Annotated in this window: 48 protein-coding genes, 1 tRNA gene, 4 pseudogenes and 1 riboswitch (1 of these 54 running past the window's edge); of the genes and pseudogenes, 29 read left to right on the forward strand and 24 right to left on the reverse strand. The window is 52.6% G+C overall.

Going from position 1 to position 57,671, the window contains the following annotated elements:
• A partial coding sequence (locus JCM12308_RS22930; protein WP_244272000.1) for a M10 family metallopeptidase occupies positions 1-1,167 on the reverse strand: 1,167 nt, incomplete at its 3' end.
• A gap of 591 nt (positions 1,168-1,758) precedes the next feature.
• Here JCM12308_RS22930 and JCM12308_RS22935 point away from each other — a divergent pair.
• Positions 1,759-2,016, forward strand: coding sequence for a hypothetical protein (locus tag JCM12308_RS22935; RefSeq protein WP_014286677.1), 258 nt, complete (start codon positions 1,759-1,761; stop codon positions 2,014-2,016).
• 110 nt (positions 2,017-2,126) lie between these two features.
• Here the strand turns inward: JCM12308_RS22935 and JCM12308_RS30870 are convergent, their stop codons facing one another.
• The 4 genes and pseudogenes from JCM12308_RS30870 to JCM12308_RS31850 all read right to left on the reverse strand — a co-directional run bounded on the left by JCM12308_RS30870 (position 2,127) and on the right by JCM12308_RS31850 (position 6,013).
• Entirely contained in the window at positions 2,127-2,408 is a 282-nt protein-coding gene (locus tag JCM12308_RS30870) for a hypothetical protein (protein ID WP_208978877.1), read from the reverse strand.
• Positions 2,405-3,565 (reverse strand): MFS transporter, encoded by a 1,161-nt coding sequence (locus JCM12308_RS22940; RefSeq protein ID WP_208978878.1) that lies wholly within the window; start codon positions 3,563-3,565, stop codon positions 2,405-2,407. The genes JCM12308_RS30870 and JCM12308_RS22940 overlap by 4 nt, the downstream gene beginning before the upstream one ends.
• Positions 3,566-4,047: 482 nt before the next feature.
• Entirely contained in the window at positions 4,048-4,803 is a 756-nt protein-coding gene (locus JCM12308_RS22945; protein WP_054785195.1) for an SIMPL domain-containing protein, read from the reverse strand.
• A gap of 125 nt (positions 4,804-4,928) precedes the next feature.
• Positions 4,929-6,013: pseudogene (locus JCM12308_RS31850) on the reverse strand (AI-2E family transporter).
• Positions 6,014-6,218: 205 nt separating this feature from the next.
• Between JCM12308_RS31850 and JCM12308_RS22955 the strand changes: the two are divergent.
• From JCM12308_RS22955 to JCM12308_RS22980, 6 genes are all read left to right on the forward strand, one after another.
• A tRNA-Ile gene (locus tag JCM12308_RS22955) sits at positions 6,219-6,295 on the forward strand.
• Between the two features lie 345 nt (positions 6,296-6,640).
• On the forward strand, positions 6,641-7,108 hold the full coding sequence (locus JCM12308_RS22960; RefSeq protein WP_208608798.1) for a curli assembly protein CsgF: 468 nt from the start codon (positions 6,641-6,643) through the stop codon (positions 7,106-7,108).
• A 15-nt stretch (positions 7,109-7,123) separates the two neighbouring features.
• Entirely contained in the window at positions 7,124-8,074 is a 951-nt protein-coding gene (locus JCM12308_RS22965) for a CsgG/HfaB family protein (protein WP_014286672.1), read from the forward strand.
• A 251-nt stretch (positions 8,075-8,325) separates the two neighbouring features.
• Positions 8,326-9,858 carry a curlin repeat-containing protein gene (locus JCM12308_RS22970; protein WP_054785196.1) on the forward strand — a complete coding sequence of 511 codons (1,533 nt, stop codon included), beginning with the start codon at positions 8,326-8,328 and terminating at the stop codon, positions 9,856-9,858.
• Between the two features lie 117 nt (positions 9,859-9,975).
• Positions 9,976-10,500 (forward strand): curlin repeat-containing protein, encoded by a 525-nt coding sequence (locus tag JCM12308_RS22975; RefSeq protein WP_054785197.1) that lies wholly within the window; start codon positions 9,976-9,978, stop codon positions 10,498-10,500.
• Positions 10,501-10,540: 40 nt separating this feature from the next.
• Positions 10,541-11,143 (forward strand): hypothetical protein, encoded by a 603-nt coding sequence (locus tag JCM12308_RS22980; RefSeq protein WP_054785198.1) that lies wholly within the window; start codon positions 10,541-10,543, stop codon positions 11,141-11,143.
• A gap of 35 nt (positions 11,144-11,178) precedes the next feature.
• Here JCM12308_RS22980 and JCM12308_RS22985 read toward each other — a convergent pair whose 3' ends face one another.
• Positions 11,179-12,072 carry a glucosamine kinase nucleotide-binding domain-containing protein gene (locus tag JCM12308_RS22985; protein WP_208978879.1) on the reverse strand — a complete coding sequence of 298 codons (894 nt, stop codon included), beginning with the start codon at positions 12,070-12,072 and terminating at the stop codon, positions 11,179-11,181.
• Positions 12,073-12,221: 149 nt separating this feature from the next.
• On the opposite strand from JCM12308_RS22985, the gene JCM12308_RS22990 reads away from it, so the two are divergent.
• The gene (locus JCM12308_RS22990) at positions 12,222-12,764 is read left to right on the forward strand and encodes a GNAT family N-acetyltransferase (protein ID WP_054785200.1); all 543 of its coding nucleotides are present in this window, start codon (positions 12,222-12,224) and stop codon (positions 12,762-12,764) included.
• A 140-nt stretch (positions 12,765-12,904) separates the two neighbouring features.
• Here JCM12308_RS22990 and arsH read toward each other — a convergent pair whose 3' ends face one another.
• The 4 genes from arsH to JCM12308_RS23010 form a co-directional block, all read right to left on the reverse strand.
• Positions 12,905-13,630, reverse strand: coding sequence for an arsenical resistance protein ArsH (arsH, locus tag JCM12308_RS22995; RefSeq protein WP_054785201.1), 726 nt, complete (start codon positions 13,628-13,630; stop codon positions 12,905-12,907).
• Between the two features lie 3 nt (positions 13,631-13,633).
• Positions 13,634-14,044 carry an arsenate reductase (glutaredoxin) gene (arsC, locus tag JCM12308_RS23000; RefSeq protein ID WP_054785202.1) on the reverse strand — a complete coding sequence of 137 codons (411 nt, stop codon included), beginning with the start codon at positions 14,042-14,044 and terminating at the stop codon, positions 13,634-13,636.
• 22 nt (positions 14,045-14,066) lie between these two features.
• Positions 14,067-14,429, reverse strand: coding sequence for an ArsR/SmtB family transcription factor (locus tag JCM12308_RS23005; protein ID WP_197432686.1), 363 nt, complete (start codon positions 14,427-14,429; stop codon positions 14,067-14,069).
• Positions 14,430-14,595: 166 nt separating this feature from the next.
• Positions 14,596-15,327 carry a pirin family protein gene (locus JCM12308_RS23010; protein WP_054785203.1) on the reverse strand — a complete coding sequence of 244 codons (732 nt, stop codon included), beginning with the start codon at positions 15,325-15,327 and terminating at the stop codon, positions 14,596-14,598.
• Positions 15,328-15,706: 379 nt separating this feature from the next.
• Here JCM12308_RS23010 and JCM12308_RS23015 point away from each other — a divergent pair, with 379 nt between their 5' ends.
• Together JCM12308_RS23015 and JCM12308_RS23020 are read left to right on the forward strand one after the other, a co-directional pair.
• Positions 15,707-16,954 carry an exonuclease SbcCD subunit D gene (locus tag JCM12308_RS23015; protein ID WP_054785204.1) on the forward strand — a complete coding sequence of 416 codons (1,248 nt, stop codon included), beginning with the start codon at positions 15,707-15,709 and terminating at the stop codon, positions 16,952-16,954.
• Positions 16,954-20,702 (forward strand): annotated as a pseudogene (locus JCM12308_RS23020) (AAA family ATPase). The gene JCM12308_RS23015 and the pseudogene JCM12308_RS23020 overlap by 1 nt, the downstream one beginning before the upstream one ends.
• A gap of 44 nt (positions 20,703-20,746) precedes the next feature.
• Here JCM12308_RS23020 and JCM12308_RS23025 read toward each other — a convergent pair.
• Positions 20,747-23,146: a putative bifunctional diguanylate cyclase/phosphodiesterase gene (locus tag JCM12308_RS23025; RefSeq protein WP_208978881.1), complete on the reverse strand. Its 2,400-nt coding sequence runs from the start codon at positions 23,144-23,146 to the stop codon at positions 20,747-20,749.
• Positions 23,107-23,841: a hypothetical protein gene (locus JCM12308_RS30880; protein ID WP_208978882.1), complete on the reverse strand. Its 735-nt coding sequence runs from the start codon at positions 23,839-23,841 to the stop codon at positions 23,107-23,109. Before JCM12308_RS30880 ends, JCM12308_RS23025 begins: the two co-directional genes overlap by 40 nt.
• Before the next feature lie 539 nt (positions 23,842-24,380).
• Here JCM12308_RS30880 and JCM12308_RS23030 point away from each other — a divergent pair.
• From JCM12308_RS23030 to ettA, 4 genes and pseudogenes are all read left to right on the forward strand, one after another.
• Complete coding sequence (locus tag JCM12308_RS23030) at positions 24,381-25,196, forward strand: hypothetical protein (protein ID WP_208608799.1); 816 nt, start codon at positions 24,381-24,383, stop codon at positions 25,194-25,196.
• A gap of 356 nt (positions 25,197-25,552) precedes the next feature.
• Positions 25,553-25,763: riboswitch (cobalamin riboswitch) on the forward strand.
• Positions 25,764-25,798: 35 nt separating this feature from the next.
• Positions 25,799-26,233, forward strand: coding sequence for an energy-coupling factor ABC transporter permease (locus JCM12308_RS23035; RefSeq protein ID WP_208978883.1), 435 nt, complete (start codon positions 25,799-25,801; stop codon positions 26,231-26,233).
• An 11-nt stretch (positions 26,234-26,244) separates the two neighbouring features.
• Positions 26,245-26,463 (forward strand): hypothetical protein, encoded by a 219-nt coding sequence (locus JCM12308_RS30885; protein ID WP_208978884.1) that lies wholly within the window; start codon positions 26,245-26,247, stop codon positions 26,461-26,463.
• Positions 26,464-26,686: 223 nt separating this feature from the next.
• Positions 26,687-28,335 (forward strand): annotated as a pseudogene (ettA, locus tag JCM12308_RS23040) (energy-dependent translational throttle protein EttA).
• Between the two features lie 58 nt (positions 28,336-28,393).
• Here ettA and ospF read toward each other — a convergent pair.
• Entirely contained in the window at positions 28,394-29,131 is a 738-nt protein-coding gene (gene ospF, locus JCM12308_RS23045; RefSeq protein WP_008547743.1) for a type III secretion system effector phosphothreonine lyase, read from the reverse strand.
• 261 nt (positions 29,132-29,392) lie between these two features.
• Entirely contained in the window at positions 29,393-30,298 is a 906-nt protein-coding gene (locus JCM12308_RS23050) for a glycosyl hydrolase family 18 protein (RefSeq protein WP_054785205.1), read from the reverse strand.
• A 241-nt stretch (positions 30,299-30,539) separates the two neighbouring features.
• Here JCM12308_RS23050 and JCM12308_RS23055 point away from each other — a divergent pair, with 241 nt between their 5' ends.
• On the forward strand, positions 30,540-30,803 hold the full coding sequence (locus JCM12308_RS23055) for a hypothetical protein (protein WP_008548148.1): 264 nt from the start codon (positions 30,540-30,542) through the stop codon (positions 30,801-30,803).
• A 7-nt stretch (positions 30,804-30,810) separates the two neighbouring features.
• Here the strand turns inward: JCM12308_RS23055 and JCM12308_RS23060 are convergent, their stop codons facing one another.
• Both JCM12308_RS23060 and JCM12308_RS23065 read right to left on the reverse strand, forming a co-directional pair.
• Entirely contained in the window at positions 30,811-31,146 is a 336-nt protein-coding gene (locus JCM12308_RS23060; protein WP_054785206.1) for a DUF2293 domain-containing protein, read from the reverse strand.
• Positions 31,147-31,175: 29 nt separating this feature from the next.
• On the reverse strand, positions 31,176-33,188 hold the full coding sequence (locus tag JCM12308_RS23065) for a GGDEF domain-containing protein (RefSeq protein WP_208978885.1): 2,013 nt from the start codon (positions 33,186-33,188) through the stop codon (positions 31,176-31,178).
• 393 nt (positions 33,189-33,581) lie between these two features.
• Between JCM12308_RS23065 and JCM12308_RS23070 the strand changes: the two genes are divergently transcribed.
• Entirely contained in the window at positions 33,582-34,208 is a 627-nt protein-coding gene (locus JCM12308_RS23070; protein ID WP_054785208.1) for a helix-turn-helix transcriptional regulator, read from the forward strand.
• 14 nt (positions 34,209-34,222) lie between these two features.
• On the opposite strand, the gene JCM12308_RS23075 is transcribed toward JCM12308_RS23070, so the two are convergent.
• From JCM12308_RS23075 to JCM12308_RS32830, 3 genes are all read right to left on the reverse strand, one after another.
• The gene (locus JCM12308_RS23075) at positions 34,223-34,855 is read right to left on the reverse strand and encodes a helix-turn-helix transcriptional regulator (protein WP_208978886.1); all 633 of its coding nucleotides are present in this window, start codon (positions 34,853-34,855) and stop codon (positions 34,223-34,225) included.
• 174 nt (positions 34,856-35,029) lie between these two features.
• The gene (locus JCM12308_RS32825; protein ID WP_306303377.1) at positions 35,030-35,602 is read right to left on the reverse strand and encodes a hydrogen peroxide-inducible genes activator; all 573 of its coding nucleotides are present in this window, start codon (positions 35,600-35,602) and stop codon (positions 35,030-35,032) included.
• Positions 35,530-35,916 (reverse strand): LysR family transcriptional regulator, encoded by a 387-nt coding sequence (locus JCM12308_RS32830; protein ID WP_306303374.1) that lies wholly within the window; start codon positions 35,914-35,916, stop codon positions 35,530-35,532. Before JCM12308_RS32830 ends, JCM12308_RS32825 begins: the two co-directional genes overlap by 73 nt.
• 521 nt (positions 35,917-36,437) lie before the next feature.
• On the opposite strand from JCM12308_RS32830, the gene JCM12308_RS23090 reads away from it, so the two are divergent.
• The 7 genes from JCM12308_RS23090 (at position 36,438) to JCM12308_RS23120 (ending at position 48,264) form a co-directional block, all read left to right on the forward strand.
• Positions 36,438-37,523 carry a DUF2336 domain-containing protein gene (locus JCM12308_RS23090; RefSeq protein ID WP_037036136.1) on the forward strand — a complete coding sequence of 362 codons (1,086 nt, stop codon included), beginning with the start codon at positions 36,438-36,440 and terminating at the stop codon, positions 37,521-37,523.
• 155 nt (positions 37,524-37,678) lie between these two features.
• Positions 37,679-40,021: a mechanosensitive ion channel family protein gene (locus tag JCM12308_RS23095; RefSeq protein ID WP_054785211.1), complete on the forward strand. Its 2,343-nt coding sequence runs from the start codon at positions 37,679-37,681 to the stop codon at positions 40,019-40,021.
• Between the two features lie 259 nt (positions 40,022-40,280).
• Positions 40,281-41,255 (forward strand): ArsR/SmtB family transcription factor, encoded by a 975-nt coding sequence (locus tag JCM12308_RS23100; RefSeq protein ID WP_054785212.1) that lies wholly within the window; start codon positions 40,281-40,283, stop codon positions 41,253-41,255.
• A 2-nt stretch (positions 41,256-41,257) separates the two neighbouring features.
• Positions 41,258-42,178 carry a methylenetetrahydrofolate reductase [NAD(P)H] gene (metF, locus tag JCM12308_RS23105; protein WP_075698749.1) on the forward strand — a complete coding sequence of 307 codons (921 nt, stop codon included), beginning with the start codon at positions 41,258-41,260 and terminating at the stop codon, positions 42,176-42,178.
• Positions 42,179-42,265: 87 nt separating this feature from the next.
• A complete protein-coding gene (gene metH, locus JCM12308_RS23110) occupies positions 42,266-46,012 on the forward strand; it encodes a methionine synthase (RefSeq protein ID WP_054785213.1) in 3,747 nt (1,248 codons plus the stop codon).
• Between the two features lie 240 nt (positions 46,013-46,252).
• Positions 46,253-46,849 carry an FMN-dependent NADH-azoreductase gene (locus tag JCM12308_RS23115; RefSeq protein WP_054785214.1) on the forward strand — a complete coding sequence of 199 codons (597 nt, stop codon included), beginning with the start codon at positions 46,253-46,255 and terminating at the stop codon, positions 46,847-46,849.
• A 605-nt stretch (positions 46,850-47,454) separates the two neighbouring features.
• Complete coding sequence (locus JCM12308_RS23120) at positions 47,455-48,264, forward strand: extensin-like domain-containing protein (protein WP_054785215.1); 810 nt, start codon at positions 47,455-47,457, stop codon at positions 48,262-48,264.
• Positions 48,265-48,331: 67 nt separating this feature from the next.
• On the opposite strand, the gene JCM12308_RS23125 is transcribed toward JCM12308_RS23120, so the two are convergent.
• Complete coding sequence (locus tag JCM12308_RS23125) at positions 48,332-48,829, reverse strand: BA14K family protein (protein ID WP_008547411.1); 498 nt, start codon at positions 48,827-48,829, stop codon at positions 48,332-48,334.
• A 270-nt stretch (positions 48,830-49,099) separates the two neighbouring features.
• Here JCM12308_RS23125 and JCM12308_RS23130 point away from each other — a divergent pair, with 270 nt between their 5' ends.
• Both JCM12308_RS23130 and JCM12308_RS23135 read left to right on the forward strand, forming a co-directional pair.
• Positions 49,100-49,846, forward strand: coding sequence for a HugZ family pyridoxamine 5'-phosphate oxidase (locus tag JCM12308_RS23130; protein ID WP_054785233.1), 747 nt, complete (start codon positions 49,100-49,102; stop codon positions 49,844-49,846).
• A gap of 83 nt (positions 49,847-49,929) precedes the next feature.
• The gene (locus tag JCM12308_RS23135) at positions 49,930-50,586 is read left to right on the forward strand and encodes a class I SAM-dependent methyltransferase (protein WP_054785216.1); all 657 of its coding nucleotides are present in this window, start codon (positions 49,930-49,932) and stop codon (positions 50,584-50,586) included.
• Here JCM12308_RS23135 and JCM12308_RS23140 read toward each other — a convergent pair.
• Positions 50,570-51,253: a glutathione S-transferase gene (locus JCM12308_RS23140; protein WP_083416657.1), complete on the reverse strand. Its 684-nt coding sequence runs from the start codon at positions 51,251-51,253 to the stop codon at positions 50,570-50,572. The two genes, JCM12308_RS23135 and JCM12308_RS23140, sit on opposite strands and share 17 nt — an antisense overlap.
• The gene (locus JCM12308_RS23145; protein WP_208608800.1) at positions 51,246-51,818 is read right to left on the reverse strand and encodes a thioesterase family protein; all 573 of its coding nucleotides are present in this window, start codon (positions 51,816-51,818) and stop codon (positions 51,246-51,248) included. The genes JCM12308_RS23140 and JCM12308_RS23145 overlap by 8 nt, the downstream gene beginning before the upstream one ends.
• Positions 51,819-51,981: 163 nt before the next feature.
• Here JCM12308_RS23145 and JCM12308_RS23150 point away from each other — a divergent pair, with 163 nt between their 5' ends.
• The 4 genes from JCM12308_RS23150 (at position 51,982) to JCM12308_RS28395 (ending at position 54,991) form a co-directional block, all read left to right on the forward strand.
• The gene (locus JCM12308_RS23150; protein WP_054785218.1) at positions 51,982-52,764 is read left to right on the forward strand and encodes a sulfite exporter TauE/SafE family protein; all 783 of its coding nucleotides are present in this window, start codon (positions 51,982-51,984) and stop codon (positions 52,762-52,764) included.
• Between the two features lie 116 nt (positions 52,765-52,880).
• Positions 52,881-53,681 (forward strand): sulfite exporter TauE/SafE family protein, encoded by an 801-nt coding sequence (locus JCM12308_RS23155; protein WP_014286639.1) that lies wholly within the window; start codon positions 52,881-52,883, stop codon positions 53,679-53,681.
• A 94-nt stretch (positions 53,682-53,775) separates the two neighbouring features.
• The gene (locus JCM12308_RS23160; RefSeq protein WP_054785219.1) at positions 53,776-54,753 is read left to right on the forward strand and encodes a calcium/sodium antiporter; all 978 of its coding nucleotides are present in this window, start codon (positions 53,776-53,778) and stop codon (positions 54,751-54,753) included.
• Positions 54,754-54,805: 52 nt separating this feature from the next.
• Complete coding sequence (locus JCM12308_RS28395; RefSeq protein WP_164845349.1) at positions 54,806-54,991, forward strand: hypothetical protein; 186 nt, start codon at positions 54,806-54,808, stop codon at positions 54,989-54,991.
• Between the two features lie 231 nt (positions 54,992-55,222).
• Here JCM12308_RS28395 and JCM12308_RS23165 read toward each other — a convergent pair whose 3' ends face one another.
• On the reverse strand, positions 55,223-55,732 hold the full coding sequence (locus JCM12308_RS23165) for a GNAT family N-acetyltransferase (RefSeq protein ID WP_054785220.1): 510 nt from the start codon (positions 55,730-55,732) through the stop codon (positions 55,223-55,225).
• 142 nt (positions 55,733-55,874) lie between these two features.
• Positions 55,875-57,671, reverse strand: a pseudogene (locus tag JCM12308_RS33125) (hydantoinase B/oxoprolinase family protein); it runs 1,804 nt beyond the window's last position.

The raw sequence follows: 57,671 nt of genomic DNA on the forward strand, positions 1-57,671 counted from the left end.
CCCAACGCCACCATTCAGTCTATTGTTAGCGATATTTCCGATGATAGTGTCGTTTCCATCGCCACCGACTGCGTTTTCAATTAGTGATCTAGAGTCTCCTTCGTAAAGAAGTGCATTAAACACGTTCGCACGGGCATAGTTGCCATCTCCAAGGTAAGCTTGCTGATTTTCAGAAAATAATGACCAGCTACCGGGGGATAGGTCTACATTTATCCCTGTGTTATAGTTGGAGAAATCATAAGTATCTTCGCCATTACCATCCCAGATTGTTCTGAAAATTCGGTTGTCTCCAGGTGTGCCCTGACCGACGCCATTAACAAACATTTCTCCCGTGATGCTAGAGAAGGTGTAGGTTGTATCGCCGCTATTAGTCTCATAATTGGCACCATACATTTCTTGAATGGCAGCTATGTCATACATCATCAAACTTTGAGCATAACCATAATCTTCGTTAGAATAGCCGCCATCTAATGGATCATTTATGTATGAGCGATATGTCATGATCGAGAATTCCATGGAATCTCGGTTTGGATCCATAGCTTTGCCAGGAATTGGTTCGTCTGGAGGGGAGTCACGGTCTACTTCATGACCATGTGCGAGACCAAGGCTATGGCCAGTTTCATGTATGAGAGTATGCCAAGTATAGCTACCTATTTGGGGGGCGTGGTCATATATATTAGCATTGTACCATTGATTGACATCGTTGCCAGCGGGCAACTCACTTGAAGCCGTTGGAGTTACAGCACTATTTGTTGTTCCCGCGATAACGATATTTGCTTGTTCATTTGAGTTAACCTTGGTGAAGGTAATCTGAGCAATGGCCTCAAAGCCGTCAAATACTTCTCGCATTGCGGTTTGCTGTAGGTTGCCAAAGGAAACTAAGTTGTTTCTCGCAGCAATGTCATCAAGTGACATATGGCTTTGAAAATCAAATGAATTTTGAGGGAAGCTATATGAGATTTCGGTGTGCCAAGGTGTTAATGAATCGGGATCATACCATACTCCACCGGAGATCAGACCATCTATGTTGTTGTCGCCTGTTACACCAGTAAAGTAATACCCCCTCGAATTTGAGGCTTTGGGGCTCCCAAGTGTACCCTCAGGAATTTCGCTAGAAAAATTGTCTGGTAAAAAATTAGATTGATAGTCTAACGTTGCGGAGCTCATGGATAGACCCTAATTGCTATTAGAAGGCGGAATTTAGATAAACGAGTTGGGGGAACAAGCTTGATTAGCGAATACGCTGAGAGGATTTGTACTCAAAGCGAACCAGCTTTACATCTTTCAAGTGATATCTGTTGATTTGTAGTTGTTTTAAACATGCATTGTATACACTCGTAAGAATAGAGAAACTTAGATTCTATTAGATTTTATATATTAGATTATTGCTATGTTCGAGCATTTTCAGACTAAAAGTAATTAGTTTCAGTGCTTTATCCATTCGAAGGGTAAATCAGTAGATATTAAGTAAGTTAATTGATTAATTTGCCTAATCTATCGATGCCTCCAAAATGTGCGGTGCCGATTTTTCGACATAAATGATTAAGTATTTTCAACTTTTAATTGCGTTAAACTTTTTTATGAACTTGCTAGTTTTTTAACTAATAGTTTTAAAAGCGAAACTTTCGCATCCTCTCAATCTTCCATTTTAGCTTTGGTGTAAAAATAAGGCTCGTCTGCACAACATCTGAGAGATAAGTGCGATCAATAAAAGATGCCAAGTTTACTCAGTTGATGATTTTACGGTGGAGCAGGGATATGGAGCCGGAAGATTTTCGTCGTGAGCTGGATGGGTTGCGGGCTGCTGTGGAGCGGAAGCCGGGGCGGGGATGGGTGATTGTGGCTTCGATTGTCACGACGCTGCTGGTTCTTGTGGTGATTGTCGCGATTATGATGTTTGTGATGATGAGCCGCATGCATAATGTTGGGTGGGGCGGTCACGGGCCTGACAGATATTTTGATCAGCCATTGCGGCAGCCGCCTGCGCCGCCACCGGGGCAGCCGTTGCCTCGGTAAACCCTGATGGACGTCCTTTGATTTGAGCACCGGCCGGTGCCTATGACGCTGGCGGATCGTGGCCGGGGTTGTCTCCGCATTTGCGGCACATGCTGTCTCTCCTCTCGAGCTTAGGTCATCTTTGGCATTTTGAACGCTGCGATGGCGGCAAGGCTGGAGATGAGTGCCATGATGAGGAAGACGAGTGGGCCGGACGAAGCTGCATTTTCCAATGTGATCAGATCTTCCGCACCGGGGATGGAGAAGCCGGTGAGGCCTGCAAGAAGGCCAGCCAAGGCCGCGCCGATCGCCATGCCTGCGGATTGCAGCGGACCGATGAAGCCAGAGGCTCTGTCGCGCTCATCATCCTGCTCCGCGTAGATAATTGCCTTCTTGAGGAACTGGCTGCTCATGCCAAATCCTGCTCCGGCAAAGATGGAGGAGACGAGGAAAATCCAGAGAGACATGGCGGAAAGAGCCACATGGTGAGCAGTGAACCTGCGATGATGCTCAGGGTTCCCACACGGATCAGATAGGTCTGTACGTGGGGTGTTTGCACGCGCGCGACGATCCATGCTGCGGCTGTCCAACTGAAAGCCGTGATGGCCATGGCGTAAGAGGCCTGCGTGACGGTGAGGCCCCAGAGAACCTGCCCCATGGCTGTGCCGTAGACAACGCGGGCGGCGCTGGAGATGGAGAGCAGAAGTGTGACCCACATGCCAAGGCCGATGATGCCGTTGAACCGGAATGCACTGCGCGGAATGAACGGTGCGCTGCTTTTCTTATCCCAACTGACGGCCATGAACAGCAGGGCTACGCCGACGACCAGTGCCAGTGAGATGTGTCTGAGGTCGCGCAGCTCGCCCACATAGGCGATCAACAGCACGGCCACTGCGAGCAAGGAGAGGCGCGGGATGATGTTCTTTTTGCCTGTGCCAGCGGATGTCTCTGTCTTCTCCCTCGTGGTCGCGGGAATGACGGTGATTGCGAGTATCAGCAGGAGCAAAGCGAGCGGCAAGTTTGCATAGAACACAGCACGCCAGGACCAGCTGTCGGTCAGCATTCCGGCGGTGAGGGGGCCAATGCCTGCGGAAACAGCCCAGACACCTGAGAGGAGTGCAAAGACGGAGGAAACGGCGGTTTTGGGATAAAGGTCAGAAATCAGAGTGTAGCAGAGAGAGACGATCATGCCTTCGCCAAGGCCCTGAAGCATTCTGCCAAGCAGCAGGTGTTCCAGCGAGTTGGCTGCCCCCGCAACAAAGGAGCCGGCGAGGAATGACAATGCAGCGGCGATGAAGAGTGGGCGAGCACCAATGTTGGCTTTCAGGGATCCTGTGACGGTGCCAGCCAGAATGGAGCCGATCTGAAACAGGCTGAGCACCCAAAAGGCGCGCTGCTGGCCGCCAAGATCACGGATGATATCTGGCATGATGGCGGAGGACAGGAAGCTGTTCATGCTGGCAGAGCCAACGCCGAGGATCATAATGAGGGACGCCAACCAGCGACCATCCATCGTCAGGTTCTTTAAGGGAGATAAAGGAACAGATTGTGCGGGATTGGATATGGTCACGAGTATCACCTATTTAGAAATATATCTCTTTCTTAATTTGTGGGATTTAATAAGTAAAGTATTTTCTTATTAAATGGAGAGGCCTGTTAAGACCGGCAGAAATCGATTCCGCATAAATTGGCCCCGCATAAATTGGCGGATTGTTCCTTTTGTTTCGTGGGCTTAGCCTTTCCTTAGCACGGGGAGGCCCTTTTTTCGGTAAACATCAGGGCAAATCGAGAGGCGTGGTTTGGTGCGGGCATATGGCGGTGTTCTGCACATAGTCATGCTTGTTTTATGACTTGTCAAAACTGCCGGATTTGGGGTGGTACGCAGCCTGGGAAAGTGGAGGTCGCTTTTCCTGCTGCTGATGAGCGTGGTGTTGCCAAGTGTAGCATGGCGCTTTTCTTGTTGCACCAGTTTGGCTGACAGGAAATGCCGGGCTGGAAAAAGAAAACCCCCGCGGGGCGCGGGGTTTTGAAGGTGGTGTTGGAGGCTCGTGTTTATTGCACAAGCTCATATGTTATTGTCACAGATGACGAGAGGGTTTCTTGCCCTGCTGCAATTGGAGGGGCGCTGTCCATTTTTGCAGCTCTCATCGCCATCATTTCCGGATATGGGCTTGGGTTGTATCCAGCTTCGGAAATGCTCAGGACCTTGCCGAGTGTGACACCAGCAGCTTTTGCGTAGGTTTCGGCCTTGGTGCGGGCATCCTTCACTGCGCTTTCCCGCGCTTCATCAATGTATTTCTCAGGATTGGACACGCCGAACTGGATCTGGCCCACATCGTTGGAGCCATTCTGTACCAGCATGTCCAGTGTTGTGCCGAGTTTGGTGATGTCTTTCAGATTGATGCGGATGCCGTTTTGTACGCGGTATCCAACAATCTCAGGGGCTTTGCGCTCACCGTTGTTGAGACGACGGTTGTCGTAGATCGGGGAGATATCAAAGCCCGTGGTCTGGATGTCTTTTTTGTCGATGCCAGCGTCTTCAACATCCTGCAGGATGGCGCGCATGGTGACTGAGTTTTGCTGAAGTGCAGATTTTGCGTCATCGCCCTGCGTGATGACGCGGGAGACCAGCGTCGCCATATCCGGTGCCACGTTGACGGAGCCCTGTCCAGAGATGGTGATCTTGCCGGACTGCTCAGCAGCCTTGGCATTCACACCACTGGAAACAACAAGGGCGGCGGCAACAAGACCGGCAACGGCCAGCGCGCTCATGCTTGGAAGACGCAATTTCTTCTGTTTGTTCTGCATTAAAAACTCCAATGTCAAAGTCGTTTGGGCTGATGCAAGATCAGGGGGCCTGACTGTCATTCTTGATCAGCCGAATATCGAGAAATGCAATTAGAAGTTACAATTGCGGCGGCTCTCGGGCGTGATCATGTCAATTCACGGGTTTGATTTTGATGATCAAGAATAATTGGATCACCCACGTTTCCATCTCCCGACAGCAGGATTGCAATGGGGCGGGAAGACGGGAATTGAGCGCAAATGATGATGGCGAGCACGACAAGCGGCACGCACAGCACCATTCCAATTACACCCCATAATGCGCCCCAAAAGCTCAAAGAGATCATAATAACGAGGGGTGAAATGTTAAGTTGTGTGCCCATCAGACGTGGTTCCACCAGATTGCCAAGAATGAACTGAACTGCTCCGAGGCCCAATGTAATGGCGATAAATGGTGTGAGGGTGTCGAAGTAAACCAGTGACAGCAGGCTTGGGAAGATGACTGCGATCAGAGAACCGATGGTCGGGATGTAGTTGAGCAGGAAGCAATGAAGCCGAAGAGCGCTGCATAGGGCAGGCCTGCCCAGGATGTGATGGCATAGGTGAGGAAGCCGGTGATGATGCTGACGCCGGTTTTGATGCCCATATAATGACGCATGCGGCGGCCAATCTCTCCACGAATGGCAAACGCCAGCTGTACACGGTCGGAATCTTCGAAGAGCGCGGCCAGTTTCTTGTCGAATGTGGCGGCTTCAAAAATCATGAAGAGCACGTAGATGAAGACCAGTGAGCTGGAACCGGCAAGGCTGGTGAGGACCGATGCTCCAGTGCTGAGGGCGGCGCTGAGAGAGAAGTTGGGCAGGATATCTGACAGCTGGAGCGGCTTTTCCATGTTCAGCTGATTGGCCAGCTTGAGCAGCAGTTCATCCAGCCGACCCTGATATGTTGGGGCGTCGAATGCCAATTGCTGCAGGTTGACTGAGACGATGTTGAACAGGATGCCGACGACATAAAAGATCGCGAACAGGGCCAGCAAAATGGTGAGAGGGCGCGGCAAGTAGGTGCCGATCACCGGCAGATGTCGCAGGGCGGAGGACATTGAGTTGATGATGTACCAAAGCACCAATGCGATAATCAGGGGGATGATGAGGGAGCGCCCTATAAAGAGTAACCAGCCAATAACGACAAGGAGAAAGAGGGAGGCGGTGAACTTTATGAGGGGCTGGCGCATCATGCACTCCAAGGGGGTAGGCTGTCGGTGGCGTGTTGAGTTTTCACATATTCTCTTAAAATCAGGTATTTATAAAGCATTGTGATGAATCCTCTGTTGATCTGACGGGGAAAAGACACATCCCCAAGTTTCAACAGGATCTGCCGGACTCCCGGCTTTAAACAATTTACTCCACGGCGGTTGTTGGTGTAGAACCTGTCCTCGGTAAGGGCCTGTAGCTCAACTGGTTAGAGCCGTCCGCTCATAACGGACTGGTTGGGGGTTCAAGTCCCTCCGGGCCTACCACCTCTCCCTATCTTCTTTGTTTCTCTTTAAAACTCGCTGTTGTGGTGCAGGTTGCATCTTGTGGTGGAGTGCATTTTGCCTGCCTGCTGTAATTATTTGGGCGCTATTAGAATTGATAATAATGCCACCATGAATTCATGGGTGATATATTCTATCAATAATCCCTTAGGTGAAATTAGTTCATAGTAATTACTTGGTTCTTACCTTGTTAAAAGAAACTAATACCTCGATATGTCGAGAGATGACACAATAGTAATCCCCTAATATACCAAAGCTACATCGATACAACTGACACTTTCTTTCTCAGAAATTTATCGTGAAGTCCTCGTTAGATTAGGGGTTGCTATGAGACTAACATCTGCTCTCGGGCTTATGCTGGGGTGTGCCCTCAGCGTGGGCTCTTCTCACGCACAACAACTTATTTATCAGCCGACTAATCCAAGCTTTGGCGGATATGCGGCCAACACAACGCACCTGTTTGCAACAGCCAACGCGCAGAAAACGGCGACTGTTGGGGGAAGCAACAAGTATGGGTCCGGTTCTGGCAGTGGGGCGGACGGTTCCGGCAGCAGCCTTGCCGACCTGTTTGTTCGCCAGTTGCAGAACCGTTTGATTTATGCGCTGGCGGATCAGGTTTCCCAGGCGATCTTTGGTGATGATCCAAAGGACAGCGGCACCGTTAGTTTTGGCGACCAGAAAGTTTCATTTGTTCGCGGTTCAGATTCCATTCAACTGCAGATTATTGACGAAAGCACAGGCGCGATTACCGATATTACGGTTCCGGTTCTGCAGACTGATACTCCTATAAATTAATGCCAGGTTATTGATATGATGAAGAAATCCATTGTGGTTGCCATGGCGTTGTCGTTGTCTGCTTGCGGGCCGGTAACACGCATGGCTTTTAGTCCCGGACCTCAACTTGCGACGGTGTCTGTTCAGGCCAGCAAGTTGAAAAAGCTGCCTCCTCCGAAAGAGCCCGTCTATGCTGCGGTTTACAGCTATCAGGATCTAACGGGGCAATATAAGCCCTCTGATAAAGTGCAGACCCTGTCGCGTTCTGTGACGCAAGGGGCGGACACCATGTTGGTTCGTGCTTTGCAGGATGCGGGGGATCGCAAGTGGTTCCGTGTGGTTGAGAGGGGCAATCTGGATGCCTTGCTGAAGGAACGCCAGATCGTCACGCAGATCCGTAAGATCTATCTGGGTGAAGACAAGGTGGACCCGAAGGTTCTGCCGCCGCTGCTTTACGCTGGCGTTTTGTTTGAGGGCGGCGTTGTTGGGTATGACAGCAACACCCGAACAGGCGGTGCCGGGGCTCGTTATCTGGGCATTGGTGGCAATGCGGACTACCGGCAGGATGATGTGACCGTATCGCTGCGTGCTGTGAGCACGCGGACCGGTGAAGTCATGGCCAACGTGATGGTTCAGAAGTCTGTGGTCTCTGTTGGCCTGAAGGGCGGTGCGTTCCGCTACATCGCTTTGGATGAAATTTTAGAAGCTGAAGCTGGGATCACCAAGAACGAGCCTGTGACACTGGCTGTTCAGCAGGCCATCGAGAAGGCGGTTTATGCCATCGTGATGGAAGGTGCCCGCGTTGGAGCCTGGAGTTTTGAGAACCCGGCGCAAGCCAATGCTTTGTATCAGGAATACACATCGGAGAAGGCACAGGTCACTCAGCGTGTAAAGGTTAAAAAGGCACGCCCCCCATCGAATATGGGTCCTTACAGAGGCAGTGTTCCACTGGCACGGTCAAACCTGTGGGCGAATAAGAAATCTTAGGATGTTGCGAAATGTTCAGCAGTTCTAGAACAGCATCCAACTTTTTTCTCCTGCACTCCAACATCTCTAACTCATTGAAAATAAGAGGCTATGAGAATTGGTGGCAAGAGATCTCGGTTACCGTAAAAACGGTAATAGAGGGTGTGCGACCTCGCTAAAACTCACACACCCTCATGTCGCAACGGAGCAAATTTTGATTGGTTGCAATCACCTTTGCTCACCCGAACTATTATAGGTGAAGGTTCGAAATTATGAAGCAAATTCTTATTTTGTCTTGTTCGGCTTTAGCACTTTCAGTCGCTGCCGCACATGCAGGAGACGGCAATGCCTCCCAGCTGCAGCAGGTCAATCTTGGCGGCGATGGCAACACCGGTGTTGTTACCCAGATTGGCAGTGACAACCAGTCTATTGTTATTCAGACAAACTCATCTGGTAGTACTGGCAACAGCGCCACTGTTTTGCAAACTGGTGATGGCAACATTGCCGGTGGCTGGAACCCAGCTCATCTTGCTGGTGAACTGAGACAAGATGGTGGTGGCAACAGCCTTTCTGTTGACCAGGACACCGAGCAGATGGTCAGGAACGTGTTGCAGCAGGGTGATAACAACACACTGACGATTAAGCAGCGTGCAACCGCAGTACCAACTCGCAATCCAAATCATCGCGTTTGGAATGTGACGCAGGATGGGGTTGCGGGTGCAACAACTGCACAGAACGAACTGGATATCGATCAGCGTGGCAACACCAATGTTGTTGCAACTGTTTATCAGGAAAACACGTCTGGTGCGGGTGCTGTGAACACAGCCGAAATTCGTCAGCGCGGTGCCTATAATGGCTCCAACATCAATGGTGTACCACCGGATCCACAGTCAGGTTCACATGGTGCGACGCTGAAGCAAACTGGTTCTGGCAACGATACCTACGCTTTCCAAGCGGGCTCAAACAACAACTTCTGGCTTGAGTCAATCGGTGACAACAATGTTGTCGAGTTGACGCAGGACGGCGGGTCTAACGGTTCTTATGCGAAGTCTGTCATCGAAGGCAATATGAACAATGCCGTCTACTTCCAGACAGGTGACTCGCAGGATGCTGATGTTGCTGTGACAGGCGATAACTTCATGATCAGAACCAAGCAGTCTGGTGCTGATAACGGCATTGACTATGCTGGCATTGGTACTGATGGCCGTGTTTCCATCCACCAGATCGGTGCTGGTAACACTGCAACTGCAAACTCTAAAGGCGATGACCAGTACATCGCGCTTAAACAGCGTGGTGACAACAACTCCATTAGTATTGCAGGCTTGAATGGTCCTAACAAAAATAAGTTCTACGTGCTGCAGAAAACGAATGGTAGCACTGTGAGCGTTGGTACCGTTGAAGGCAGCTTCAACCGTCTGCAGTTCATCCAGAAGGGTGGCGATAACAACCAGATCATCTGGGGTGACGTTTACGGTGATCAGAACAAAGTGTTCTTCACTCAAAACGGTGCTGGCAACATCATCGAAGGTAACATCGGTAATCTGAGTGATCCTTCTACCAGCAACAACAACCGCCTGCAGGTTGCTCAGATTGGTGATGATAACAAAACCCTGGCTGTGATCATGGGTAATAACAACAACGCTCAGGTTGGTCAGAAGGGTAACATGAACTCTGCTGATGTTAGCCAGACTGGTGACAATAACTCTGCGACCATCATGCAGGGTGCTGCCAACGTGAACCTGCCAACAATCATGACTGACAACTCGGTTCCATTCCAGACACTGGATGGTTCTTCTACCTGGTAAGTCATAGAGCCCCGGCCTAAGGGCCGGGGTCTTTTCAGTTTTAGTGACTGAATCCAGAAAAAATAGAAAACGCTGTGATGTGATGGAAGTGGCTTAGTCCACTTCCGGAGCATTGTCATGTTGGGTCGATCTGTTGGTTTTCTTGGTTTTTGGGGTGCCCTGTTGATCGGGCTTTCCTGGAGTGCCGCGCAGGAACTGGCGGTTATTCCTCAGGTGAATGTAACTGGTTACCCGCAGGACAATCAGAGTTTTCGATTTCTGGAAGAAAAGAGCGCAAAGGTGTTTACCGGCAATATTCCGCAGGTGACGGAGTACGGTGGCAACACCATCAGTCTTCGTGGTCTTGAAGAAAGTTTTGCCAGTTTGATTGTACCAGTAGAGCCCTCAACGATTAGCGGTGTGCCGAACTCACCGGTCGCCGGACAAGGGCTCATCATCGGAACGGAGAACACGGTGCTTTATGAAGCGCAGGGAACCGGGAATGGTTTTGGTTTCATTCAATACGGGTACGGCAACTCGCTTTCCGGCAGAGTTTATGGCCACGACAACAATGCGCTGGTGGGGCAGTTTGGGAGCAACAACCGGGCGCTCTTCAATCAGTTCGGGAATGGAAATTCTCTGAATATTATGCAGGGGCAATAGCCTTAGGTGGGCTCATCGCTCCGATTTTCGGGTGATGGATATGTATAGAAATTTCGTAGGAATGATGCTGTCTGCCTTGCTGATGCCGTGTGCGGCGTTTGCGGGTGACGGGAACTCGGCGCTTATCCGGCAGGTGGGTGACAGTCACAAGGTTCAAGTGACACAGAATGCCAATAATACTGAGGCAACCGTTCTGCAGGGCGGTGATACCTTGAGCGCAGGCCTTGGGCAGCATGGTTTGAGGGGGACATGGCTTGTTGGCAAGATTTTTGGTGCCTCGAAGGATCAGCTGGATACGGCGGATGACATAGCAGCGCTTGCTGTGCGCAACAGCTTTCTTGCGCCCAATGGCGGCGGTGTTGGGAATGACGCCACAGTGGTGATCTCGGGTGATAACTCAACGGGCAATCTGTTCCAGACTGGTGATGGCAATCAGGGCTCCGTGGAGGTTTCCGGCAACAACTCCAAAGGTACCTTATGGCAACACGGTAACAACAATGAAGCTGGGCTTGCTGTGACGAGCAATGGAACCAATGTGCTTTACACTCAGCGCGGAAATGGGCTCAAGACTGCGGATACTGGTGCTGGCAACACGTTGACGGTTCATGCGCCGGGCAACACGGTGATGGTGCATCAGCAGTAGAAGCTGAGAGCCAGTTTGGGTTTGTTTCCTGAGGCTCAGGTGTTCAGCGCGTTTTCCCGTTCGGCCATAGCTAGTGCGCCGCGCAGGGCGTCGTTTTTGGCAGGCACGATGAACTGCTTCAGGTCTGGCGGGAGGAATGCGTCGTAGGCGTGGCTGAGGCCGCCGAGAAGGGCGATGGGGAGTTTGCCGTCATCACTCAAGAGGCGCAGAGCTGAGGCCACGTAGGTGGTGCCTTCTTCGACAATGTCGAGGGCAAGGCTGCTCTGCTGTTTGGCGTAAATGAGGATGATGGGCATGAACTCGCCGAAGTCCTTCGGCTTTGCTGTGCGGGCGAACTCAGAAAGCTTGCGCGGGTCATCGTCAAACTGGCGCAGGATGTGTTCTGTCAACGGGCAGAGTTTGCGCAGGCCGTCGTGGGCGAGCAGGGCTTCTTCCAGTGCGCGTTCGCCCATTTTGGCGCCGCTGCCCTGATCCCCGCAGTGAAAGCCCCAGCCGCCGAGGTAGTAGTGCTTTTCGCCTTTGCGGGCCATGAAGTTGGAGCCGGTGCCGAGAATACCGATGACGCCGTCTTCGGACCCGTGCGCACCTTCCAGAGCGATCAGGCTGTCGGAGACGACCTGAACTGCGGCGAAGGGCAGGTTTTCGGCAAGGCCGACGGGGTCGTTGTGGGCGTTGGCGCCGGCGAGACCCAGTACGGCGAAGGTGTGCTGCAGGGCGTCTTCCGTGAGGCCCGCATCTTCACAGGCTTCTTTTGCAGCGTGGAGGATGGAGCTGAGGCTTTGGGTCGGATCGCTGTAGATGTTGGCTGACCCTGCTTTGCCACGGCCCAGCAAGCGTCCGTCGGCCGTCGCGATTGCTGCACGACATGTGGAGCCGCCGCCATCAACACCCAGAATGTAATCCATGAGGTTTGCCTCTGTTCGTTCCAATCCCTGTGCTGTGTATGGCAGCAGGTGTTTAATGCATGGTTGAGGCCTGTCAGTTTTAGCGGCAGTGGTCCCGGCTAGATGCAGAGATTTAAGTTGCTAATCTGCATAAGTCCTGATCTCTTTGCATAAGTCATTGAGAAGGAATTACAGTGAGCGGACCAAACATTCATATTTTAAGAGAGGATGAAGTTGATCGCAGGCGTGAGGCTGGCCTTGTGACCCTGCTGGATCAATGTTTTCCTGGTTTTTTTGAAGGTCGGACTTTCTTCAAGCAGCTTCCTCATTTCAGGCTGATTGCTGAAGAACACGATGAAATCATTGGTCAGGCCGGGGTTGATCACCGGATGATTAAAGTTGGAGACCAAAGCCTGCGGGTTTTCGGGATGATCGACGTATGTGTTGCTGAAGCGCACCGTAATCGCGGTATCGCAGGGGCTATGCTGCAAAAAGCAGAGGAGCTGGCCAAGCGGGCGGACGTCGACTTTATGGTGCTGATTGCGGATAAAGGCGGGTTGTACCTGAAACACGGGTTCCGCCATGTTTCTCCCGCTCCAGGCAAATGGCTAGCCATTCATGAGTTGGCCAGCATCATGCTGCTTGAAAAAGATTTACCTGAGTATTTTATGATTAAGCCCGTCGGCGACAAAACGTGGGCTGAGGGGCAGATCGATATGATGGGCTATCTATTCTAAGTGCTTTCCTGAGAAAACTGCCAACACCATTCGAGCGCGGCAAAAGCCGTTTGCGCTGCGTTTTGTTCAGGCAAACGGCTTTTGGGAAATGTTCGTTCTGGTGGCATGCTCTTTGAAGGAGCATGCCACCATGACCGGTCTTACTTCGTGTTTACACGAGCAGAGAGTTCTTCGGCGGTTTCTTTTCGCTCAGAGTATCTGTCGGTGAGGTAGTCGGCGTGGCCGCGGGTGAGGTGGGTGAACTTCATGAGTTCTTCCATGACATCCACCACCCGGTCATAGAGAGAGGACGGCTTCATGCGGTCGTTCTCGTCAAACTCCAGAAACGCTTTTGGAATGGATGACTGGTTTGGAATGGTGACCATACGCATCCAGCGGCCCAGCACGCGCATCTGATTGACGGCGTTGAAGCTTTGAGAGCCGCCACTGACCTGCATCAGCGCCAGAGTCTTGCCTTGTGTCGGGCGGACTGCGCCGACGGAAAGGGGCACCCAATCGATCATGGTTTTCATGATGCCGGTCATGGCGCCGTGGCGTTCTGGTGAGCACCAGACCTGACCCTCGGACCACATCATCAGCTCGCGCAGTTCCTGCACCTTGGGGTGGTCCGGTTCTGCATCATCAGCCAGTGGCAGGCCGCTTGGGTTGAAGATGCGGGTTTCGGCGCCAAGCTGCTCCAGAATGCGTTGAGCTTCTTGTACCGCGAGGCGAGAGAAGGAGCGTTTGCGCAAAGAACCGTAGAGCAGCAGGATGCGCGGGGCATGGTCCGGCGCATCGTTCTTGCGCAGGGTGCCGGATTGGATCGGGTGGAAGCTGTCAGCCTCCACCTCTGGCAGGTCAGTCAAATCAATCGGGGTCTCAGACACGGCTTAACCCTTTGCCGGAATGACGATTTCGCCATCTTCTTTGGTGAAGGCACCGATCTGTTCCTCATCGAGAATTTCCAGCAGCACTTCAGATGGGCGGCAGAGGCGGGTGCCTTTGTCGGTGACGACGAATGGGCGGTTCATGAGGATTGGGTGTTCCTCAATGAAGTCGATCAGCTGGGTATCGGTCCACTTTTCATCGTCCAGGTCGAGTTCCTCATAGGGCGTGCCTTTTTTGCGCAGGATTTCACGCACGGTCAGGCCGCTGTCCTTGATCAGCTTTTCCAGCGTTTCGCGGGAAGGTGGGGTTTTGAGGTACTCGATAACCTCCGGCTCGGTGCCTGCCTGCTTGAGCATGGCGAGGGTGTTGCGGGAGGTGCCGCATTTTGGGTTGTGGTAGATGATCGGGTTCATTTGGTCTCTCCGATGGGGTCGGTCAACGACAGGGAAACGGGTTGAAGTCCAGACACATTGTCGGATCGCCGCTGCAGCAATCCTCGGTCAGAAAACGAAGCAGGCCGCGCATGGTGTGCGGGGCAATGGCATAGCGCACCACGCGGCCTTCGCGCTGGGCGGTGAGCAAACCGGCGCGTTCAAGCGTTGCGAGATGGAAGGACATGCGGGTGGGGGCGATGGAAAGGTCTTTGGCAATCTGCCCGGATGGAAGACCGTTTGGCATGGCTGTCAGGATGAGGCGGAACGCGGCCAGCCTGTCCTTGTGGGCCAGAGCGGCGAGCGCTGCAACGGCGTCATCTTCCTGCAGATTTGTGGGGGCATCACCTGTAGAATTCTCAGTCATGCGAATATACTACAAATATCCTTGTAGTATTGCAAGGTGAGTCTTCAGCGGAGAAAGAGGATAAGGGGAGGGAGGCTTTTTGTTATTGAGGAGTGCCTCCCTCCCTTTGTGCCAATGCCAACCTGTCAGGCATTGGCTGGTTCAGATGGGGGATGTGCTGTTTTGCTTAGCGGCGTGGGGAGAGGTGGAAGAGCACCACTTCTGCGTTCTCGCCGTTGGTCAGCTCCAGTGTGCCGTTGCCTTCAGCTTCAATGGCATCGCCGTCTTTCAGCGTTTCACCGTTGATTTGCACCTCACCGCGGGCCACGTGCACGTAGACGACGCGTTCGTCGGCCAGTTCAAAGCGGATGGTGTCATTGCTGTTCAGCTTGCCGGAGTAGACGTCTGCTGCTGCCTCTGTGCGGATGGAGCCGTCGCGGCCATCGTGGGAGAGGAAGAGCTGCAAGTTGCCATCGCGGGCGATGTCATCCAGCTCCAGCATTTCATAGCGCGGTGTGGTGTTCTTGCGGTCCGGGATCAGCCAAATCTGCAGCAGGTGGGTTTCATCTGTGCTGGATGGGTTGAACTCGGAGTGCTGCACGCCGGAGCCGGTGCTCATGAACTGGATTCCGCCTTTGCGCACGGTGCTGCCGTTGCCCATGGTGTCCTCGTGGGCCAGAGCGCCTTCCAGCATGTAAGAGAAGATCTCGAAGTTCTCATGGGGGTGCATGGGGAAGCCGCCACCGGCTGCGACCCAGTCATCATTGATGACCCGCAGATTGTGGAAGTTCATGTTATTGCGGTCAAAATAGTTGGCGAAGCTGAAAGAGTGGGCGGATTTCAGCCAGCCTGCATCAACGTGGCCACGGGCTTCGGATGGGCGAACTTTTACTCTTAAATCAGATGCGATCGTAGACATGGGACTCTCCTGATTTCTTAATATTTTCAATGCGGTCGTCTTGCCCTTAAAGATATTCCTCTTCTCAGAATGAACAAGGTAAGCTTTGGTGATTTGATTGTTCACTAATGGTGAACGAAGAGATTCGGGTGGGCTTTGCGGAAGCTGCGAAAAGGGGCTCACAAATTCACGAAAATTACGCGCGGGGAGGTGGGGAAACAGATTCCTGTGAGCTACTTGTGCCAAATCCCCTAAATCTGTGGGTTAGCGCCACGCTTTAAAGACTTCTGTGTAAACCCTATGCCTAATTTGCGGATTGGTTAATGAATCATTTCCGAGTCATGATGCTGCGGTCCTTCAAGTTGACTGTACTCATGGCCCGGAGCGTGGAACAGGTAGTATGGCGTTGAAAATCCTGCACACAGCAGACTGGCATATTGGCCAGAGTCTGAACGGCTGGTCGCGCACCTATGAGCACCAACAGTTCTTCAAGGAGCTTGAAGAACTGATTGAGCGCCATGAGGTGGACGCGCTGGTTGTGGCAGGAGATGTGTTCGACAACCAGAACCCATCCGCAGACGCTACGCAGATGCTTTATGAGGCGCTGGCCCGTTTTCGGGAAAAGCGCCCGCATCTGGTGACTGTGCTGACTGCGGGCAACCATGACCCTGCCGGGCGTGTGGAAGCGCCGGGTGTGCTGTTTCAAAAGATTGGCGTGCAGGCCGTTGGCATGGTGCGCCGACAGGACGGTTTGCTGGATCTTTCCCACCACCTTGTTCCACTCAAAGACAGCGCTGGCGCTGTGAAGGCCTATGTGCTGGCGCTGCCGTTTCCTCGTGCAACAGATCTGCCGGGGCTGAGCTTTTCTTCTTCTGAGGAAGGTTCGCCAGTGGTGCGGGCTGTGGCGGAACTTTATGAGGCGGCGGTTCAGCAGGCTCGTGAGCAGATTGGTGAGATGCCGTTGATCGCGACTGGCCATTTGCATGTGGCAGGTGGTCTGGAATCGGAAGGCGCAGAGCGGCGCATTCTGATTGGCGGTGAGCATGCCATGCCGTGGGAGCAGTTTCCTGATGACCTGACTTATGTGGCTCTTGGGCATTTGCACAAGCCGCAGAAGGTGGGCAAGGAAACCATTCGCTATTCCGGTTCGCCGTTTCCTCTTTCCGTCACTGAGCAGCATTACAAGCACGGCGTTAATCTACTGAGTTTTTCTGATGCCGGTGTGCTTTCCATTGAGCGTCTGGCTTTGAGCCGGCCTGTGCCGTTCCACCGCCTGAAAGGGGATGGTGGCTTGCTGCTGGAAGAGCTGGTGCCTGCGCTGGATGCGCTGGAGTTGGATGGAAATCTGCCCGTTGAACAGCAGCCATTTGTACATGTGGATCTGAGACCACAGGTTTCAGCTGGCGGGCTGAAGGCTGAGGTGGACCAGATTTTGGCAGAGTACCCGGTGCGCAGTGCCGGTGTTTCTGTGCTGCGGCCCAAACAGCAAGAAGTGGTGAGTGCTGAGGCCGAGAGCCTGATCCGCCTTTCTGAAATTCAACCGGATGAGCTTTTCAAATCCGCTTTTGAGCGGGTGCACGGCATGGAGCCGGAAGCCAAGCATCTGGACTATTTTTATCGCGCAATCGCAGAAGCGGAGGTCGAGTAATGCGTATTCTAGCGGTGCGTGGCGAAAACCTTGCCAGTCTGGCAGCTCCGTTTGAGATTGACCTTGAGCAGGAGCCTCTGGATGGGGCTGGTTTATTCGCGATTACCGGAGAAACTGGAGCGGGCAAATCCACCTTGCTGGATGCCTTGTGCCTTGCCCTGTTTGGGCAGTGCCCGCGTTTGAGCGCTGCAGGCAGCAGCGACAGTGTGCCGGATGTTGCCGGTGCAGACCTGAAAGAGACGAACCCACGAACCGTGCTGACCCGTGGTGCGGCCTCTGGCTTTGCCGAGGCGGACTTTATCGGCGCAGATGGAACGGGATATCGCGCGCGCTGGACAGTGCGCCGTGCGCGCAACAAGGCATCTGGCCGCTTGCAGAATGTGGAGCGGTCGCTGGTTCGCATTGAAGACAATGCTGCGGTTGAAAGCGGCATCAAGCAGGTGGATGCGGCTGTCGAGGAACGGCTTGGGCTGACCTATGACCAGTTCAAACGCACGGTTTTGCTGGCGCAGGGCGATTTTGATGCTTTCCTGAAAGCCAATGACAATGAGCGGGCTGCACTGCTTGAAAAAGTGACCGGGACCCAGCGTTATAGAGACATTTCCAAGCAGATCTTCCAGCGATTTTCTGAGGCTAAAGACGCTGTCGGCAAGCTGGAAGAAAAGTCTGATGTGGCCGGTCTTCTGGAAGACGAGGAACGCACCGCGCTTGTTGGTGAGCAGGGTGAGCTAGAAAAGCAGTCTGCCTCCGTTCAATCGGATATGGATGCCATTGCCAAGTCTTTGGGGCACCTGCAAAAGCTGGATGAAGCCAAGACCAAGCTGGCTTCTGCCCATGATGAGTTTGTTGCCCTGAAAGCGCGCCATGAAAACGCGCAGGCCAAGCGGGATCTGAAGGCGCAGTTTGAGCGCATCAAGTCTCTGGAGCCTGTGAACCAGCGCGTGGTGGATGCGGAGCGCGATGTTGCTGGCACGCGTGCGGCTGCTGAAAAAAGCCAGGTGATGCTGGAAGCTGCGCGTACGGATCTGGCTGCCAAGGATGAGCAGGCCAAGCAGGCTGATGCGCTGTTCAATGAGCTGGAAGCTGAGCTGACCAAGCTGACGCCGGAATGGAGTGCTGCTGAGCAGCTGGACACCAAGCTGGGTGAGCTGGAAACGGAAGGCAAGCAGCTGCGTGAACGCTCTGACGCGGCCAATCTGGACGCCAAGCAGGCGGAAGATGCACTGGCGGCGCACACCAAATCTCTTGAAGAGCAGAAAGCCTTGCAGGCCACTGTGAAAGAACAGATGGCACGGCTGAGTGCGACCAAGGTGTTGAAAGAGCGCCGGGACAGTCTGTTTGCTGATCTGGAAGAATATGACCGGGTTCAGATTGCGCTTTCCAAGGATGCTGAACGCCTTGTTGAGATGCGCAAGCGCGAGAACGAGCTCTCTGAGATCCAGAGTAAGCTTTCCGCTGAGCTGGCGCAGTTTGCATCTGATCTTGACGGCTGTGAGAGCGATGTTGCCTCCAAGAAAGGCGAGATTTCCGCGCTTGGGGCCAATGATGCCCGCAAAAGCATGGAGCAGCTTTCTGCCTTCCGTCAGCGGGCTGAGAAACTTCAGGAGACCTCCCGCAACTTCGTGAAGGCCAAGCGGAACAAGCAGGCTGAAAGTGCGACCTGGCAGAAGCTGGTGGACCAGATGGAAGGCCTGCAGGAAGCCAAGGAGAAAGCGACGCAGGAGCTGACGTTTCGCGACGAAGCCCTCGAAAAAGCGCGCGGGCTCTCCACCCTTGCTGAAGCGGCGCAAGGGGATCAGGTAAAGCTGCTGCGCGCCGGATTGGTTGAAGATGCACCTTGCCCGGTTTGTGGCTCTGACGATCACCCCGTAGATACACAGGAGGGCCGGGCTGCGCTGGATGCGCTGTTCGGCGACGTGTTTCTACAGCGCAAGGAAGCGGAAGAAGCTCGCACAGCTGCGCAGCGAAACCTAAGTGATATAGAGCGAAAGCTTGCTGCCTGCGAAGCTTCAAAGAAAAATGCTTTGGAGCAGGCGGAGCGGTTTGAAGCAGAGACGACTGCTCTTGAGGCTGACGCTCAGCAGCAATGGAGTTCGCTTGCAGCTCCGTTCGACCTGTCGTTTGCGCTGGATGCTTTGCTTGATGCACCAGAGTTGCTGGATGCGGTGCTGGCTCAGGTGACGTCCAAAGCCGATGCTTTGCGTGCTGTGCTGGCTCAGGATGACGCACTGCGCAAAGAGCTGGAGCAGTTGGAGGCCAAGCTTCGTGAGCTGCGTGATGCACACAAGAAAGCGACTGGTGATCAGGCCGGAAAAGCTGAAGAGGTTTCTTCCATCAAGGTGGAGCTTTCCGGTGTTGAGGGTCGTCACAACGAGAACTCTGAGGCACGGCTGCGACTGGAGCAGCGGCTTAGCGAAACGCTGCTGGCTGGTGGCATGGTATTCGGGTCCCTTGGTGATGAGTTACCAGCGCTGAAGGCGAGCTTGCAGGAGCGCATCAGCACATGGGAACAACTTGAGCAGCAGGAGGGGACAACTTCTGCCGCGCTGCAATCACTGGAACAGAAGACCAGCGGTTTGAGCGAGCGGCATGGTGGCTTCACTAAGATTGCCGCTGACTTGCTTGGTCAGTTGGAGACGCTTCGGGCGCTGCATCAGGAGCGATTTGCGGAGCGCAAATTGCTGCTGGGTGGCATGGCGACCGGGGCGCATCGGGCTGCATTCACTGAAAAACATAGCAACGCAAAAGAACGCATAAAAAACGCAAGTAACGCACATAGCAACGCAAAGGCCGAATTTGGCCGTGCGGAGGCTGGATTGGCTGCTGCGAAGGATGCTGAGGCGAAGGCTGGCGCTGCGCTAACTGGTTGTATGGAAAGACTAAATGCTGAACTTTCTGGGCTTGGTCTGACCAAAGACGCCTATGACGGTTTGCGAGAGAGGAGCACTCACGAGCTGGAGGCCCTGTTGGCTGAGCTGAAGGCGCTGGATGACGCTTACGTTGCAACGCAAACGGCTGTTTCCACTTGGGAAAAGGAGCTGGCGGCGGTTCAGGCGCAGCCCTTGCCGGATAAGTCGCTGCCGGAGTTATCCTCCCAGCTGGAGGCCACCAAGCAGGCGCTCTCTGAGTTGCAGGTGAAGCGCGGCGTTCTTTCCGAGAAACTGCGTGTGGATGCTGAAGCGCGGGAAAAAGCCCAGCAAATCATGGGCTTGCTGTTGGAGGCAAAGGAAACCGCCAAGACGTGGGGCGCGATTTCTGAGGCGATTGGCTCAGCGGATGGCTCCAAATTCCAGAAGGTGGCGCAGGGTGTTACTCTCGATTTGCTGGTGGAACTTGCGAACAAACAGCTGCATCAGCTCAAACCACGGTACCAGCTGAAACGGGCTGACTTTGGTCTCGGCCTCTTCGTCATCGACCGCGATATGGGCGATACACCTCGCTCCACGCGCTCGCTAAGTGGCGGAGAACGCTTCCTTATTTCGCTCAGCCTCGCTCTGGCGCTGTCTGGTTTGGAGGGGCGTCAGTCGTTCGTTGACACGCTCTTCATCGACGAAGCTTCGGCTCTCTGGACGCAGAAAGTCTTGACCTTGCCATTGATGCGCTGGAGATGTTGCAGGGGCAGGGGAGAAAAGTTGGCGTCATTAGCCACGTGGAAGCGCTGAAGGATCGAATTCCGGTTCAGGTTCAGGTGGTTAGGCAGGGTGCCGGACGCAGCCGTGTGGCGGTAAATGCGCCAGCAGACTGGTGATAAGTCCTGCTGGCTTCTTGTTGTTTTGCTAGAATGCTGCGGGTTTAGTCGCCCGCATCACTCATTTCCTGACTTTGCATAGCTGCTTGTTTTTCTTTCTCTTTTAGCTTCAGAGAAGTTTCCTGCAGCGCAGCGATGTACTGGTCCAGCGCCTGAATTTCCAGATTGGCATTGCTGACATGCTTCGCGGTTTCCCCGTCCATAATCTGCGGACGGCCAATCAGGTAGCCTTGCACCTCATCACAGGATTCATTGCGCAGCAGCTCTAATTCTGGTTCAGTTTCAACACCTTCGGCGATAACTTCCATTCCCAGAGCCTGTCCCAGATCGATGACGGCGCGGATGATGGCTGCCAGTTCTGGTGTCTGAGTTACCCCACTGACGAAGCTGCGGTCGATCTTGAGGCGATCAAACGGGAAGCGGCGCAGATAGCTGAGGGAGGAGTAGCCGGTACCAAAGTCGTCCAGCGCGATGGTGATGCCTAACTCCTTGAGTTGTCTCAGGGTATTGAGGGCGCGGCGATCATCGTGGATCAGGACGCTCTCTGTGATTTCAAGCTCCAGACGCTCCGGTGTCAGGCCACTTCGTGCCAATGCGCCTTCCACTTCCTGGATAAGATATTCATCACAGAACTGCACCGGACTGAGGTTCACACCTACACGATAGCGCTCTGGCCACTGAGACGCCTGCGCACACGCTTCGTTCAGCACCCAGCGGCCAATCGGAATGATCAGACCACTCTCTTCCGCAACAGGAATGAAGTTGTTTGGAGCGATCAGGCCTTTCTCTGGATGGTTCCAGCGCAGCAGTGCTTCAAAGCCGACGATGGAACGGGTGTCAGAGCGGGCCTGAGGTTGGAAGTGAAGCTGAAGTTCTTCATTTTCCAATGCGTTACGCAGATCGCCTTCCATGGTTCGTCTCAGCAGGATGGCTTCTTCCATCTTGTCTTCGAAGAATGCAAAGGTGTTTCTGCCAGCCTCTTTTGCCTCATAAAGAGCTATGTCAGCCTTGGACATGAGCTCGTCAGGATCAGTCCCATGCTCCGGAATAATCGCGATACCGATGCTGGCGCTGGTTCTGATCGTGATGTTGTTACCGACATGGATCGGCTTGGACAGGACTTCGATGATCTTGTTGGTGAGCAGGCCAACTTCTGCCGTTGTCTTCAGATTGACCTGAATGATTGCGAACTCGTCCCCGCCCAGACGAGCGACGGTATCGTGGTGCGTGACACAGGCATTGAGACGGCGGGCGACAGTCTGGATGAGTTTGTCGCCGACGGGATGTCCGTATAAGTCATTGATATCTTTGAAGCGATCCAAATCGAGAACCATGACGGCGGAGATGGTTTCTTCTGCGCAGGCCTGGTTTTCGATGGCTTGCTGGAAGCGCTCGCGGAAGTAGGTGCGGTTCGGCAGACCCGTCAGCATGTCGTGCTGGGCAAGGTGCAGAATACGGGCTTCGTCTTCCTTCTGCTTGCGCATGTCGCGCACAGCGGAAACGCGGAGGTTCTCGTCTCCCACTTCCATCAGGCGGCCACGCACTTCTATCGGAATGCGCTCGCCGGTCTTGCTGAGCAGGATGACTTCATTCGGTGTTGGCTCATTGGCTTGAATGGCCGCGCGGGCTTTCTCACGGTAGTCCGGGGCCACGTGAGACAGCAGACTCGAGCCGCGCATTTCGCCTGCGGAGTAGCCGAGAAGTTCGTAGAGAACGTGGTTACATTCGACGATGATGCCATCGGTTGAGATTGCAAGGCCTTCGAACGCACCTTCTGCGAATGTGGCGAGTTTGCTGAGTTCTTCCTGCTGTTTACTGTCTGAAGTTTCGCTGATTTTTCGCCGCTTCTCATCGCTCTGCAGCTTGTCGAGGAACGAGTTGAAGAGGGATGCGAGGCGTTCTTGCGGGTCCGTATCGCGAACAGGCAGACGCTCGTCCAGCTTGGCGTCATGCCATACCAGTTTGCCGATCAGGTTCTCCATCTGGCTGATGGTGCTGACGATTGGAGAGTCGTTCAGATCAATCTCATCGGCTTTCTGGAACATGCCAGAGTACTTGAAGACTGAGAAAAGGATCAGACCTGTCATAAAGGCCCAAAGGGTCGTCAGAGAAGCGCCAACGGCTTGGAGAACGAAGTTGTCGAAGGTCCAGCCCGCCAGAACATTATCTGATGGAAGTGCCAGAGTGTAGCCAAAGAGGCCCACTAATGAGCCGATTCCGAGGCTCGTATAGTAGATCGTGACTTTGTGGGTCTTGGTTCGGATGAAGACAATACGGGCAGCTGTGACTGAAAGGGCGGAGGCCACGAGTGATAAGGCTGCTACGCCTTCGATCGTCAGGTGTTGCGCATTTCCAAGTGCCGATGCAAGACCGCCGATCAGGCTCAGCAGAATGGTTGGGTACATCACCTTTCTTGGCGCAAAGAAGCCAAAGAGAACACCCAAGGCAACAGAGATGCCCGCAGCGACCAGAACGTTGTAGATCGCAGCGCCCAGCTCACCAGAGTAAATGCTTGTGTTGCCAACTGAAAAACCAATGCCACCGACAGCATGAGAGCTGCACCAGCTTTGATCTGCAGCACATTGTAGTTTTGTGTATTGCGCAGGATATACTCAGGCAGTGCAGGCGAGTTCTTGATGCCGGTGACGAAAATGCCGGAGAATGCCACAAAGGTTGCCAGTAGGGTGACGACCGTTCCACCTCCGATTTGCTCAAAACCTACTGAAAGAACAGTGCCCTGACTGATTGGATGTAAGAGCAGCCCCTGTACGCCTTTCAGGTAGGCTGGGTAGATGACAGCACCAACTGAGAGTGCAAGGATGATGGTTGCGCGGAGTGTGAGCTGATGTGACAGGGGCAAGTATGCGATCACTGCAATCATGGCGGCCATTGCGGCGTGGATTGCTGCGGCATGGACCTCGCTCTGAGGGATGAACTCGACCTCTGACTGCCAAAGGGTCAGCTGAGCTGTGACATCCGGCAGGTTCAGAGTGGTGTCAATCAACAAGCATGCCGCAGAGCTGATTACGATCAGAAGCAATGCGCGGTTGAAAAAGCGAGATGCCCGCATGCGTTCCTGAATGAACAGGCTGGAATACACGACAAGTATTCCAAGAACACCAAGCGCAAATAATCCCACGGACAAAATGGTCCATAGGTTCTGCTGCTGTGTCAGGAGTTCTGCCTGATTTAACGAGCCTTGAAGGCTGGTGTTCGCTGGATCAAAAATTGACGCATACGAAGACACCGACATGAAGTGTAACGATAAACCAATCAGCGTAAGTAAGAGCAATACTGGAAGTAAAAGGGCTCGGAAATGCATTTTGGTACCCCAAGAAATTCCTGGGCATAATTGTTTGAAATTGTTGCGCATTTATTAAGAATTCTAGGGAGTTGAGGGTTTCATCCTAAAAAGTATCGAAAAGAGAGGCGTATATGGCGTTTATCTGACGCTTTCAAAGCAAATTGATGAAAATTGTAAGTAAAAGTTTCGGTGATTGAAATTACTTATATACGTGAATACTCGTATTTGTCTTCAAGTTGAGAGAAAAGAGATTCCGCCCGTCAATCATGATTCTCTTCTCTTTTCACAACTGCATTTAGTTCATTTTTTATGGGCAATTGATGTGCATTGTAGGTCTCCATCTTGCTTGAACAGCTTCTGGGTGATCTTGAGCGATGCAGTGGTCCAGCTTGTTTTTATACTCCGCAGTTTCAGTCATGCAGCCAACCGGTGGTGAGCGGGATAACATCCTGCCGAGCTGGAGTTCCACCACAGCACGCCACGGGATTATTGAGAGCATTGAGCGCATGGGGCGGACGGAAAGCCCGGAGTTCGTGGCGCTGGAAGACCGAGTGGCCGTGCTTGTGGGCGATGGGGCATTGTGGAGTACCGCTGTACAGAGCGCTGACAATAAGGTCGTACCACCCAATGCTGACGGAGATCTTGGCAGTTTCGCTGACTACAGCGAAAGCGTGCGGGCTCATTTGTCCCTCAACGGGCCGAAAGCGGTTGGTGCCAAGTATCGGGAGTTCGCCTATCAGCCTTTAAAGGAACTGGTGGGTTTCCTTAAAGAACATCACTTCGAAATCTGGGTGCTGAGCTTTGGTGATCATGAAGTGGATCGCACCATGGTGGAGCTGAACTATGGTCTGCCGCGCTTCCGGGTTATTGAAGTGTCAGCGACCTCCAGTGAAACCCCGTCTTTGGAGTTGGCGCGTGCGATCTGGGATCGGATTGGTGCAGCCCCCACGGTCTTTCTGGGTCGTACTCAGACAGATCTGGGACTGTTGAAGCTGGCAGGGAAGGGCGAGGGCACTTTGAAAATTCAGATTGCGTCTGGTCAGAGTGGGGTACAGGAAGCCTCCGGCACAACTCCAGATAAGGTCTCCGGAAAGGTTGATTCATGGAGCTTTGTGATTTCACCAGAGAGACATTGGCTCAGGAAGTTCTCGTGGCAGGCTCCTTCAGTAACCAGCCTGAGTAAGAATTAGTAGAAAATACTGAGACTTTCGTTGAGGTCCCTCAGAGATATATTTGAGTTGTTCTAGTTTTAATCGATTGAAGGACTGACTAATTTTGTAACAATGAATAATTTCTGCTGTTTCAGAGGTAATTTTATTTATTTTGATGAAGATCAATGAAGGGATGGGGCACTCTGATATCTCTAAATGCAGCTTCGGCTGGCACTCGGATGGGGGAGTGTCAACTTTCTTAAAGGCGTGTACCACCGGGTACACGCCTCTTTTTTTGCCTGCAGCTTGCAGTGGCTTCTTCTGAGTAGAAACCTCAGGAGTTGAGCGTTTTCCCAACCTCCTCTTATTTCTAGTTGTGTCTTCTCCTGGAATTTACGATATTCCGGCTGTTGGGTTCTATAGAAGCCAAGCTTCTTGGATGAAAAGGGAATGCGGTAGGGATGACCAAAGATGGGCCCGAGCCGCAGCTGCCCCCGCAACTGTTACGTGGTGCGTTCCTCATAAAAGCCACTGGAGATGATCTCTGGGAAGGCGAGTGATGCAAAAGCCATGAGCCAGGAAACCTGCCCGACACAACATAAACTCAAACCGCACGGTGGGTGCGAAGAGGAGCATATTAAATGCATATTGAACCGGGTTACGTTTCTGCGGCCAAGGTTATTGCTGCCAATGCAGGTGCCGTCGGCGTTTTTGTTTGGGGCTGTAAAGAGCAGATCTCTGAATTTCTGAAAGAGCCGCTTACTCTGCTGAAAACACTTTTGGCTGCTGGTTTCTTCTCCATTTTCATGCAGAGTTTCCATTTGTCTGTCGGGCCATCCGAGCTTCATTTTATTGGGGCTATGGCGATGTATCTGACGCTCGGCTTTACACCTGTTCTGCTAGGGTTTGCGATCGGCCTGTTGTTTCAGGCACTCGCTTTTGATCCGCAGGACATGTACCACCTTGGCGTCAACAGCCTGTCTTTGATGCTGCCGCTGATTTCCGTTCATTATCTGGGTGGTAAGCAGCTGTTTGACAAAGACCTGACCAAGCGTCTGAGCTTTGCCAGATACTGAAACTAGATGCGATGTACTATGCTGGTGTGACCGGTATGGTTGGCTTCTGGTTGATGATTGGCGAAGTGGCAACACCATTTACAGCATGGGCGCAGTTCGCTTTGTCTTATCTGGCAATTGTTGTCTTTGAGCCGATTGTGACGTTCATTGCTGTGAAGGGCCTGAAGGCCATTGAAGACAATGCTGTGGTTCGGAATCTTACCGTGGTTCCGCAGCTGAAGATGGCGTAAGTTTCTACGAGTTTACTTGTAGCAGGGGCGGCGGTTTTTACTTGCTGCCCTTTTTCTTGCTTTCGCGAAGCTGGCGGCTTTACAAAAATCCTGATTTTGGAAGAAAAAAGCGGCGGATTTGATCTTCGCTGAAGTGTTATGGATTGCCCCTTGGCGCAGCTTCCACTATGAGTGCTTCCCAGAGAATTCTTAGTTTACACAGATCAGGAGATGCAGGCAGTCCATGGCGCGCCAGTTCATCTATCACATGCACGGGGTCTCCAAGGCCTACGGTGCTAAAAAAGTACTCGACAACATTCACCTGTCTTTCTACCCGGATGCGAAAATCGGTATCCTTGGTCCTAACGGTGCAGGTAAGTCCACTCTTTTGAAGATCATGGCTGGTCTGGATAAAGAGTACACCGGTGAAGCCTGGGCTGCTGAAGGTGCCAAGGTTGGTTACCTGCCGCAGGAACCACATCTAGACCCGGACAAGACCGTCTTTGAAAACGTGATGGAAGGCGTTGCGCACAAGCAGGCAAAGCTGGACCGTTACAATGAGCTGATGATGAACTACTCGGACGAGACTGCCGAGGAAGGTGCTCAGCTTCAGGACGAGATCGACGCTCAGGATCTGTGGAACCTGGAAAGCCAGGTTGAGATGGCAATGGAAGCGCTTCGCTGTCCTCCATCTGACAGCCCTGTGACCAACCTTTCCGGTGGTGAGCGCCGCCGCGTTGCGCTTTGTAAGCTTCTGCTTTCCGAGCCAGATCTGCTGCTGCTCGACGAACCAACCAACCACCTGGACGCTGAAACCGTTCACTGGCTGGAGCGCCATCTGCGCGAGTTCAAAGGCTCTGTACTGATCATCACCCACGATCGCTACTTCCTTGATAATGTGACTGGCTGGATTCTGGAGCTCGACCGCGGTCAGGGCATCCCATATGAGGCAACTACACCACATACCTTGAGAAAAAGACCAAGCGTATGGAGCAGGAAGGCCGTGAGAACATGGCTCGCTCTCGTGCGATCAAGCGCGAAAAAGAGTGGATGGGTATGTCTCCGAAAGGCCGCCAGACCAAGTCCAAAGCCCGTATTAAGGCTTATGACGACCTGCTGGCTGCTCAGGAAGAGCGTATGCCTACCATTGAGCAGATCATGATCCCGGTTGGTGAGCGTCTTGGTAACAACGTGATTGACGTTGAGAATGTCTCCAAGGGCTTTGGTGATCGTCTGCTGATTGACGATCTGTCCTTCAAACTGCCACGCGGTGGTATTGTTGGTGTGATCGGTCCAAACGGTGCTGGTAAATCAACCCTCTTCAAGCTGCTGACCGGTCAGGAAACTCCTGACAGTGGTAAAGTTGAGCTTGGTGAGCGCGTGCATCTTGGTTACGTAGATCAGTCTCGCGACAAGCTGGATGACAGCAAGACCGTTTGGGAAGAAATTTCCGAAGGTGCTGAAGTTATCTACCTGGACAAGAAAGAGATCAACTCTCGCGCATATTGTTCTTCCTTCAACTTTAAGGGTGCAGGACAGCAGGCGAAAGTTGGCGACCTTTCCGGTGGTCAGCGTAACCGCGTGCACCTCGCTAAGGTTCTGAAGTCTGGCGCTAACGTGCTGCTGCTCGATGAGCCGACTAACGACCTTGACACCGAAACCCTTGCTGCGCTGGAAGACGCTCTGGAGAGCTATGCAGGTTGTGCCGTGGTTATCTCGCACGATCGTATGTTCCTCGACCGTCTGGCAACGCACATGCTGGCCTTTGAAGGTGACTCCCACGTTGAGTGGTTTGAAGGTAACTTCGAAGACTACGAGAAAGATAAGGTTCGTCGTCTGGGCGCACACGCTGCTGACCCACGCCGCATCAAGTACAAGCCACTTACCCGCTAAGTATTGCTTTCTATAAAGAATTAAGGCCCGCATTTGCGGGCCTTTTTTGTTGGGAGGTTTAAATCGTGAGAAGTTCGAAAACCGGTTCCCGGCGCAAAGCCTCTGTCTGGGCGACGCCACCTTCACGATCACTGCGAAGTTCATTGCGGTAGCTGGCAAACTCCCAATGGTGAGCAGAAACATCTGAGGCCGGACGTTCGCCCGGTTGAATGCCTGCATGGGTGAGCTTTTGCTCGATTGCTTCAACGAAGGATTTATCGTTCTTCAGATCCTGTGCGGTGTATTGGGAATCTTCGGAGGTTGGGCGTAGATATAGAGTGAACTGCGCTCCGACCTGAACACGAGAACCTTCTGTTACACGGGTCATGTCTGTGACTTTCCATTTGTCGACAGGAGAGTCCTCAGAGAAAAGCAGGGTGTTAATGGCGTCAAATGCTGCTGGTACCTGGCTCGGCTCGATGCTCAGGTGGATTTTATCGCCAGCATACTCACCCTGAGCTTTCGCATCGATGCGTTTGGTATGGATGAAACTATCCTGGTTCTCGATGTTCAGAGTGCGCCAACCGCTGTTTTCTGAGCCCCAGCCGCTACCACGTGCACCTTCAAAAGTTGGTGGATTGGATGCTGGGCGGAAGACAGGTGCCGGGAGATCTTTCACCTGCTGTGCAATAGCGTCTTGCTTTCCCGCAAGACCGCCTGGCTTGTTTGCCTGATGATTTGCAGCAGGCGCCTGTTGCGGCTGGTTCAGTTGAAGTGGTGGGACTTGAAGCTTAAGAGATAGTCCGAACTTTGGCATGTGATCCTCTCCTCATATTGAATTTTTTCAGGCTGCATCTTCGGATGGAGGTGTTTTGCCATCGTGCTTTTGCAACCATTGAGGGAGACCCTAGGGAATATGCATCGTGCATTACGTGCTGCTCGGCACTGATCACGAAAAAGTTTTTCGGACCAGGAGTTGTGAGGGTGCTCTTTTGAGAGAAATCTATTGTCTGGAGTTAAAACTTTGCTGCTGAGCGGCGGAGCAAGATTTGCTCCGCCGCTCGCTAATTGGTCAGGATCAGTTGCCTAGTGCTTTTGCCATGGTTTGTGCCCAATCATCTGTACCCGTATCTGAGCCGTACTCAGTGGGGTACTGCCACCCCATCATACCGGCAAAATCGGGTTCTTTAGCCAGTAGTGGTGAGATGAGATTATCTACGATCTCATCGGCAGACAGATAGCCATTTACGGAGGCTGAGCCGGTGACATTTTGCAGTGTGGTCGGTTTGCCGAGGATAAGCTTGGAGATCGGAACGCCAGTTGATGCGATTCCGATAATGCTGGAGGGGAATGTCTGACCATTTACCAGCTCAGTACCTGCAACTTTGCCGGTTTCTTCTGCTGCAGTTTCCCCAACATACCACTGATTGTTGTAGTACTGGATGTTGTAGAGATCGATTGCGTCTCCGGCATTCTTGGCCACATCTACGTACACTTGTGTGTAGGAACCTGGAGCGCCGCCATAAAAGTAGGGTGCTTGCGGTGCATGGGTAACGAAGTTATGACCGTCCGGCAGCTGGTCCTTCAAGGCTTTGGAGAGGTCCACGAGGAAGGTTGGGGCATCATACCCCGTGTAGTTGGTATCTTCCCAGTCAATATCGACACCATCGAGACCGTGGTCGGTTACCATTTTGGTCAGCTGTTGCACGGTGTTGTCGAGGTTGTTTGCCAAGGCAGCCCAGGCTGGGGTTGAGAAGACTTCTCCACCCATAGAAATCAATACTCGCTTACCTGCAGATTTCAGGTTGCTGATGAGATCTGGCGCATCGAACATTGCTTGAAGTTCTGTGCTAGGGGAGAGATTTCCTGCTTCATCACCGACAACAAAGCACAGAATGACTGTTGTGTAATCGCTTTCCGCCATCTTAGCGATGAGCTGCGCATTGGTGCTGAGTGCGTACCCGACAATTTCTTTATTTGGCATCTTGTTTCCTTTTTCCTGCGGCCAAAGCGGCTGCGTTTAGCTGACGAAAAGAAGGAAAGATCGTGAAACAGAAACGGTGCCGTGGTTAATGTTATGCAAGGGGCTGATTTAGAAGAGCAGCAGTCTCATTCTATATTCATGCTTCATACGTAGATGTGCTGATGTGACGCATGCGCGCAACTGCTAAATTGATGTAAGTCAAGACTGTGTTCTTCCCCATCAATCAAAAACGGGCACTGTAATGAGCGATACAACTTTGTCTTCTGCTGAGGCTCAGCAGGATAGCGATCCGCTGTTCTTTAAAATACTCTTCCTCGTCCCAATTATTGGCTGGTTGTTTAAAGACGCTGTTCACGGGAACAGTGAAGCGAAATACTATTTCTGCGCCAACTTCTTTGTTGGCTGGGGCCTTGCAATTGCGTTCTTCGGCTATGCTGCGATTATTATTCCAGCACTGTGTCTGGTAGCACTTGCCTTTACTTGGATTATTGGTGTTTGCCGATAATTTATAGCTACTGATCGTGCTCGCCGCTTCCACTGGGAGCGGCCAGCAGTTCATCCGCAGTTATGGTGCCACCCCACGATGTGATGGTGGCTTCCATTTCGTCAGCCACGCAGTAGCGTGCGGCGTCGCGGTCCAAACCGTCTTCTAGCAAATCATCATAATCCGTGTATTGGTGGCGCACATAACTGGTTGTTGCCAGCAGAACGGCGATATGTGCCGGTAGGTGGCGCAGATGTTGCTGGTTGGCTTTGCTTCTGATTTCAGCTGCATCCAGAAATGGTACGTGTGGTATCAGCGCGCCGAGTGCATCACTGATTGCCCGTTGTCTTTTGGTCTTGCTCACACATGATCTCTTGCGCTGATGTTTAAACGCTAATTTATCATGGATGACGGCAGACGCGACACTCTTCTATGTGCGATGCTTGATTTTGCTCTCTGGATTGGATCCTGAGAGATACCCAGCACATGTTTCTTATAGATTTCCGAGAAGCGTTGTTCTGGTGCATAGAACTCTCCCTGAACATACTCCGCTCCAAGCTCTTCTAGCTTTTCTTCGGTGTGAGCGTTCTTGATTTCTGAGAGAATGATCTCGATGTTCAGAGCATGTGCGAACTCGGTTGCGGCGATGAGCAGGCGGGCTGTCTTTTCGTCTTCAAAGAGCTTCTCAACAGATCCTGCGTGCAGCTTGATGTATGAGATGTTCAGTTTCTGGAAGTGCTCGATCTTAAGACCGCCGGAATCGAAATGGTTGATGCAGAGTTTAACGCCAGTGCTGGTGAGTTCATTGAGCTGACTGATCAGGATGTGTGCGTTGGCCCGCAGGAGAACCCGTGAGGGGATCTCTAATGTGAACTTGTCTGGTTGGACGTTGTTTTCCTGAAGCAGATAACTGAGATCATCGCAGAAACCTTCCTTCAATAGAGATGGCACTGGCACGCGGAACAGGAACTCCCAAGGTTCCATCGATGTGTTCTGGCAAGCGCGCATGGTGTGAATGATAGCTGCAATTGTAGTATCGCCGAGAATGTCGCTGAAGCTGGCGCTGTCGAAGATTTTGGAGAGATCGCTGCCACGTGCAATTTCAAGGATTTGTGTAGGCCAGTCTGGGCGGGCTTCTAGCATTTTGATCTTGCTGGTCTTGCAAGTTCTTATGGGTTGGAACACGGTGCCAACCTGATTTTGCATGAGTGCCTGTTTTGCGGTGCGCTGCAATGTGACCTGTCGATCCAGCCGCGTGCGCATCACCTGATTGAAGAGGCTGGCGCGGTTCCGGCCTCGTTTCTTTGCATGATACAGAGCTGTGTCGGCACTCTCTTGCAGTTCTTTGACGTTGTTCGCATGACGCGGAAACACGGCAGCACCGATGCTGACCTTGGGCCGGATCTCGCTATGCTCGTGATAGATCGGATGACTGAGGGTTGCAGGCAGCTCCTCCAGTAATGCTCTGATTTGGTGACACGAGGTGTCTTCCAGCAGCAGGGCAAACTCGTCGCCACCTAAGCGAAGGGCGGTGATGTTCTCACATTCCATCTGTTTGAGGCGATCGGAAATAGCAACCAATGCTGCATCACCTGCAGCGTGGCCGTGGGCATCATTGATGACTTTCAGATGATCCAGATCCACATAGAACAAAGCGACGCGTTGGTCTGGATCGGTGACGCTCTCGATTGCATCCGAGATCAGTTGCTCAAAGCTTTCTCGGGTGCGCAGGCCAGTGAGTGGGTCGATGTTGCAGACTGTGAAAATCTCACGCGGATTGGACTGCTGTGGGGGAAGCAAATATCTTGCGGAGGCTGGATCGTGAATGCGAAGTGTATCGTTCAGATCGTTGGCTGAGAGGATACGCAACAGGCCGGGAACCAGAATGCGTGCCAGGTTTCTGAAGCTTTTCAACTTCTTGGTGAGGTCCGCATTGATGAGCTGATCAGAACCACTTTGAAAGTGTGCTCTTGGGAAGTGCGTGGATGTGTTTGTCTCTGCGTTGCAAAGGATGCCAACGACTGCGATGACGCGGTCTTGCAGAGAAAGCGGCATGAGTGCAATGAACTGTGTGGCAGACTGAGATGGCGTGGCAGAGGTGCTTTCACTTCTAAATCGGTGTGGGAAGATCTGGACATCATCACCGCAGATTGGCAGCTCGGTAATTTTGGTCAGTAGGGCTCGTAGTTGTGCTTCCAGTGGAAGGATACTGTCAGAAACGAAGAGCTCTGTATCGTGGAGATCATCCTGCGGGTTGATCATAATGAAGGTGGGCAGCTCGAACAGTTTTTCATAGACGCGCAAGACAGATTGCGCGAAAGGCTGTTGGCGCGTCTCAGCAGAATGAGGGTTCGTTCTGTAAACGGGGTACTCGATATTGTATTTTGTGTTGCCTGCTTCAGACATCATTCCCACCACTATCAACCAATTGTTTACCACGCCTCTATTGATAGGGATTATGGGCTTTTACGCAAAAAGAAAGCGGGGGGCTCTCTGAGAATTTGGGGGCATGTTGTGCGGGAATACTATAAAAATACTAGGTAAATTTTAGGAAAATGGGGATAAGCGTCTTCGAATTTTTCAGTTTATATGAAAAGTGAAATTTCTTATTTGCGCATTACATATGTAGGTGAGTAATTATGATGCATAATCTCTTCTACGGCAAAGACAATACTATTTTATGGGTAAGTTATCAGTGATTCCTTGCTGTGGTTTACAGAGGGCACAAGCCCAGTAGCTTTTGCTTTATTAGGAAAGCTAAAACTTTTCATATAATTTCTAGTGTGCTATGAGTTTCCTATGAGTGATCGCACAAAAGACAGACTGATGTACGCGCTTAAATCGCGTGGACCTAACACAGCGGCAACCCTGGCTAAACACCTGGGCGTAACGGCTGTGGCTGTACGTCAGCATCTGGATGCGCTCCTTGAAGCAGAGCTTGTTGAGTTTGAAGATCTGAAGGGTACTGTTGGCCGTCCGCGCAGGACCTGGCGTCTTTCGGATAATGGCAACAAGAAGTTTCCTGACAACCATAGCGGTGTGCTTGTTGATTTGCTTGGCAACATCAAAGACCTCTATGGAGAAGAGGGGCTTCAGCGCTTGATTGATGCGCGTGCTGATCAGTCCCGCAAGTCCTATGTGTCTGCGATGAAGTCTGCCAAGACGCTCTCTGAAAAACTGCATTGCCTTGCTGAGCAGCGCAGTGAAGAAGGCTACATGGCTGAGGTTCTTAAGGATGGGGAGGAGAGCTTCCTGTTTGCCGAGAACCACTGTTCCATCTGTGCCGCAGCCCGGTCCTGCCAGCATTTCTGCCAGTCTGAGCTGGATCTGTTTCAGGATGTGCTGGGTGCGGATGTGCGTGTAGAGCGCGTGGAGCATATCCTCAAAGGGGATCGCCGCTGCCTCTATAAAGTTTCGCCGAACTAATCGGGCCTTTACTATTACACCAGAATTGAGAGAAGCATTGCCAGCTCTACACGGCTGCTTACGTTCAGCTTTGCGTAGATGTTCTTGCGGTGCGTGCGCAGTGTGTTCTTGGTGATGTCCAGATCTGCTGCGATTTGAGGCTCTGTTTGTGTTCCTGACAGCTGTTCCAGAACGATTGCCTCCTTGTCCGTCAGGCGGAAGAGGGCGGTTGCTTTCTGGATGTTGATCTGCTGTTGGATTTCCAGATCGGTGATGAAGAGGAAGAACAAGTCCTCATAATCCGTATCAACCAGACGGATATCGATATGGATTGGGCGCAGGAATGCCTCGTCACGGCGGAGCACCAGCTCCTGCTGCACATCCAGATCAATGGTGGCTGTTGCCAGGCTTTGTGCGTTCTGGAACTCGCGCTGATGGCTCGGATCCGTGAACTCCAGCCTACCGGTGCTGATCTTGATTTGAGGCGTTTGCTCAAACAGGCGTTTGGCGAACTCGTTGCTGCGCAGGATCGTGCCATTTCCCTGAATTATGGCCACGCCCTTTTGTAGCCGGTCAAGGCTGTCTGCAAGGTAGCTGCAGAAGGCTTGGTCTACAATGTGGGCGATCTCATTGCTCAAGGTATTGGATTCCTGTTTTACACCGAGCAACAAAAAATGGCTGATGGTGTAATAGCGTGCGTTTGAATGGAAGGAAGTTCATTTAAATAAGAGTCGTTCTTCTATTCCATATTCTATAGCTTAGTGAAAAATCGATAATGCGTATGCAGTCATACGGCATATTTTTCGGTTATTCACAGCAACGGGTTGAATTAACTACTTTCATTAGTTGGTGACGTTACGCAAACACCTTGCGAGCGCCATGTAATCCTCGCTTTTAGGCGAAGTTTTTCGCCAGATTAAACCTATCCTACGGGAAGGTTGGGGCTCTGCAAACCGCAAAAGTGTTATGCGATCATCTGCGATTTCTGTATCTGCGCAAATTTCCGGTAGTACGGTTACCCCATATCCAGCGGCCACCATGTGGAGGACTGTGGCGATACTTGTGGCGCCCACATTAGCTGATTGATTTTGACCAATTGATCCACAAAAGCTTAGTGTTTGATCTCTGAGGCAGTGACCTTCTTCCAGTAGCAGCAGGTTCTCACCGTGCAGATCGTCAGGGCCCATGCGTTTGCGTTCGTCGATTTCGCGTGAACTGGCTACAGCTAAAAGGAAGTGATCTTCAAAGATTGGTGCTTCTTCCAGATCGGGCTCTTCAACAGGCAAAGCCACGAGGACAGCGTCCAGAGTGCCGTGTTTGAGTTCGCTGAGCAGGGTGGCAGTCAGTGTTTCGCGAAGATCCAGCTGCAGTGCAGGATACTGCTTTGTGAGAGCTGGCAGCAGTTTCGGGAGGATGTAGGGGCGAGTGAGGGGATGACGCCGAGGCGGATGGTTCCGCTTAAAGGGGAAGCGGCGTGTTCTGCATAGGCCTTAAGGTCTTGCATCTCCCGCAGGATCTGGTTCGCACGCTTTGCGATCTCTTCGCCTTCCGGTGTCAGACGGATGGAGCGGGCGTTCCTCTCGATCAGGCACAGGCCGAGTTCTTTCTCCAGGTCGCGGATCTGCATGGAAAGGGCGGGTTGGGAGACGCAGACTTCTTCCGCGGCATTTCCGAAGTGGCCGTGCTGTTGGACAGCAACGAAATAGCGAAGTTGTTTGAACGTAAGCATGAGATAAAAATATCTTATTGCGGGTTGAAACTGAATTCACATTTGCTGATGAAATGTTGATGCTATTGCCGCTCTGAAATTGTTGATTTTCTTAGGTGGCTTAGAAACTTAACCTCGGGCGACTCAAGGGTGCTTCATCCGGAACTTGACCTTTTGGTAAGGAATTAACGTTTTGAGCGCCGTAAATGTTGATGAAGCCACTCAAAATTTGGGGACGTTCTGACAAAAAGAGAGTGTGTCACAAACAGGAAGTTAACGAGGCTTGGAGCATGTGCCGAACAGATGAACGTGGTTAAGGATTTGTGATATTTTTGTAAGCCCTTGTTGTTGCTTATTTTTTTAATTAAATTTCTGAGGTCCTCGCTAGAGCCCGAAAACTTATTGGTTTTTTTGTTATTCAAAGCATGCAAATCGCACATTAATTTTTCTAAATTAACTAAAAATAGAAGAGATTGAGTTAGGTTTTGTTTAATCCTGTTTCTTAGGTTTTTATCAGTTTGCGTATCCCATCGGTGTTTTAAATGTCATCTGACTTGGCTTCTCATATCGTTGACTTCAAATCTCTGGCGCTTGAAAAAAATATCGAGCGGCGCTCGGAGCTTGCCCGCCATGTGGCACTTTTGTTTGCCCGGACGTGGGAGCGGTGCTCTGATGATCAGATTGATATCTATGATAGCGTCATGCTCCGTCTCTCAGAAATGGTTGAGCGGCATGCGCTGAGTTATATGGCTGAGCAGCTTTCTGAAGTGCGTCGTGCTCCGGAACAGACTGTTCGCAAGCTTGCCTTTGATGAGATTGATATCGCTGAGCCGCTGCTGCGGAGCTCTAACGTGTTGCGTGAGAGTGATCTGGTGAGCATTGCGCGCAGCAAGAGTGATGATCACCGTCTGGCGATTGCAAAGCGTGATGTGATTTCTGAGAATATCAGTGAGGTTCTGGTCGATCTTGGAAACTCCGAGGTGAAACAGACTGTTGCTGGCAATGATGGTGCGGTGCTGGGTCAACGCAGTGTGAACTCTCTGATGAGTGAAGCGCGCGGGGATGAGGTGCTGCAGATGGCGCTTGGTCAGCGTGCAGACCTTGCTGATGCGCATATCGAAGCGCTTATTAATTTCGCCAGTGAGCAGGTTCGCAAGCAGCTTATTAAAGAAGGTGCAAGCGATGTTGCTGGCAAGCTTCCAAAAGCTGCGCGGATTGCGGCTGGTAAGCTTTCCAACGAGTTCTGGCTTGGTCGCTATGACTTTGAGACTGGACGTGGCCGTGTGATGGAGCTGGTTCGTCAGGGCCGCCTCAATGAAAATGCTCTGCGTGCTTACGCGGAAGAGGATCGTTTTGCCGAGGCTGTTGCTGCATTTGCTATGCTGGCAGGGATTGGTCATTCTGAGGCGCAGCACTGGACAGTGCGTAACGACACGGAGCCATTCCTTGTTGTGTGCCGGGCGTCTGGCTTTGGCATGATGACTGTTCAGGCGCTCTTGAAGATTGGGCCGTGGCGGTATCGCCTTTCCAACTCTCAGCGACAGGCTGCGCTGAAGACTTATCAGGCTTTGGATCAGCAGGAAGCTTATAAGCAGTTCATCACCTGGAAAGAGCAATGGATGGCTTAGAGCCCGCTCTTTATGCATTGGTTATTCAAGGGTCGCTTTGGCGGCCCTTTTCTTTGTCAATTTAATCCAAAAGTCGAGTGGTTCTTCAAAAGCAACTTTAGGTACTCGTCGTGTTTACTCCTGCCTGATTGGGTCGTGTAGCCAAAGCAGGATTGATGCAAGTAAGAAAAAGCAAAAAAGTTTCTTCTGACAGTGCTAAAGCGGATCGCTTCCTTAATTTCCTTATCTCCTTTCTGACGCTGCTTGTTCTGGTTGGTATGGGGCTCCTGTTGCACATCAGTTTTGTGGCCGCGCAAACGGCGGAAACAGGAACTTCCGCTGTTGCAGCTCCCATGGTTGAAGAGCAGGAGATGATGGTGCAGAGCGCACCTGCTGCTATGGGCAATGAAGAGCTGGTCTTTGGACTGTCGAATGGCCTTGAGCTGTTCTCGCTGGAGAATATCGATCGTTCCAGCGAGTCCCTGAATGCTGTCTTGTTGGATCTGGGTAACTTTCCGGTTCATGTTCACAACGCTTTGGAACGGGCGCGGCCTGATACTAACGTTTCCTGGGTCTGGCAGATTTTTGCGTTGACGCTGTTTGCTGTCACCATTGGCTTTGTGGTGGAGCTGCTGGCTGACAAGTTGTTTGCCAAGCGGTTGCTGCGGTTTTATCGGGGTAAGCCAGAGAGCAGGGCGGAGAAGATTGGTTTTCTGTTCTCCCGGTCACTGGTGCAGGTGGCAGCGATCTTTCTGCATGTGATTGTGACCTTCGCACTTATCCTCGTGATCTCGGATAACACGGAGAGTGTGCGGCATGCGGCGTTGATCTTCGCCAGCTTCTACTTCTTCTTCCGTCTGCTGCTTGTCTTTACGCGAAACTTTCTGGCTGTTGGAAATGAGCATCACCGGGTGGTGCCGCTGGATGATCAGGTGGCGCGATCCTTTCTACATGCCATTGTTTTCTGTGGTGGCGTGGCCTTCTTTCTTCTGGCGTTTGGCAGGTGGATGAGCCACTTGTCGCTTAATGCCAATGCGCAGCGTATTCTGGATTTGCAGAGTGGGTTGTTCCTGGCCGTGTCCGCTGCAGTGATCTGCTACATTTATCGCAGGCCGATCGGGAACTGGTTTTCAGGTCAGCAAGATCCAGCTCAACGGCGCCGGGTCTGGCGGCGGTTGTTTAGTCAGAACTGGCATCTGGCAGCTCTGGCTTACTTTCTGGTGGCGTGGCTGGTGTTTGCGCACCGGCTGCTGTTGGGGCTGACCTACGACAGTTTGCTGCTGCTTGCTCCGATTGTTGCGATCTTTGCCAGCGTGTTGCTCTACGGCATTCTTCTTCTCGTCATTGATAAATGGCTGTTACCGCCGATCAACATCGACAAGCTGCAAGATGCGTTTGTTGAAGAGATTGTGCAGGTAGAGGAAAGAGCGGGGCACACTTACAACCAAGAGGAAGTCAACGCTGAGGCGCGGGCGTTGGCCGCGGACAAGGAAGCTGGGCGACAGCCCTATCGGCAGCTACTAGACCATGGTGCCCGTTTGGTGACGCTGATGTTTGGTCTGGCGGTCATCATCGAAGCGTGGGGGATCAATCTCTTCAAGCAGGATGGGCTGTTTGGCAATCTGGTTGAAGTGGCGTTGATCGTGTTCTTTGGCTACATGGCCTATCAGGCTGTTCACATTACCATTCAGCGTCAGATCGAGATCTCTGAAAGCGACAAGAGTGGGCAGGCCAAGATGGGGCGGTTGGCGACGCTGCTTCCAATCCTACGGAACTTTCTGCTGATCTCTATTGTGGTGCTTTCCGGCATGGTTGCTTTGTCAGAGATCGGGGTGAACATCGGCCCGTTGTTTGCCGGCGCTGGTGTTGTCGGGCTTGCTGTTGGCTTTGGGGCACAGACGCTGATCAAAGACATCTTTTCAGGTGCGTTCTTCCTGCTGGATGATGCTTTCCGCACGGGTGAGTACATCTATGTGACCAACAATGTGGAAGGGACGGTTGAGCGGATCTCCATCCGGTCCATGCAACTGCGTCAGTCTGATGGTCTTCTGAACACGGTTCCCTTTGGCAACCTGTCTTTCGTGAAGAACTCCTCCCGTGACTGGACCATGATGAAGCTGGCGTTTCGGGTTACTTATGATACGGATGTAGACCGGATGCGGGAGTTGATCTCTCAGCTTGGAGACAAACTGCTCAATGATCCTGAGTTGGGGCCGAAGTTTCTGGAGCCGCTTCAATCACAAGGCATCACTGCGCTGGAAGATTCCGCGATGATCGTGCGCGTGAAGTTCACGACGCGGCCAGGGGATCAGTACATTCTGAGGAAGGCTGTGTTTGCAGGCATTCGGGAGATCTTTAACCGCGAAGGCATCACATTTGCCCACCGTGAGGTGAAAGTGAGGATCGATGAAGGGGCTGTGAGAGGCCAGTCTTTCTCTGACTCACAGAAAAAGGCGATGGGTGGTGCTGTTTTACCGATTGTTGAAGACGATGACCCGGATAATCCTTCCAAGGCATAAACGCCGCAAATTGGCGGTTTTTCGCTCTGTTTGACCCATGGGAATGTCAGAGTTGAAATTTGATCAGCCAATTTTCAAGGAAAACTCAGAAAAACTATTCCTCTTTTGGTGCGAGAAGGGAATGTTCCTCCTTGTCATCGAGTTCTTATACGTATAAAGATATCTTTATATCATATTATTCGATCAGTTGGCGGCGGTAATAGGCTTGATAACGACAGTAAATAATGAACCAGAAGGCAAACTCCCGGTAGAGGATTTGGTGGGCTGCTTGCGTGCCTGTGGTGAGACGACACGTATTCGTCTGCTTGCTTTGCTTGTGCTTGGCGAGCTAACCGTGAAGGATCTGACAGTCATTCTTGGGCAGAGCCAGCCTCGGATTTCGCGCCACCTGAAGCTTCTGTGTGAGGCCGGGGTGATCAAGCGTTATCCGGAAGGGGCCTGGGTTTATTACCGTCTTGGTGAAGGCGGCCCGGCAGAGTTGGCACGGCGCATTGTTGCGCAAAGCCAGCAGAGTGATCCGGTGCTTGCTGCTGACCATGACCGTTTGGTGTCGTTGCGTCGTGCGAAGGCGGAGGAAGCGGCGGCTTTCTTTGCAGCACGTGCCAACAACTGGGACAAGGAGCGTAGTCTTCATGTTCCTGAAGTTGCTGTCGAAGCTGCTATGCGTGCGCTTGTGGGGGCCAAGTCCTTTGATACCCTCCTAGACCTTGGGACTGGAACCGGACGTTTGCTGGAACTGTTCAGCGAGCAATATGAGCGTGGCATTGGCATTGATACCAGCCAGAACATGCTTTCTGTGGCGCGGGCCAATCTGGACCGTGTGGGCTTGCAGAAAGCACAGGTGCGTCAGGGCGATATTTATGCGCTTCCGATTGCACCGGACACAGCTGATCTGACGGTGGTTCATCAGGTTCTTCACTATCTGGAAGAGCCTGGGCGGGCGATTTTGGAAGCTGCCCGTACTTTACGGCCGGGTGGTCGCCTCTTGCTCGTTGATTTTGCTCCTCACGAACTGGAGTTTTTGCGGGAAAAGCATGCGCATCGTCGTCTTGGCTTTTCTCAGGAACAAGTGGGCAATTGGCTTGCAGAAGCTGATCTGGAGCTTGTTTCAACGAATGATCTTACCCCGGGCGCGGGGGAAAAAGACAAATTAACTGTTACCCTTTGGCTCGCTCAGGATCGTCGGGTTGTGACCGACCTGCCTGTAGCGGATCCGACCAAGGAGCTTGCTTAGTTATGAGCGAACATAGTATCGATCGCCGTTTTAGGCTCAATGGAGCCTCTGACATCTCCGTTTCTTTCGAGTTTTTCCCTCCAAAGAGCGAGAAGATGGAGCAACAGCTTTGGTCGTCAATCAAACGGCTTGAGCCTCTGAGCCCAAGCTTTGTATCCGTCACCTACGGTGCTGGCGGATCGACCCGTGAACGTACTCACTCTACCGTTTCGCGTATTGTAAATGAGACTGCTCTGAAGCCAGCGGCTCACCTGACATGTGTAGATGCCACCAAGGAAGAAGTGAACGAAGTCATTCAGGCTTACTGGGATGCTGGCGTTCGTCACATTGTGGCGCTGCGTGGTGACCCGGCTGCTGGTCTTGGTGAGGCCTACCATCCGCATGAGGGTGGTTATCAGTCTACCGCTGATCTGGTGGCTTCCATCAAGACGATTGGTGATTTTGAGGTTTCTGTTTCTGCCTATCCGGAGAAGCACCCTGAATCTCCAAGCTGGGACGCTGAGCTGGATGTGCTGAAGGCAAAGGTGGATGCGGGTGCGACCCGTGCGATCACTCAGTTCTTCTTCGATAACGACCATTACTTCCGCTATGTGGACCGCGTTCGTGCGGCTGGCATCAACATTCCGATCATTCCGGGCATTGTTCCTGTGACCAGCTTCAAGGGCATTTCCGGGTTTGCGAAGAAGACTGGTGCTTCTGTACCAGGATGGTTGGCGCATCGGTTTGATGGTTTGGATGATGACCCTCGCACCCGTGAGCTGGTTGCAGCAGCGGTGGCGGCTGAGCAGGTGATGAGCCTTGCCGATGACGGTGTTGAGGACTTCCACTTCTACACCATGAACAAGGCGGACCTCGTTTACGCGATCTGCCACATGCTTGGACTTCGGGCAAAACAGGATGTGAAAGCATCTGTAGCCGCCTGAACCTAATCCACGTCAGCAGAGATAATTATCGGGTTACGGCCCAGCCGTGACCCGCACAAAATAAAGTACTAGAAAAGATCGGATCCCATGAGTTTGCAGGTGAAAAAGACCGGTTCGGACATTTTTGCAGCCCTAGAAGCAGCCGCCAAGGAGCGTATCCTTGTTCTGGATGGCGCCATGGGAACTATGATCCAGAATCTTCAGTTTAGCGAAGAGCAGTTCAGAGGTGAGCGCTTCAAAAGCTGGAACCAGGACCTGAAGGGTAACAACGACCTTTTGATCCTGACGCAGCCGGATGCCATTCGGGACATCCACCTTCAGTATTTGAAGGCGGGCGCGGATATCATTGAGACCAACACCTTCTCCTCAACCTCCATTGCGCAAGCTGATTATGCGATGGAGAGCATCGTCTATGAGCTGAACAAAGAAGGCGCGCGCCTTTGCTGTGAAGCTGTTGAGCAGATGAAAGAGATCGATCCATCCCGCCGCCGCTTTGTGGCTGGTGGTCTTGGACCAACCAACCGGACAGCTTCCATCTCTCCTGATGTGAACAATCCGGGTTTCCGTGCGGTTTCCTTTGATGATCTGAAAGACTCCTATGCTGAAGCAACACGTGGTCTGATCGACGGTGGCTGTGATCTGATCCTTGTTGAAACCATCTTTGATACACTGAACGCAAAAGCGGCTTTGTTTGCGATTGATGAGGTGTTTGAAGAGAAGGGTGTGAAGCTGCCGGTGATGATCTCCGGTACGATCACTGACCTTTCCGGACGTACGCTGTCCGGCCAGACTCCTGAAGCATTCTGGAACTCCGTTCGCCATGCAGCGCCGTTTACAGTTGGCCTAAACTGTGCGCTGGGTGCGAAAGAAATGCGTGCGCACGTGGATGAGATTTCCCGTGTGGCTGATACGCTGGTCTGTGCTTATCCAAATGCTGGTTTGCCGAACGAGTTTGGTGAGTATGATGAGAGCCCGGAATACATGGCTGGGCTTTTGAAAGAGTTTGCTGAAGCTGGCCTTGTGAACGTGGTTGGTGGGTGTTGTGGTACGACTCCAGAGCACATCAAAGCAGTTGCAGATGCTGTTGAAGGTTTGCCGCCACGCGCACTGCCGGAAGTTCCGCGCCTGATGCGTTTGTCTGGTCTGGAGCCATTTACCTTCACCAAGGACGTGAACTTTGTGAACGTGGGTGAGCGGACCAACGTGACGGGTTCCGCGCGGTTCCGTAAGCTGATCAAGAATGATGATTACACCACGGCGCTGGATGTGGCGCGCTCTCAGGTGGAGAATGGTGCACAGATCATCGACATCAACATGGATGAAGGGCTTCTGGACAGTGAAGAAGCCATGGTCACCTTCCTCAACCTGATTGCGGCTGAGCCGGATATCGCGAAGGTTCCGGTGATGATCGACAGTTCCAAGTGGACTGTGATCGAAGCTGGTCTGAAGTGCGTGCAGGGCAAGGCCGTGGTGAACTCCATCTCCCTGAAAGAGGGAGAGGAGAACTTCATCGCGCAGGCTAAGCTGATCCGTCGTTATGGCGCTGCTGTTGTTGTGATGGCGTTTGACGAGACCGGTCAGGCGGACACGCTTCAACGCAAGATCGAGATCTGTAAGCGCTCTTATGATGTGCTGGTCGACAAGGTTGGTTTTGGACCGGAAGATATCATCTTCGATCCGAACATCTTTGCCGTTGCTACCGGTATTGAAGAGCATGACAACTACGGCGTGGACTTTATTGAAGCGACGCGCTGGATTTCAGAGAATCTGCCTTATGCGCATATCTCTGGCGGTGTGTCCAACCTGTCGTTCTCCTTCCGTGGTAACGAGCCTGTTCGTGAAGCGATGCACTCTGTGTTCCTGTATCACGCCATTCAGGCGGGCATGGATATGGGCATCGTGAATGCGGGGCAGCTGGCGGTTTATGATGATCTGCCTGCGGAACTGCGTGAGCTTTGTGAAGATGTGGTGCTGAACCGTCGTTCTGACTCCACGGATCGCCTGCTGGATGCTGCTGAGAAGTTCAAGGGTGCTGGTGGCAAGAAGCGTGAAGTTGATCTGACCTGGCGCGAAGGCACCGTTGAGAAGCGTCTGGAACACTCTCTGGTTCACGGTATCACTGACTTCATTGTTGAAGATACGGAAGAAGCCCGCCAGAAGGCGGATCGTCCGCTGCACGTGATTGAAGGTCCGCTGATGGACGGCATGAACGTGGTGGGTGATCTATTTGGAGCGGGTAAGATGTTCCTGCCGCAGGTGGTGAAATCTGCCCGTGTGATGAAAGCGGCGGTTGCTTACCTGATGCCTTACCTTGAGCAGGAGAAGAAGGAGCTTGGTCTGGATGAGAGCTCATCCAACGGCAAGATCCTGATGGCGACTGTGAAGGGTGATGTGCACGACATCGGCAAGAACATCGTTGGCGTTGTTCTGCAGTGTAACAACTTCGAAGTGATTGACCTTGGCGTGATGGTGCCGACAGCGAAGATCATTGATGAAGCGAAGAAGCACAACGTGGACATCATCGGACTTTCCGGTCTGATTACGCCTTCGCTTGATGAAATGTGTCACGTGGCCTCCGAGATGGAGCGTGAGGGGCTCGATATTCCGCTGCTGATCGGTGGCGCGACGACCTCTCGTGTGCATACGGCGGTTAAGATCCACCCGAACTACTCCAAGGGTCAGGCGATCTATGTGACGGATGCTGGCCGTGCGGTTGGTGTTGCGTCTCGTCTGATGGCTGAGGGTGGTCGTGAGGAAATCTACGAGAACACTCGCCTTGAGTACGTGGATGTTGCTGAGAAGCATGCGGCGGCGCGGAACAAGAAGGTGCGCGCGAGCATTGAGAAGGCGCGGGCAAACCGCTTTAAGCCGGATTTTGAAACGCACACGCCAACCAAGCCGAAGTTCCTCGGCACCAAGACCTTCACAGACTTCTCTCTGGAAGAGCTGGTGGACTACATCGACTGGACACCGTTCTTCGCGACCTGGGAGATCAAAGGGGCTTATCCGGCGGTTCTGACGGATGATCGTTACGGACCGGCAGCTCAGGCGCTTTACAATGATGCGCGGGAGATGCTGAAGGAGATCGTGGACGGCAAGCTGCTTCAGGCAAATGCTGTGGTTGGTTTCTGGCCATGTGCGCAGGATGGCGATGATCTGGTGCTTTACACTGATGAGAGCCGTACAGAAGAGCTGAAGCGTCTTTACACGCTTCGTCAGCAGATGGACCGTTCTTCCTCTGATCGTGGCAATGTGGCGCTGGCGGACTTTGTTGCGCCGGTTGAAAGCGGCATTCCGGATTATGTTGGTGGCTTTGCTGTTACTGCTGGTATTGGTGAGGACGTGCTTGCCAAGCGCTATGCGGATGCAGGTGACGACTACAACAAGATCCTCAGTCAGGCGATTGCGGACCGTCTTGCGGAAGCGCTTGCAGAACGTATGCACCAGCTGGTGCGTACTGAGCTTTGGGCGTATGCACCAAACGAAGGCCTTTCCAATGCTGAGCTGATTGCAGAAGGGTATGACGGTATTCGTCCGGCTCCGGGGTATCCGGCACAGCCTGATCATACTGAGAAGGGTACTCTGTGGGAGCTGCTTGATGCGGAAGCGCAGACAGGTATTTCTCTGACCGAGAGCTATGCGATGTGGCCTGGTTCAGCTGTGTCCGGTCTCTACTTCTCGCACCCCGACAGCCATTACTTTGGTGTTGGCAAGATCGAGCGGGATCAGGTTCAGGATTATGCGGTTCGTAAGGGCTGGGATCTGGAAACAGCAGAGCGCTGGTTGGCACCAATCCTGAATTATAATCCGATGGCTCGTGAAGCTGCGGAATAACGCGCTGAAAATTAAAGATTAATCAGGGCTGCGAGGAAACTTGCAGCCCTTTTTCTTTGCTGGGATTGTCGATGATGCGTGCAAAGACTGTTTCCAAATAGTGATCTAATCATTCGCTGTGGTTCGACTATGTATGTTCAGGAGAAAACAATCGCTCCTGTTCAGGGGCACTGAGAATGTCAGGTATTCCTCTCCGAAAGCCGGAGTCTTTTTTCAGGAATACGCTATTGGAGATGACAGATGAAAAAGACAATTCTGAAGATCGACAGTTCAGCCGCAACTTCAACCTCCGTCACCCGTCAGCTTGCGGATGAGCTGGTTGGCAAGCTTTCCAACGTCGGTGATGAAGTTATCGTGCGCGACCTCAACCAGCCTGTCTCATTCATTGATGAGAGCTGGATTGGTGCTGCTTACACCCCTGAAGAGCAGCGCAACGAAGATCAGAGAGCTGGTCTTGCTCTGTCTGACACACTCATCTCAGAACTGAAGGAAGCTGATGTTCTTGTGATTGGTGCGCCGATCTATAACTTCTCTGTTCCAGCTGTGCTGAAGGCCTGGGTTGATCAGGTGGCGCGTGTTGGTGTGACCTTCCAGTACACAGAATACGGCCCAGAAGGCCTGCTGAAGGGCAAGAAGGCTTACATTATAGCAGCAACTGGCGGCGTGCCTGTTGGCTCCCCTGCGGACTTTGCAGTGCCTTACCTCAAGCAGGTACTGAGCTTCATCGGTATTACTGATGTGGAAGTGATTGCAGCGGAAGGCGTTGCTGTTGATCGCGATGGTGCGATTGAGAAAGCGCAGAACACAATGGCGGGCCTGACAGCAGTGGCTGCATAATACCCCGACAAATCAATGTCTCATCTGGAGCCCACCTTGGAAACAAGGTGGGTTTCTTTGTGCATCTGGATTGTTGGTGCCTTCTGATTTTTGTTCTTGAAGGACTTCGTAAGCATGGGGGGAGGGGTCTACAGTAGGCCGATAACAACCGCGGCAACAAATGCGAATGCAAATGTGATTGCGATGGCGTTAAAGCTTCGTGTGACAGTCATGGATTTATCTCCCGTTACTCACTAGCTGCTTGAAGCTTATGTGACGGGAGCCACGTTAGGAAGCAAAAAAATGCCATATTTCATGGCGCTGCTAGAAAACAGGCGAAGATCACTTAAAATTCCTACTGCAAATAATTTGTGTAAAGCCGGAGGATACATTCAGGTTGTTTTGTGAAAGACCAAGGGAATTCTTGCGTTTCCTCTGTCAAATCAATAAGCAGGATTTTTGCAACTCCCGGAATACTATTGGGGTTGTGATATTTTTTCTCCTGCGGTGAATTGGACGTGGATAGTTTAAAACATTCATGACATTTCGGGCCGCAATTCAGAAACATTCAGCAATGAATCAGGAACAGCGCCGGGCAAACAGCTGTTCAAATCGGGGATTTCGAGGTGGGTTACACGACAGGCGCGCGCGCTGCGCTCAGAACACTTTCGGCCGCGCTTGTTGCTGGCATGTGTATTGGTGCTGCACAAGTTGGTGCTACACCGATGCCAAAAGCTCGCCCTTATTTCGGCAACACAACGTTGCTGCCTCCGATGCCTCTTCCGCAGAGCAAACTGCCAGCTCAACAGTTTCCGACTCCAACCGGAAAACCGCTTTCGCTGGTTCCTGTGCCGATTGAAAACCAGCGCGTCTTTCCGCCTGCCGGCAATGCCAAGATGTGTGTGTTGCGCGGGTGGAGTGTTGAAGTGCTGGAAAGCGTTGATGGACCGGGCGGTTGCGGTATTGACCAGCCCGTCTCCTTACGCTCTGTTGTCGCTGGCGGGCAGGAAATTGGCCTGACTATGCCTGTGCAGATTGAATGTTCTCTGGCTCAACAGCTGGATGGCTGGCTGCAGGATGTGGCCGTGCCTGCTGCACGCCGTGAACTGGGAGTTTCCATAACCCGCATTCGTACGGCGGCGGGGTATGCTTGCCGCGGTCGGAACAATCAGCGTGGTGCCAAACTCTCAGAACATGGCAAGGGCAATGCAATTGATATTGCCGGTTTCCATCTCTCTGATGGTCGTGAAGTGACGGTTGAAGAAGGTTGGGATGGGTCTTCTGCTGAAGTGCGTTTTCTGAGCAGCCTGCACAAAGGAGCGTGTGAGCGCTTTACCACTGTGCTTGGGCCGGATGCTGACCGATACCATCGTGACCACTTGCACTTTGATCAGGGGTGTCACGGCAAGGATTGCAAGTACCGGGTTTGCAAATAGGAGACGCCCGCCTGATCGAGACGGGGCTTTATCTCTCTCAAGCGGGCGTTTGCTGTGATGACAGGACTTACTGGCAGAAACGGTTTTTGCCAGAGTAGGTGCGGTAAGTGCCGGTGTTCGGGTTAAAGCTTCTGTATTTGTTGGTGCAGTATGCGAACCATGCTGGTGACCACGGGGCTGGGGCTACAGCCTGTGCGTGGTAAACCGGGGCTGGCTGATGCACGACCACTGGTGGACGGTACGCAGGTGCCGGTGGGCGATACGCTGGCGCTGGTGGACGGTAGGCCGGGCGTGGTGGTGCAACGTACTGTGGCTGTGGTGTGACGGCATTGCCAATGATGAGGCCAGCTGCCAGACCGATGACGCCGATTGCAGCTGCTTCACCTGCATTGATACCGTGCTTCTTGTGCTTTTTCTTCTTCCGCTTGTGGTAGTAGTGGTTCTCTACATAGGTGTTGTTTTCAATGTAGGTGTTGTTTCTTTGGCCTGCCTGAGCTGCAGAAACGACTGGCAACATCATTGCCCCTGCAAGCGCTACTGAAATTACTGCTGATGCTTTAGCCATTTTCGTCTCCGTAAACGGTATTTCGTGTTTGTTGAGACTAATTAACCAGAGACGGCCTGAACCTTCTTTGAGAGCGCCATTCATCTTCTGTTCATGTAGATGAATGAGATGGAAAAGCTATATAAATCAATTTATTAGTTGCCAGAAAAAATGTTCAGCACCTGTGTTTCTTACCGAATTTTAAGTTGAGTATGCTTTTCATCTTATTTAGTGCAGATAGACAACAATGAAGAATCTGAGCAGGGTCAGAACCGGATAAGTGAGGTTGGTATGGAAAAGAAGATAGATCCAATTCGTGAGACCACCGATGAAGCATGCGCGCTTGCCAGAAAGCTGATCAGAACGGTTCGATTTGCTTCCCTTGCCGTGCTTGAGCCGGAGACCGGATATCCTATTGTCAGTCGTGTGGGCGTTGGCTCGGATGTTGTTGGCGCTCCATTCATGCTGGCCTCCAGCCTTTCCAACCATTCGCAGTGCCTTGAGCAGGATCAGCGTGTGTCACTGCTGATTGGGGAGCCGGGTAAGGGGGATCCTTTGGCGCACCCACGTCTGACTGTGATTGGACGATTTGAACGCTTGAGCAAAGGCGATCCGCTGTGCACGGAGCTGCGCAACCGTTATCTGATGCGCCATCCAAAAGCCAAGCTCTACGTGGATTTTGCTGATTTTGATTGGTACCAGCTGCATGTTGAGCGGGTGAACATGAATGGCGGCTTTGGTAAGGCCTTCTTGCTGACGCGTGAAGATGTTCTGAGTTCTGAAGAAGGACGCGAGCAGCTGGCGGCGACGGCGCATGATCTGGTTATTCGTATGAATGAACGCCACGCCGATGAGATCGGCAGCTTTGCCTCCAGAACCTTCAAGGTGGGTGCCTCCAAGTGGGGGCTGGTGAGCATTGATGGTGAAGGGGCTGAGTTCTTTGATGGCGAGACGGTTTACCGTCATTTCTGGGATGAAGTGACACCAGCAGGTGAACTTGAAAAGCTGGTGCTACAAACTCTCGGTTGTTCTGTGTAAAACCATGACGTAGGGTTTTGCTTGCCTTATAGTTCTTGTAAGGCGACTATCTATGCAAGGCGCAGAACAGGGTTGGAGCAGAAATGAACAAAGAGAATCTGGACAGCACAGCGGGTGCAGAGGTCTATTCCGAAAAGACTTTGCGGATTTATGACTTGCTGGTTTTGCGGTTCTCCAACACGTTTCTGTGGCGTTGTTCTGCTGCTAAGGCGCTGAGTTTCTTCAACCGTAATGTCAGCGGCAACCATTTGGATGTTGGTGTTGGCAGTGGTTATTTTCTGGAACATGGCCGTTTTCCGCAGGACACGCGTCTGGTGCTGATGGACCTGAACCCGCAATGTCTGGACTATGCGAAGGCACGGGCGGTGGTTGCGAATGTGAGCACAGCGCAGGCGGATGTTCTGGAGCCGATCGAGTGGTCGGAAGACAAGTTCGATAGCATCAATCTGGGCTATCTGTTGCACTGCCTGCCGGGCAGCATGAAGCAGAAGTACATGGTGTTTGAAAACCTGAAGCCACTGATGAATGAAGGTGGGGTTCTGTTTGGCTCCACCATTCTTGGGGAAGGGCAGAAGCCAAACTGGGCTGCGCGTAAGCTGATGGCGTTTTACAACAGCAAGGGCATCTTCTCGAACCAGCAGGATAACCTTGAAGACCTTCGGGCCAATCTGGAGAAGTACTTCAAGGATGTGACCATTGAGGTGATTGGTGAAGTGGCGCTGTTCAAAGGACGTGTGTAGCCGCTTCTTCCGGGAAGAGCACAAGGTCATCTTCGGGTGACCATGGCTTCCACTTTTTGCCAAAGACGGTTTTGAAGTCTGGCTGGTCGATGCGTTCGAGCAGCCATTTTTTTACGCTCTGCGGGGCTTCTCTCTCAAAGCGCTCTTTATCTGAGTTGGCGAACTGGCGCACGAAAGGGAAGAGTGCCTGGTCTGCCAAAGCAGGGCGGTTTCCGAACAGGTATGCAGACTTTTCCAACCGCTCAGAGAGCTTTGAGAGCTCTTTGATGGCGAGGGTGTAGTGCTCGTCCGGGTCAGCATCTTCGTAGCGCGTGGAGTATTTGTATCTGTCCAGATTGCGTTTGAAGTCGCCGTCCATCTCTTCGATGAGCTGCAGCATTTCTTCCAGTGAGCCGGTTTCCGGTGAGAGCCAGCTTTGTGGGTCGTTTTGCTGAAGTGCCCAGAGCATGATGTCCAGGCTTTCTTCAATCACCGTGCCGTCGTTGAGCAAGAGGACAGGCACGGTTCCTTTAGGCGAGATTTCCAGCATGTGGGCGGGCTTATCCCGCAGAATGATCTCGCGGAGGGCGACTGCCCGCTGGCTGGCCACCAACCCCAATCTTGCGCGCATTGCGTAGGGACACCGACGGAATGAATACAGGATCGGGAGGGACGTCTGCTCAGCCATGCTTTCTGTTGTCTGCCTTTGATTGATCGTTTTCAGCAGCTGGTATTTCTAATGAATCTATTGGAGCAATGCCAGCGGATTTGCGTTCATAGGCCTGAATTGCCTTCTCTTCTTTCAAAAAGGCCTCGATATGCGGCTGCAGTTTGAGCTCTCGGACAGGGGTGTCGGTTTCTTGCAGTACCGTTGTGGTTGGCACAAATGCTTTCTGCGCGCGGTCATACATGCTGACACGGACGAGGCCGGTTGCTGCGACGATACCCTTTTTCTGGCCTCGGGTGAAGATGAAGCGCTGTTCCATGACCGCGGCTTCTTCCGTCCAGTAGACGATCTCGCTTTCCAGCTTAAAGGGCTCCATGAATGGCAGTTCACGGCGGAAGCGGACGGTGGCGTGGTTGGCCAGCGGGGTCCACTTGTTGCGGAAGATGGCTTTGCCCAGCTTGGTGCGGCTCATATGATCCACTCGGCCAAAGTCCATCATGGCCAGATAGCGGCTGTTGGTGAGGTGGATGTTCATGTCAATATCGGAGGGAAGAACGCGCAGGCTCACAACAGACTTGCTGAACATATCTGCTAGTTTTTCCCGAAAAGGGAACTTAAGGAAATAAAGTATAAGTCTGAACCAGAGTTGCATTATCTCTCCACGTGATAGCTCACGGGCTCTCACAAAAATCTAATGGATTTTCCAATAGGGAATAAGGTTTCCTATTACGTTAGGTGTGTTGTGCCAGATGTTGAAAGAATTTTCCAGTTATCTCTTTGTGTGGGAGATTGCGTATAGCTCAACTGAACTCGCCGCGATTGCCGGGGCTTTTTTCTTCGCGGCGTTTGTTAAAGGTGCGACTGGCCTTGGGTTTTCAACTACTTGCCTGCCGTTTCTGGTTTATGCGGTGGGATTGAAAAGAGGAATTCCTCTCATCTTACTGCCGAGTATTACCAGCAATATTCTGGTGATGATCGATGCGGGATATTTCGGGGAAATGGTGAGCCGCTTTCGCTGGATGCTTTTGGCGACCATTCCGGGGATTCTGTTGGGGCTGTGGTTTCTGGATATCGCCCCTGCGCAGGAAGCTGTCGTGGTGCTGGGGTGTGTGCTCATCAGCTATGCTTTGTTTGCTTTCTTTACACCCAATCTGACCCTCTCACGGGAAATAGAGCGTCTGTTGGGGCCGGTGAGTGGGTTCATCACTGGTGTGGTCAACGGCATTACCGGATCGCAGATCATGCCGGTGATGCCCTATCTGCTGTCGCTGAACCTGAACAGTGAGCGCTTCGTGCAGGCGATCAATTGCTCCTTCACGCTGTCGTCTTTTGTGATGGCAGGCGGACTTTACTATCTTGGCTTACTGGATCTCAGTGCGCTGGGTGTTTCCGCATTGGGGCTGGTCTTTGTGTATTTCGGCACCAAGCTGGGGTCTCTGGTGCGGCAGTTGATGTCGCCTTCGGTGTTCCGGGCCACTGTTCTGCTGCTGCTTTTCGGACTTGGGGTGAGCTTGTTGTTTAAGGCATTCTGAGCAAGCGCGTTCAGATGCTTCCACACGCCTTAAGCTAACTGGTGGTTTATGGATCTCCTCGGTTTGTGCCGGGAGATGATAGAGATTATTGCAGGTTCGCGCCTAGGCTCTGCTTCATGATGGAAATGGAAGCAGACATGGCGATGGCCGCAGAGTATCTCGGGTATACGGCCTTTGAGATCGCTATCATCATGTTCACGTTCTTCTTTGCGGCCTTTGTGAAAGGGCTGGCGGGACTGGGCTTTACCACAATCTGCCTTGCGATCCTTGCCTACACAGTGGGGTTGAAGAAGGGCATTCCGCTGATTGTGGTGCCGGGGCTGATTAGTGATCTCATCCTAGTTTATGAGGCTGGCTACTTTCGCGAGTCCTTCAATCGGTTCTGGCGGATTTATCTCTTCTCCATTCCTGGGGTGATGATTGGTCTCTGGTTTTTGAGCTGGGCGTCCACTCACTGGCTGACGATCCTACTGGGTTTTGTCATCATGGCGTTTGTTGGCTATGCGCTGTTTTCAAAGAACCTGCGACTGCGGACTCATTGGGAGAAAGCAGGCAGTTCACTTTCTGGTTTCTCAACAGGCTTGCTGACGGGGATGACAGGATCTCAATTGATGCCGATTACGCCCTTTCTTGTGTCGCTAGACCTGCCGCGCAGCCATTTCATTCAGACGATCAATAGCTTCTTCACGGTGGTGACAGCCATGATGATCCTGGGGCTGACCTATCTGGGCCTGCTGCATCTGGGGGCGTTTGCGATTTCTATCACGGGGCTTGTGTTTGTCTACATCGGAACCAAGAGCGGCAACTATATCGGGCGAAGGTTCAGCCCGGCGGTGTTCCGCTATTGTGTATTGGTGATGATGTTCTTTTCCGGTCTGGGGCTCATCATCAAAGAACTCTGGCTGAATGTGATGTGATGGCCCGTCCACTTGCAAACCCAGCGAAGGATCCCCAATCCCATCTCTGTCTAAACGATAAGCGCAGATGGCGCTTCAGAGAAGTTTTCGGAAAATGGTGATCCTTCAACTGATTGGGGGGCTTGTGCTGCTGCTTGTTGGCGGCGAAGCGCTGGTGCGCGGAAGTGTGGCTGTTGCCACGCGTCTGGGTGTTTCCAAACTTTTTATTGGCCTGACGCTGGTGGGCTTTGGCACCTCCATGCCAGAGCTCGTGGCCAGCCTGCAAGGCGCGTTTGCCGGATATCCCGGTGTTGCAATCGGGAACATAGTGGGCAGCAACATTGCGAATGTTCTGCTGATCCTGGGTATCACGGCGTTGATCCTGCCGATTACGGTGAAGCGGGAAGCCTTTCAGCGTGATGGGGCTGTGTTGCTCCTCTCCAGCCTGATCTTGCTGGCGGTGATCCTGACGGGATATCTCTCCCGCTGGGCTGGCTTCGTTCTGGTTGGGCTGCTGCTGGCCTATACCATCTACACCTACGTGGTGGAGCGGCGGGCGGAGCAAGCTTCCGGAGACGTCTACGAGGCTGAAGCGGATCAGGCGAGCTATCCGAACATCTCCATCCTGTGGGGACTCGGGATCTTCGCAGCTGGTGTGATTGGCATCATCACCGGTGCAAGTCTGCTGGTGAGCTCCAGTGTGGCTATTGCTCATAGTATTGGCGTTTCTGATGCGGTGATTGGCCTGACGCTGGTTGCGATCGGCACCTCTCTGCCAGAGCTTGTCACCTCAGCCATAGCGGCGATCCGAGGCCATGTGGAGGTTGCGTTTGGCAACATTGTTGGCAGCAACATCTTCAACATATTCGGCATTGGCGGAGTGACTGCGCTTGTTGTGCCCATTCCCGTTCCCCCTGTGATCGCGCAGGTCGATATCTGGGTGATGGTGGGCACGGTGATCTTGATGGCGATTGCCTGCGTTACGGGATGGCGTGTTAGCCGCAGGGAAGGGCTATTCTTTCTGCTGTGTTATGCAGCCTATATGGCGTTTCAACTCCTGCCGGGATTGCGGGCTGCAGTTGGGATTGTCTGATCACAGGTTATCTTTGAGGCAAAAACTTATCCTCCCTGGTTCTGGAGCATCTATGCTTTTTACAGGTCCACGTAACGGGCTGCTGGCGGACCGTCCGTCAGTTGGTCGTGGGCTGGATGGGGCTACTGTGGAAGGTAACGTATTTCGCAGCAGGTCCGTGGAGGTTCCCCTTTCACCAACAGTGTTGAGGGATAGCGGATGTCCGGCCAGATCAGAGGGCGCCAGCACTGAGACCTGAGGCTTTCCAACGGCCTTAAGTCTTCCAAGTGTCTTTTGGACCTTGGCCTTAGCCTCCTGCAAAAACATCCGGGCGAGGCGTGTAGCCAATGCCGAAGACTCATTACTAACAAACAGCGCAGGCATTGCCTGCCGCCTTGCTCACCCCGATTATCGGGAACCCTAACTCCACCACTGCATGGGATGCCATGTGGTGCTGTTGGTGTTTGTTGATGAAAAGGCAGAGGCCGGATCAAGCCAAGCGATATGAGTACACGTTGTTCAGATACGCTTCATCAGCAATACGGAAGTGTGTCTCTCCAACATGCTCGAAGCCCTGAGCGAGATAGAACTCAATTGCGGGATCATTTTCTGCATTTGTTGTTAGCCAAACAGACTCGGCAGCTTCATCACGGCAATGCTGAAACGCTGCATATAGCAGACGTTTACCGATGCCTTTCCCATGATGGCGTGGCTGAACATAAAAGGTTGAGATTTCAACTTCCGAACACCCTGATACAGGTGCTTTGCTATCTGAAGATACCCGAATGAAACCATCGATGCCTTGCTCATTCTCAGAAACGACGATGTGTTGGCTAGAGTCAGAGATAAGTCGTTCGATCTTTGAGGGGGTGAATTCGTCTAAGGCGTAGTCTGCAAAAAAGGCGCTCACACCACGCTTAAGGTAGGTGCCTATCCAAACCTCAATCGAGATTGCTGCAATGCTTGAAGCATCTGAAACATTCGCTTTGCGTAATGTCATAGGTAATACATGCCGGATTTTGGGAGGGTGTCAAAGCCAACTCTTTGGATCGCAACCTACTGAAAATTATTTTGTTTGTCTCGTTCATAAAAAACGCCCGGCTGGATGGGCCGCGTAGGTGTTTAATGGGAACTTATTTTGCTTATTGAGGGGTGCCCCAGCCGCCGCTGGTTGGGGGGACGACTGTTATTGCTTCGCCTGCTTCGAGGATGGTCTGGTCGCAGCCTTTCAGCTCTTCCATCTGGCCGGAGTTGCGGCGCACGTAAGTGCGGCCTTTCTGGCCATCTTCGCCGCCCTGCATGCCCTTTGGTGCGATGGTTCTGTGGGAGGCAAGGATTGCGCAGTCCATCTTCTCCAGGAAGCGGATGGTGCGTTTGGTGCCGTCACCCGCATGCCACTTGCCTTTGCCGCCTGAGCCCTTGCGGATGTGGAAGTCTTCCAGCAGCACAGGGTAGCGGAACTCCAGAACCTCAGGGTCGGTGAGGCGGGAGTTGGTCATGTGAACGTGAACGCCGTCGGTGCCGTTGAAGCCTGGGCCTGCCGGAGAACCGGAGCACAGGGTCTCGTAGTACTGATAGGTGTCGTTGCCGAAGGTCAGGTTGTTCATGGACTTGCGAGTTTGCCATGGCACCAAGCGCTGCGAATAGCGCGTTGGTGATGTGCTGTGAGGTTTCCACGTTGCCTGCCACAACAGCTGCCGGGTAATGCGGACGCAGCATGGAGCCTTCCGGCACCACAATGTTGATTGGACGCAGGCAGCCTGCATTCATCGGAATGTGGCCTTCGACCATGACGCGGAAGCAGTAGAGCACTGCGGCGCGGGTGACAGGTTCCGGCGCGTTGAAGTTGTTGGGCTTCATCTCACTGGTGCCGGAGAAGTCCACGGTTGCTTCGCGCTTTTCCTTATCAACGGTGATCTTGACCTTGATGGTTGAGCCCTGATCCGTTGGGTATTCGTAGGTGCTGTCTGCCAGAGCCTCAATCACGCGGCGCACGCTTTCTTCAGCGTTGTCCTGCACGTGGCCCATGTAGGCCTGCACGGTTTCCAGACCAAAGTGGTCTGTCATCTTGCGCAGTTCCTGAACACCCTTTTCGTTTGCAGCGATCTGGGCTTTCAGGTCAGCCACGTTCTGGTGAACGTTGCGGACTGGATACTTGTGGTTGGTGAGCAGCTCGACCAGCGCTTCTTCGCGGAATTCGCCCTGATCCACCAGCATGAAGTTGTCGAACAGGACACCTTCTTCATCCACTGTTGTGGCAAGCGGGGTCATGGAGCCCGGAGCGGAACCGCCCACGTCTGCATGGTGACCACGGGAGGCAGCCCAGAACAGGATTTCTTTGTCGTCCTCATCAAAGACCGGAGAGACAACGGTGATGTCGGGCAGGTGGGTGCCGCCATTGTAAGGGGCGTTAAGTGCGAACACATCGCCCGGTCTGATCTTGCCTTTGTTGAGGGAAATGATCGCCTCAACAGAACGGTCCATGGACCCCAGATGAACTGGCATGTGCGGAGCTTGGCAACCAGAGCGCCGTTTTGATCGAAGACCGCGCAGGAGAAATCGAGGCGTTCTTTGATGTTTACGGAGTATGCGGTGTTCTGCAGGGTGACGCCCATCTGTTCCGCGATGGACATGAAGAGGTTGTTGAACACTTCCAGCATCACCGGGTCAGCGGTGGTGCCAAGTGCAACTTTCTTCTCCAGCGGGATACTGCGGGTTAGAATGATGTGGTTCTTGGCGTTGACCTCTGCCAGCCAGCCCGGTTCCACAACGATGGTCGCGTGCGGTTCCATGATGAGGGCAGGGCCTTGCAGCTTCATGCCCGGCTGGAATGCATCACGCTTGAGGATGGACGCGTCCTGCCATTTGCCGTTTGCGTAGAACTGGGTCTGCTCTGCGATTGCAGGTGCCTGTGAAGCAAGTGCTTCATCTGGTTCAAG

Source organism: Pseudovibrio denitrificans JCM 12308 (assembly GCF_001310815.1).
GTDB lineage: Bacteria > Pseudomonadota > Alphaproteobacteria > Rhizobiales > Stappiaceae > Pseudovibrio > Pseudovibrio denitrificans.

Excerpts from the sequence above, each read along its gene's own strand:
- JCM12308_RS22960 (WP_208608798.1), top strand. The coding sequence starts at position 6,641 with ATGAGACTAACATCTGCTCTCGGGCTTATGCTGGGGTGTGCCCTCAGC.
- JCM12308_RS23125 (WP_008547411.1), bottom strand. The coding sequence starts at position 48,829 with ATGGCTAAAGCATCAGCAGTAATTTCAGTAGCGCTTGCAGGGGCAATG.
- JCM12308_RS23050 (WP_054785205.1), bottom strand. The coding sequence starts at position 30,298 with ATGCCAAATAAAGAAATTGTCGGGTACGCACTCAGCACCAATGCGCAG.
- JCM12308_RS23150 (WP_054785218.1), top strand. The coding sequence starts at position 51,982 with ATGTTGAAAGAATTTTCCAGTTATCTCTTTGTGTGGGAGATTGCGTAT.
- JCM12308_RS22975 (WP_054785197.1), top strand. The coding sequence starts at position 9,976 with ATGTTGGGTCGATCTGTTGGTTTTCTTGGTTTTTGGGGTGCCCTGTTG.
- ospF (WP_008547743.1), bottom strand. The coding sequence starts at position 29,131 with ATGCCAAAGTTCGGACTATCTCTTAAGCTTCAAGTCCCACCACTTCAA.
- JCM12308_RS23135 (WP_054785216.1), top strand. The coding sequence starts at position 49,930 with ATGAACAAAGAGAATCTGGACAGCACAGCGGGTGCAGAGGTCTATTCC.
- JCM12308_RS23035 (WP_208978883.1), top strand. The coding sequence starts at position 25,799 with ATGCATATTGAACCGGGTTACGTTTCTGCGGCCAAGGTTATTGCTGCC.
- JCM12308_RS30870 (WP_208978877.1), bottom strand. The coding sequence starts at position 2,408 with ATGAGCAGCCAGTTCCTCAAGAAGGCAATTATCTACGCGGAGCAGGAT.
- JCM12308_RS23145 (WP_208608800.1), bottom strand. The coding sequence starts at position 51,818 with ATGTTCAGCAAGTCTGTTGTGAGCCTGCGCGTTCTTCCCTCCGATATT.
- JCM12308_RS23155 (WP_014286639.1), top strand. The coding sequence starts at position 52,881 with ATGATGGAAATGGAAGCAGACATGGCGATGGCCGCAGAGTATCTCGGG.
- JCM12308_RS23055 (WP_008548148.1), top strand. The coding sequence starts at position 30,540 with ATGAGCGATACAACTTTGTCTTCTGCTGAGGCTCAGCAGGATAGCGAT.
- JCM12308_RS23005 (WP_197432686.1), bottom strand. The coding sequence starts at position 14,429 with ATGACTGAGAATTCTACAGGTGATGCCCCCACAAATCTGCAGGAAGAT.
- JCM12308_RS23140 (WP_083416657.1), bottom strand. The coding sequence starts at position 51,253 with ATGGCTGAGCAGACGTCCCTCCCGATCCTGTATTCATTCCGTCGGTGT.
- JCM12308_RS30885 (WP_208978884.1), top strand. The coding sequence starts at position 26,245 with ATGTACTATGCTGGTGTGACCGGTATGGTTGGCTTCTGGTTGATGATT.
- JCM12308_RS23090 (WP_037036136.1), top strand. The coding sequence starts at position 36,438 with ATGTCATCTGACTTGGCTTCTCATATCGTTGACTTCAAATCTCTGGCG.
- JCM12308_RS22945 (WP_054785195.1), bottom strand. The coding sequence starts at position 4,803 with ATGCAGAACAAACAGAAGAAATTGCGTCTTCCAAGCATGAGCGCGCTG.
- JCM12308_RS22970 (WP_054785196.1), top strand. The coding sequence starts at position 8,326 with ATGAAGCAAATTCTTATTTTGTCTTGTTCGGCTTTAGCACTTTCAGTC.
- JCM12308_RS23030 (WP_208608799.1), top strand. The coding sequence starts at position 24,381 with ATGCAGTGGTCCAGCTTGTTTTTATACTCCGCAGTTTCAGTCATGCAG.
- JCM12308_RS32830 (WP_306303374.1), bottom strand. The coding sequence starts at position 35,916 with ATGCTTACGTTCAAACAACTTCGCTATTTCGTTGCTGTCCAACAGCAC.
- arsC (WP_054785202.1), bottom strand. The coding sequence starts at position 14,044 with ATGAACCCGATCATCTACCACAACCCAAAATGCGGCACCTCCCGCAAC.
- JCM12308_RS23065 (WP_208978885.1), bottom strand. The coding sequence starts at position 33,188 with ATGTCTGAAGCAGGCAACACAAAATACAATATCGAGTACCCCGTTTAC.
- JCM12308_RS22935 (WP_014286677.1), top strand. The coding sequence starts at position 1,759 with ATGGAGCCGGAAGATTTTCGTCGTGAGCTGGATGGGTTGCGGGCTGCT.
- JCM12308_RS28395 (WP_164845349.1), top strand. The coding sequence starts at position 54,806 with ATGCTTTTTACAGGTCCACGTAACGGGCTGCTGGCGGACCGTCCGTCA.
- JCM12308_RS23015 (WP_054785204.1), top strand. The coding sequence starts at position 15,707 with ATGGCGTTGAAAATCCTGCACACAGCAGACTGGCATATTGGCCAGAGT.
- JCM12308_RS22980 (WP_054785198.1), top strand. The coding sequence starts at position 10,541 with ATGTATAGAAATTTCGTAGGAATGATGCTGTCTGCCTTGCTGATGCCG.
- JCM12308_RS23165 (WP_054785220.1), bottom strand. The coding sequence starts at position 55,732 with ATGACATTACGCAAAGCGAATGTTTCAGATGCTTCAAGCATTGCAGCA.
- metH (WP_054785213.1), top strand. The coding sequence starts at position 42,266 with ATGAGTTTGCAGGTGAAAAAGACCGGTTCGGACATTTTTGCAGCCCTA.
- metF (WP_075698749.1), top strand. The coding sequence starts at position 41,258 with ATGAGCGAACATAGTATCGATCGCCGTTTTAGGCTCAATGGAGCCTCT.
- JCM12308_RS23070 (WP_054785208.1), top strand. The coding sequence starts at position 33,582 with ATGAGTGATCGCACAAAAGACAGACTGATGTACGCGCTTAAATCGCGT.
- JCM12308_RS23160 (WP_054785219.1), top strand. The coding sequence starts at position 53,776 with ATGGTGATCCTTCAACTGATTGGGGGGCTTGTGCTGCTGCTTGTTGGC.
- JCM12308_RS23010 (WP_054785203.1), bottom strand. The coding sequence starts at position 15,327 with ATGTCTACGATCGCATCTGATTTAAGAGTAAAAGTTCGCCCATCCGAA.
- JCM12308_RS23095 (WP_054785211.1), top strand. The coding sequence starts at position 37,679 with ATGCAAGTAAGAAAAAGCAAAAAAGTTTCTTCTGACAGTGCTAAAGCG.
- JCM12308_RS23130 (WP_054785233.1), top strand. The coding sequence starts at position 49,100 with ATGGAAAAGAAGATAGATCCAATTCGTGAGACCACCGATGAAGCATGC.
- JCM12308_RS22965 (WP_014286672.1), top strand. The coding sequence starts at position 7,124 with ATGATGAAGAAATCCATTGTGGTTGCCATGGCGTTGTCGTTGTCTGCT.
- JCM12308_RS23115 (WP_054785214.1), top strand. The coding sequence starts at position 46,253 with ATGAAAAAGACAATTCTGAAGATCGACAGTTCAGCCGCAACTTCAACC.